The sequence below is a fragment of the Cellvibrio sp. genome, from assembly GCF_046347455.1.
Taxonomy (GTDB): domain Bacteria; phylum Pseudomonadota; class Gammaproteobacteria; order Pseudomonadales; family Cellvibrionaceae; genus Cellvibrio.
On sequence record NZ_JAXMGC010000004.1, the window covers coordinates 173,014 to 230,684 of the forward strand.

Genomic DNA, 57,671 nt, shown 5'->3' on the forward strand with positions numbered 1-57,671 from the left:
TAGCGAACAGCTGCATATCTACCGAGCTGAGTGCTTTGAATTGTTTAAAGCAACTTTTTATGAGTTGCTGCAGGAATTTATCAGCGTTGACGGTATTGCCATTGGCTACTATCGCGGTTGGGATAAAGAAAAATCCTATGCGGATGTACTGGCAGCGAGTTTTGATCGTGACCGTCAGCAAGGCTATACCTACATGGGTAGCCATAGAGCAGATCTACGCATTACCGTAAACGGCCAAAACGCGGCGGAAATTTTAAGCCGAGGCCAACAAAAACTTCTGGTATGCGCCCTTAAGATCGCTCAAGGTTATGTGTTCTCGCGTATGACAGGCCGTAAAACCGTTTATTTAATTGACGATTTGCCGGCCGAATTAGACGAGAGACACCGTGATTTGCTCACCCATTGGTTAGATACCATGGAAACACAGGTGTTTATCACTGGGGTAGAGCAGGCGAGTTTACTGTCCTCATGGCAAAACAAGCCAAATACAGAGATTAAAATGTTCCACGTGGAACATGGTTGTGTGACTAATACAGTTTCATAGCCGCAATTGTTTTGAACATATCCTTATACTGCTCAGATTGATTGAGCGGCCTAAGGTACACCGAATAAAAAGTGGAGATTAGCTATGTCAGAAGAGAATACTTACGACTCGTCCAGTATTAAAGTCCTTAAGGGGCTGGATGCGGTGCGTAAGCGCCCAGGGATGTACATTGGCGACACCGACGACGGCTCGGGTCTTCACCACATGGTATTCGAGATCGTGGATAACTCTATTGACGAGGCTTTGGCTGGCCATTGCTCTGAGATCAAAGTTGTTATCCACCCTGACGAAACGGTCTCTGTTAGCGATAACGGTCGAGGTATTCCAACGGATATGCACGAAGAAGGGGTATCGGCAGCGGAAGTTATCATGACGGTTCTCCACGCCGGCGGTAAGTTTGACGATAACACCTACAAGGTTTCCGGCGGTTTGCACGGTGTGGGTGTATCTGTAGTGAACGCGCTTTCTGAGCAATTGAAGCTTACTATCCGCCGTGCTGGCTACATTCATGAGCAAATTTATCGTCACGGTGTGCCTGATGAGCCACTAAAAGTTGTGGGGGAAAGTACAACTACAGGTACTGAAATCCACTTCAAACCTTCGGCTGAAACCTTCACTAACATTGAATTCCACTACGAAATTCTCGCCAAACGCCTGCGTGAATTGTCATTCCTGAACTCAGGTGTGCGCATTGTGTTGAAAGACGAGCGCAGCGGCAAAGAAGAAGTTTTCCAATACGAAGGCGGTTTAATGGCTTTCGTGGATCACTTAAACAAAAACAAAACCACCATCAACAAGATGGTTCACTTCGTATCGCTCAAGCGTGACGACGGTATAGGTGTGGAAGTAGCGCTGCAATGGAACGATAGCTTCCAGGAAAACCTGTTCTGCTACACCAACAACATTCCTCAACGCGATGGCGGTACCCACTTGGCGGGCTTCCGTGCGGCATTGACTCGTGGTTTGAACGGCTATATCGAGCGCGAAGGCTTGGATAAAAAGGCCAAGGTTGCCACCACCGGTGACGACGCCCGTGAAGGTTTGACCGCGATCATTTCGGTAAAAGTGCCTGATCCTAAGTTCTCCAGCCAAACCAAAGACAAGCTCGTATCCTCTGAAGTGAAAACGGCGGTAGAGCAGGAGATGAACGAACACTTCGGCGCTTACCTGTTAGAAAATCCGCAGGAAGCTAAAGCCATCGTCGGCAAAATGATCGACGCCGCGCGTGCCCGTGAAGCTGCACGTAAAGCGCGTGAAATGACTCGCCGTAAAGGCGCGCTGGATATCGCCGGTCTGCCCGGAAAATTGGCGGACTGTCAGGAAAAAGATCCAGCATTATCAGAGGTTTACCTGGTAGAGGGTGATTCGGCAGGCGGTTCAGCCAAGCAGGGTCGCGCCCGTAAAACCCAAGCGATTTTGCCGCTCAAAGGTAAGATCCTGAACGTAGAAAAAGCCCGTTTCGACAAGATGTTATCCAGTGCGGAAGTCGGTACTTTGATCACCGCGCTCGGCTGTGGCATAGGTAAAGAAGACTACAATCCGGATAAGCTGCGCTACCACAGCATCATCATTATGACCGACGCCGACGTGGATGGATCGCACATCCGTACCCTGTTGTTGACCTTCTTCTTCCGCCAAATGCGCGAGCTGATTGAGCGTGGCCATGTATATATTGCCCAACCACCGCTGTACAAAATCAGCAAAGGTAAGCAGGAGCAATACCTGAAAGACGAATCGGCCATGACCGAATTCCTTACCCAAGCGGCGCTTGAAGGTGCAGCGCTCCACGTGAACCCAAGCGCGCCAGCCATTGCGGGCGAAGCTTTGGAGAAGCTGGTGCAGCAATACCGCAAGGTAATGGCGACCATTGAACGTCTGTCGCGTTTGTATCCGGCAGAAGTCTTAGAAAAGATGATTTATATGCCAGTTCTGCGCGCTGAACACTTGGCAGATCAAGGCCACATCCAACAATGGTGTGATCAAATGCTGGCCCGTTTCGCATTGGATGCGCGCGCGGGCAGCCAAAAGTACAACATCGTGGTACGCGAAGACACCGAACGCCATTTGTTCTTGCCAGTAGTGGAAATCATTGCCCACGGCATTTCCAACCACTTCCCGTTCAACCAAGATTTCTTTGGTTCAGGTGAATACGCGTCTATCGTGTCCCTTGGCGAAGCCTTGGATGGCTTGATCGAAGAAGGTGCCTACATTCAACGTGGCGAACGTAAGCAACCGGTTACAGGCTTCGCAGAAGGTCTGGATTGGCTGATGAAAGAATCGCGCAAAGGCTACAACATCCAGCGCTACAAAGGTTTGGGTGAAATGAACCCCGAGCAGCTGTGGGAAACCACCATGAACCCGGAAACCCGCCGCATGTTGCGTGTAACCATTCAAGATGCTATCGCAGCTGATCAAATTTTCACCACCCTAATGGGCGATGATGTTGAACCACGCCGTGACTTCATTGAAACCAACGCCCTCGCGGTAGCAAACCTCGACGTATAGTTAAGGTATGATCTAGAAAAGGCCATAACCTTCTGGTTATGGCCTTTTTATTTGCCCGCGATTAATCTATGTCTTAAAACGAGGTGTTTTTGTCGTTTACCGACATTTGAAACCCGTTAGAGTAAAGCCTCACTCACCTAAAGGAGGTTTTTGCGATGACGATTAAAGTAGCAATCAATGGTTATGGCCGTATTGGCCGCAACACTCTGCGGGCGTTTTATGAGGCGGGTAAACGTCATGATATCCAGATCGTCGCCATCAACGACCTTGGCAGCGCAGAAACCAATGCCCATTTGACTCGCTTTGATACTACCCATGGCAAATTCCCCGGTTCGGTTGCAGTGGAGGATGGCTATCTAGTGGTGGAAGGTGACCGCATTAAAGTGTTGACGGAGCGTGACCCTGCAAACTTGCCTTGGGGCGAACTGGGTGTGGATGTAGTGCTTGAGTGCACGGGGCGTTTCGCCTCTAAGGATAAGGCTTCTTCCCATCTGGCGGCTGGCGCTAAGCGAGTGATTATCTCTGCACCAGCGGGCAAAGAAGTGGATGCAACTGTGGTTTACGGCGTGAACAACCATGTGCTGCGCCCAGAACACCGAGTGATTGCCATAGGTTCTTGCACGACTAATTGCTTGGGTACCGTTGCCAAACCGCTTAATGATCATATCGGGATAGTGGCGGGTTCAATGACGACTGTGCATTCGGTGACCAACGATCAGGTATTGACCGATGTGTACCACGAAGACTTGCGGCGGGCGCGGTCGGCCATGTCGTCTATCATCCCTACCAAAACGGGCGCGGCCAAGGCGATTGGTTTGGTTTTGCCGGAGCTGGATGGCAAGTTGGACGGTTTTTCGATTCGGGTGCCGACCATTGATGTGTGCATCCTGATCCTGAGTTTTATCAGCGCAAGGCCGACCTCAGTCGAGGAAATCAACCAACTGATGAAAGATTCGTCTCAAAGCGGGCCTTTGGTTGGTTTACTCAAAACGAATGATTTGCCGCTGGTGTCGGCGGATTTCCTGCACAACGATGCATCGTCCATATTCGATTTGACACTGACTAAGGTGATGGGCGGCACTCACGTAACCGTTCAGGCTTGGTATGACAACGAATGGGGCTTCGCCAACCGCTTGCTGGATAATGCTGTGGCGTTTGGCAGCTTGCCCTTGGCTTGATAACAGGAGGTGTGAATGCGCGAGATTGGCTTTTTGATTCACCCGAACTTCCAATTGTTGGATCTCAGTGGGCCACTGGCTGCTTTTGAGGTGGCCGGGCGTTTTGCGAGTGAACCTTATCGCATCCACACCATGTCATGCCACGGTGGGGTAATCGCCAGTTCATCGGGGCTGGCGGTTATTACCGAACCCATTCGTCAGGCGCAGTTCGATACCTTTATAGTCGTGGGCGGCAATGGCTGCTTAGAGCCGGAAGCGGTCACGGAACTGGCCGAGGTTACGCAGGTGTGCGCCGCTAAATCTCGCCGTGTCGCTAGCGTCTGCACGGGCGCTTTTGTGCTTGCCAAAGCCGGTTTGCTCAATGGTTTGCATGCGACAACCCATTGGCAGCACGCGAATTTACTGCAGCGGTTATTCCCCAAAATTAAAGTTCATGGCGACCGAATTTTTACCCGCGATGGCGATGTGTGGACATCCGCCGGCGTGTGCGCGGGTATCGATTTGGCTTTGGCCTTGATTGAAGACGACCACGGTCTGGATATAGCGCGAGCAACGGCGCGCAATCTGGTGGTTTATCACCGCAGAACCGGCGGCCAATCGCAGTTTTCCAGTCTGCTGGAGTTGGACGCGGCCTCTGACCGCATTCGCGCGGCCTTGAGTTTTGCGCGAGAACATCTCCACGAAAAACTACCGGTCGAGCGCTTAGCGGAAGTGGCGTGCCTGAGCTCTCGCCAGTTCGGGCGAGCCCTATTTGCCGAAACGGGTGAAACACCCGCTAAAGTCGTGGAGCGTTTGCGGGCCGAAGTTGCGCGGCAAAAAGTCGAAAGCAGCGCAGACCCCATCGAACTTATCGCCATCCAAGTGGGTTTTGTGGACCCCGAACGCATGCGCAGGGCATTTATCCGCTTGTTCCGCCAAACCCCGCAAGAAGTCCGGCGCAACGCGCGCGTTGAAGGACATGTTTAACACTTCTTATCGCCCACATGCGCAAAGTCTGTTGAGATAAAGTCGGGATGACTTTATTTTGGTTTGGATAATAAACAACACAAAAAGGTGATGTTATGCGCTCTGGGTTTGCTTTATCGGCATTGGCCATGTTCTTGGTTAGCGGCTTGGTTGGGTGTAATTCAACCGATTCACCGGTGGCTAAATTGCCCTACGCAGGTTCTACCTGTGTGGTTTCACCCTTGGCGGATGTCGATCATCTACCGGTGATTAACGAGTTACCTAATCCCTTTAAAGGTATGACGGGTAAGCTCATCACCACAAAAAAAGACTGGATTTGCCGCCGGGCGGAAATTGGTGCGCAGGCGCAGGCTTATGAGCTAGGTGTCAAGCCCGGCGTGCCGGAGCATGTGAGCGCTGAGCTGCAAGGCGAGAATCTGGTGGTAAGAGTGGCTGATAAGGGCCATGAGATTAAGTTCACCGCCAAAATTACCTATCCCAAAACGGGCAAAGCGCCTTACCCCGCCATGATCGGCATGGGTGGTTCCTGGATTAATAATGAGGAATTGGCCAAGCAAGGGGTGGCGGTTATCCAGTTCCCTAATAATGACATTGCCGAGCAGCTCAACGGCAGTTCGCGCGGCAAGGGTAAGTTCTTCGAGCTTTACGGTGCGGAACATTCTGCCGGTGCGCTCATGGCCTGGGCGTGGGGCGTGAGTCGGTTGATTGATGGTTTGGAAAAAACGCCCGCAAGCCAAATTAACGCGAGCCGTTTGGGTATTACCGGATGTTCGCGCAACGGCAAAGGCGCCCTGGTGGCGGGCGCCTTTGATGAGCGCATCAAACTGACCATTCCGCAGGAGTCTGGCTCGGGCGGTTCCTCAAGTTGGCGCGTATCTGACGACCAAAAAGCCAAGGGCCAGAATGTACAGACTTCATCGCAAATCGTCACCGAGAACGTGTGGTTTAGCGAAAACTTCAAGCAGTTCAGTCAATCGGCCAATCGCCTGCCTTTCGATCACCACAGCTTGATGGGAATGGTGGCTCCACGTGGATTGTTGGTGATTGAGAATACGTCTATGGAGTGGTTGGGAAACCGCAGCGCTTACACGGCATCGCTTGCGGCCCGTGAAATTTGGCGCGCTCTTGGCGAGGAGAGTAGCTTTGGATTTTCGCAATTAGGTGGCCATAACCACTGCCAATATCCGCAAGCCCAAGTACCTGAACTGAATGCTTTTGTGCAAAAGTTTTTGTTGGATGATGCAAAAGCAGACACGGCGATTTTCAAAAGCGATCAGGAATTTGCGGTTGATAAAGATCGTTGGATCAACTGGAAAACTCCCAAGCTGAAGTAAGCGACAGGCTCCAAAACAGACGATTAGGTGTACATTTTTATAACAAAACACTGTTAAAAATTACAATTTTCTTTCCGGCGGTTTTGAGGCCTTGGTCTATAATCAAACTGTGTTCGCAGCACAATATTTATTAACTGTACAAACGGATTCCAAAAATGAGTGAGAAGAAAGTGGTAAAGGTGATGCTCAGCCAGATTGAAGAAGCTTTGGAAGAGCGCCAGAACAACGATAGACGCAAACAAGCAAAACCTATCCCGGCGAGTGAAGATCGCAGAAAGCAAGACAGAAGATCAGAAAAGAAATAAACCTAGAGCATCAAACCTAGATTTCCAAAACGCCTTTCCGCATACGCTGAAAGGCGTTTTTTATTTAGGGCATAGGCAAGGCGGTATTTACAACTGGCGACTTGAGCACGAACGAGGAATGCACACCGCTCACACCCTCAATGCGGGTGAGCTTGTTGAGCAGAAACTGCTGGTAGGCATCCATGTCTTTCACAATCACCTTTAACAAGTAGTCAGAGGATTGACCCGTAATCAGGTGGCATTCCAGCACTTCCGGGTATTGCGCAACGGTGGACTCAAAGGCGTCGAAGCGCTCCGGCGTGTGTTTATCCATGCTGATTTGAATAAACGCCATCAGCGTTAAGCCGAGCTTGCGAGCATTGAGTAGTGCCCGGTAGCCATCAATCAACCCCGATTCTTCAAGCTGACGAACCCGGCGCAAACAGGGCGAGGGTGAGAGGCTGATGGCGTCGGCCAGCTCCTGATTGGTCATCCGCCCGTTCTTTTGTAACTGTTCCAAGATCAGGCGGTCGTAGCGATCCAGTTCAATAGGCATAGCTATTTCTCATTTGTGAGCATAATAAATCAATATATTGATCTATTGCGGCAGATAATTGCTTAAAATATCCTCAGAAGACAATCTTAGCAATCATCTGCCACGTCTGTCCGCCTATAATTTCAAAACCTGATAGAGGTGTCGCTCGCACACTTCGTGGAACTGGGCCACAAGCCAATGCCGGGCGGAAGAGTTAAGGCGCTACCCGCGCCTTATGACTGCTTCCGTTTGTCCTTGCCAACCCGCAGTGACTTTCACGCATTCTCCTCAGGTACAGCCACCTTTAATCTTACAGTGCGGAGTTCGCCATGATTGCCAATCCATCCACCAAATACCAACGCTTCGTTGGCGTGAGTTTGCCCGACCGCCAATGGCCGAATAACTTTATTGTTAAACCTCCCATTTGGATGAGCACCGATTTACGCGATGGCAATCAGGCGCTAATCGACCCTATGTCGGTTGCAACCAAGCTGCGTATGTTTAAAGAATTGGTAGCAATTGGGTTTAAAGAAATTGAAATTGGTTTTCCATCAGCCAGTGAAATTGATTACAACTTTACTCGCCAGTTGATTGAAGAAAATTTAATTCCCGACGACGTCACCATCGAAGTCTTGGTGCAAGCGCGTTTCGATTTAATTGAAAAAACCGTGCAAAGTTTGCGCGGTGCCAAGCGTGCGATTTTGCACATGTACAATCCGCTTGCACCTGCGTTCCGTAAGATTGTGTACAACACCGATAAAGACGGTGTAAAAAATATTGCGATTCAAGGCACCAAGTGGTGCAAACAATTAACGGAAACAGCACCCGAAGTGGATTGGACTTTCCAATATTCACCAGAAGTTTTTTCCAGCACTGAAATTGATTTTGTAAAAGAAGTTTGCGACGCCGTGGTAGATATTTGGCAACCCACGCCGCAGAAAAAAGTGATTTTGAATTTGCCTGCAACCGTGGAGATGAACACGCCAAATACTTACGCGGATCAAATCGAGTGGATGCACAGAAATATCAACAAACGCGATTCCATTATTATCAGCGTGCATCCGCACAATGATCGTGGCACTGCGGTTGCCGCAGCAGAATTAGCGGTAATGGCCGGGGCAGATCGTGTGGAAGGTTGCTTGTTTGGTAACGGCGAGCGCACAGGTAATGTGGATTTGGTAACGCTTGCGTTGAATTTGTATTCGCAAGGTATTCATCCCGGTTTGGATTTTTCGGATATCGACAAGGTGCGCAAGTTACACGAAGAGTGTACCCAGTTGCCGGTGCATCCGCGTCACCCTTATGCGGGAGAATTGGTTTTCACCGCGTTTTCTGGCTCGCATCAGGATGCCATTAAAAAAGGTTTCGCTGTGCAGAAAAAAGAAGGCTTGTGGGAAGTTCCCTATTTGCCTATCGACCCTGCGGATTTAAACCGCAGTTACGATGCAGTGGTGCGTGTCAACGCGCAGTCTGGTAAAGGTGGTGTGAGTTTCTTGTTGCAGCAAGAAGCCGGTTTGCAATTGCCGCGTCGTTTGCAAATTGAATTTAGCGCAGCCGTGCAAAAAGTGAGTGATGCAACGGGTAAAGAAGTGAAGAGTGCAGATATCGTTAAAATTTTTAACGACGAATACTTTTCTGTTACAACCCCCATTACTTATCAATCGAGCAAATTCACCGAGCAGGATGATACACACCAGGTTGATATAGTGATTCACGCACAGCACAAAAACGAAACCGTAAACATCAGTGGCAGCGGTAACGGCCCCATCGATGCAGCGGCCCATGCGATTAGCCAATTTATCGGGGCAGACGTGAACGTTATTGATTATCACGAACACTCAGTGGGCGAGGGTTCGGATGTTGCTGCCGTGACTTATGTAGAAGTTAAAGTAAACGGCAAGGCCGTGTACGGCGTAGGCCAAGATCGCAACATTATTACTTCAGCAGTGAAGGCGCTGATTAATGGTGTGAATCGCAGTGGCTCTATTAGCTAAGGCATTTAGATAGTTTTATTGTTAAAGCGCGGCCTCGTTTCGGGGTCGCGCCTTTTTTTGCCCGCAATTCCTGTGCTTTAACAAGCGCTTCACAAATTTAAATCCGCTTCTCTGAATCCAAACTGCCACAAGTCGCGTCCAAGAAGGTAAGACTTAAAGCTCAACTTCAATTTAGCTTCCCATATTCAGGGTCGAGCCGGTTGTGGGAATTTATAGCGCTGACACTTGTCATGTCTTTGTTAACGAACGTAAAGAAATAAGAAATGCGCCAAATAGTGATTTAGCTTGGCAATCTGTCATCTGCATCCTTAAGTGAACGGACTATGATCAAACTGCATAACATCCATAAATACTACCACTCCGGCGAGCAGCCCTTACATGTGTTGAAGGGAATCGATCTGCATATTCGCGAGGGCGAGTTGGTATCTATTATGGGTTCTTCTGGCTCGGGTAAATCCACCTTGTTGAACATTCTGGGTATTTTGGATAGCCATGATGAAGGTGAATATTTTCTCGCTGGCCGCGAAATCAAACATCTCAAAGAAAAAACCGCAGCCAAGTTGCGCAATGAATTGCTCGGTTTTGTTTTTCAATCGTTTAATTTGCTTCCCTTTAAAAACGCCACTGAAAACGTGGCTTTACCACTGTATTACCAAGGTGTTGGACGCAAGGAACGCAATTATCGCGCCGCGCAGTATTTAGAGATGGTGGGCCTAGATCATCGCGCAACTTTTATGCCGAATGAATTATCTGGCGGCCAAAAACAGCGTGTCGCGATTGCACGAGCACTGGTAACAAAACCAAAAGTTATTCTTGCCGACGAACCCACTGGTGCTTTGGATAGCCAAACCACTCAGGAAGTGATGACTTTGCTAAAAGACGTTCACCAAATGGGTAACACCATCGTGATCGTAACTCACGAACAAGATATTGCCGATCAAACCCAACGCCAAATTATTCTGAAAGATGGATTGATTGTCGCAGGTAAACAAAACGCGCTGCATGCTGAGCACGCAGACAGCATTTCGGGTTAAGCATTATGTTCGACGGCTTACAAGAAATACTCTACAGCTTGCGGCAAAACAAACTCAGAACCGTGATTACCGGCTTCGGTGTGTTCTGGGGAATTTTCATGCTCATCTTAATGCTTGGCTCCGGTCAAGGCATGCGTAACGGTATAGAGCAGGGCTTTGGTACGGTTGCAACAGATACAATTTCATTTGTCGGCGGCGTTACCAAAGTTGCCTATGCTGGAACAAAAATAGGTTCCAGCATTCGTCTCACACAAGAAGATGCAAGTCTTATTCAAAATACATTTCCCTCCGTTCGCTATGTATCTGTTGAAAATAGCAAAGGTGGTGTACAGGTTGCGCGCGACAAATCAACGGGGAGTTTTCAGCTTTCTGGCGTAGATGAGCAATATTTTCTCATTAAAGAAAAACTACCGATTTTAGCGGGAAGAAAACTCAACGAGCTCGATCATCTTGAGCGTCGTAAATCTGCCGTTATAGGCAAGCCTGTTGCCGAGCGTTTGTTTGGCGATGTGAATTCAGCGGCAGGTAAAGATATAAAGCTCAATGGCATTTTTTTTAAGGTTGTTGCTGTTTTTGATGATGACGACAACATGGGCATGGCGGCAAATCGAATTTACATTCCGCTTTCAACCTTTAAAACCGTATTTCGTTATGACACCTACGCCGACACGGTTTATGTGCGGCCTAAATTCGGTGCTGACGGTATTGTCCTCGAAGAAAAAATTTTAAAAATGCTCAAAGAGCGGCACAAAGTAGCGCCAGATGATAACCGCGGAATTGATTCCATGAATCGCGCTAAAAATGTTGAGGGTTTAAACAAGGTTTTCCTTGGCATCAATACGCTTATTTGGTTCGTGGGAATTGGAACGCTTATGGCGGGCATTGTTGGCGTAAGCAATATTATGATTATTACCGTGAAAGAGCGGACACGCGAAATTGGTATTCGCAAAGCATTGGGCGCAACACCAAAAGGGATTGTCGCAACCTTGATTATGGAATCTATTTTGGTGACAACAGTTGCCGGATATATAGGTCTTGTATTAGGTGTCGGCTTGTTGGAGCTCGTGTCTTTTGTGCTTGAAAAAGCCGGCGGAAAGATGATGTTTTTTAAACATCCCGAAGTCGATTTCGGTGTGGCTGCAACCGCCATCATTATTCTTGTCAGCGTCGGTGCTGTAGCAGGTTTTATCCCAGCATCACGCGCAGCCCGTGTATCACCCATCGAAGCCATGAAGCAGGAATAAATAATGTTTTTTGATTTGGATAAATGGCAAGAGATCTGGTTTTCGTTACGCAAGCACAAACTGCGTACGTTGCTTACGGCATTCGGCGTTTTTTGGGGAATATTCATGCTCAGCTTGCTCATAGGAGCGGGTAGGGGTTTGGAAAACGCATCAACCGAAACACTTAAAAAAATGCCGAATGCAATTTTTATCTGGATTCAAAACCCCACGCAAATGGCGTTTCAAGGTAAGCCCCTGGGTCGTTGGATTCAGTTTAAAGACGAAGATATTCGTTACCTGAAGCAAAGACTTGAAGGTGCTGAAAATATCTACGCACAAAATAGTGTGGGGCGTTGGAGTGGATCGCCGGCCTATACCACCTATAAAACGAACAGCGGTAGTTACTCCATTGAAGGTTCATATCAAGGCCTGGAGTCCATGCATCAGATTGAAATGATCGAGGGGCGAGGTTTCAATCGAGCAGATGAAACTGAACGGCGCAAAGTTGTCATTATTGGTAAAAAAGTAAAAGAAAATTTATTCAAATCAGGCGAAACGGCCATTGGAAGTTTCGTGAACGTTGCCGGCATTAACTTTCAGGTAGTGGGTATTTTTAAAAGCAGTAACGTAGGCTCAGATGGGTCGGATACCGAAAAGCTCTATATGCCCAATGCGTCCTTACGCTACTCCTTCAACCAGCTATCGTGGATCGGAAGCATTTTAATTATCCCCAAGCCTGGGTATGACGCTTACGCAATTCAAGACAAAGCCATTCAACTTTTAGGCGAACGTCATCAATTACACCCCAAAGACAATTCTGTTTTTGGGAAATTTAACATGCAACGAATCTTTGACCAGGTTTATGGCTTGTTCACAGGCATTAGCGTGTTCAGTTGGATTGTTGCCATTGGCACCATTATGGCGGGAGCCATTGGTGTGAGTAACATCATGCTCATTGTTGTAAAAGAGCGTACGCGCGAAATTGGTTTACGCAAAGCGCTAGGCGCAACGCCGTTCTCTATCGTCATGATGATTATCCAAGAATCTTTAGCGGTAACCATTCTCGCGGGTTATTCCGGTTTGGTCGTGGGTGTTTTCTTTCTAGAGCTCGTAAATAAAGTGTTATCCATGAGCGGCAACGACATGTTTAAAAACTTATCCATGGATTTACACACGGGAATTGTTGCCCTAACCGTTTTGGTTACTGCAGGTCTTGTTGCTGCGTTGCTCCCAGCGTCCAAAGCGGCAAAAGTGAATCCCATACTTGCGTTACAAGATGAATAATTTTTTATTAATTGGAATTAAACGATGAAAAAGATATTTAAATACGGATTTCTAGCATTGGTTCTGTTTGTGTTTGTTGGCACGGCCGTTTTCCTTGTCAAAAAATCTCAGGCAAAACCAGAGGTATACACTACAGACACACCCGTAAAAACAACAATCGTTAAGAAAACAGTGGCCACGGGTAAAGTCATTCCCCGCCGCGAAATCGAAGTTAAATCGCAAGTATCCGGTGTGGTGGAAAAAGTTTACGTCGTTGCCGGTCAAACGGTTAAAAAGGGCGACATACTGGCAAAGATTACCTTGCGCCCTAATATGCTCAATGTGAACTCAGCAGAATCACAATTACAAACGGCAAAAATTAATTTGCAAAATTCGGAGATTGAATACAACCGTCAAAAACGCTTGTTCGCCCAAAAATTAATTTCTGAATCTGAATACAACAAATTCCTCGTGTCTTATAACTTGCAACGTGAAGCGGTTAATAATGCTGAAAACTCCTTGCTACTTTTGAAATCTGGCGCGACCAAGAACTCCGACAAGGTATCAAACCTGATTCCAGCGACAGTCGACGGAATGGTGTTAGATGTACCTAACAAAGAGGGCGCATTTATCGTTGAATCCAGTACTTTCCAATCAGGTACCTCGCTTGCCATTCTGGCCGATATGAACGATATGATTTTTGAAGGTTTGGTCGACGAATCTGAAGTCGGAAAATTAAAAGAAGGTATGGAGCTGGTATTGAACATTGGCGCTCTTCAAGGCAAACCTTTCAGTGCAGTCTTGGAATATGTGTCTCCTAAAGGTGTAACAGATCAAGGCACCATCAAGTTTACGATTCGAGCGGCCGTTAAATTAAATAAAGATTTATTCCTTCGCTCAAATTACAGCGCTAATGCTGATATTGTGTTGGACAAAAAAGAAAATGTTTTGGCGATTAACGAGGGAAATTTAATTCTGGAAGAAAAAGCCAGTTTCGTTGAAGTGGAAACAGCGCCACAGAAATTTGAAAAGCGCGAAGTGAAAACAGGTATATCCGACGGCATTAATATCGAAATAGTGTCTGGCTTGAAAGCGACAGATAAAGTTAAACATCGCTAATCCTTATACACCCCAAAAAAAGCATCGCCTCGGCCGATGCTTTTTTTATGCCCTTCAGACCGCTATCATGGGTCATCCCACTGTTAACTCCCTCAGGATTGCCCATGAAAAAGTTATGCGTCTTAGCTCTTAGTCTCCTCACTTTGCCGGCGCTTGCGGATAACGAGCGCGGCTTTTATATAGGTGCAGGTGTAGCCAGCATTGATGATTTGCAAGACGGCATAGATAACCTTAGTCGTATTCGCGCAATGGAGCTTTTTGGCGGTTACAAATACAACGCCGCGCTTGGTGTAGAGCTGCGTTTAGGTAATGGCCAAACTACAGGCGAAAGTAAGAGTTATTTCGACACAAATGGACAATTGCAAAACGGAAAGCTGGAGCGCGACATTGGCAGCTATCAGAGTATTTACTACAAACCTGAATTGGTGAACGACGAAGCCAAGCTTTATGCGTTGCTGGGCTATACCCACCTTAATAGCTCCGGCAAAACCTTTGACGGAGCCGGCAAGCTAGTGAGTAGTTCCGATGATTCGGCGTCCGGCTATTCTTACGGCTTGGGTGTTGGCTTCGTGATTAATGAGCATTTCAACATCAACATCGAATATAAAAATATCTGTGAAGAAATCAGCCGCAAGCCAAATCTGGCGAGTGTAAATATCGATTACCGCTTCTAATAATGCTCTATCTGGCTGGCCAGCACCTCGCTGGCCACTCACAAAAGATTACAGATTCCCACCCGGTTTGGCGGTATAACTAGCGTGTTATGCGTAAAGGGCTAGGCCATGATTATCAAACCATGTATCAATTACCGAATTTTTGCCGTTATAGGTCTGCTGATATTCCAATTGGCCAGCTCCTCAAGCTGCCGTGCAGAAGACGATGAGTCGCGCTGGCAATTTAGTGTTGCTCTTGGTCTTGGAGTACGCACTAATCCTGTTATGGATAACAAAGATATTCCGCTGTTAGTCCTTCCTCAGTTCAGTTATCAGGGTGACCGATTTTTTATCCAGAATTTGGATCTAGGTTTTAGGCTAGCGGAAAATAATACGCAGGCGCTCAATTTATTGGTCACTCCCAGTTACGATCAAATTTTTTTCAATGAATGGGATATTTCAAATTTTGTTGATCGCTCCTCACTGGGGAATATGTCCGCCGCTGTAAAAGATAGCCCCTCACGAGAGGACAACAATCGCTCAATAGATAAAAGTCGCTTGCACGATCGCGATATGGCAGCCCTGGCGGGGTTGGAATACAACCGAAGTATTTACGATCTGAATGTTCAGCTACAGGCTTTCCACGAAGTGACAGGTTATTACGATGGAAACGAGCTTCGTTTAGGCTTGAGCAAAGATCTGGGGCTTGGCAAGCACGATGTAAAATTAACAATCGGTGCTAATTGGCAAGACTCTGCAACGATTAATTATTTTTACGGTTTGCCTGAGAAAGATTCTCCCGGAAATTTTTCTTACAGACCTATGGCGGGCTTAACCGGTTTACTGCGCTTTGATTGGTCCTATGAATTGGACGAGCATTGGAGCTTGCGATTTTTTACTAGCTATCGCCACTTGAGCCATTCCATTTCAAACAGTCCTTTGGTTACCCAGAATAATGTGATTACAGTATTTGCTGGGGGGGTGTACCATTTTTAAAGGAAAGTCGCTCGCCATAATAAGCATAATTGGCTGCACGGTTTTGATCGATCACAGGTGTTTCGCTGATAAAGCGCCCGCCGTGGAATTTACAATGAAACCAAATATTTGTGTGCTGTCAGAAGCTGAGACTCAGTGTCGCGATTTGCTGACGGCAGAATGGAAAGCGCATAACAATCAAAATTATTCGTTATGTTTATATCAACAAGCGAGTAAAACGCCAATTGAATGCTGGGAAAATGTAAACGCGGGCAAAGCAGAATTTAATCAAGTAATTGCAACAACAACTGTTTTTGAATTACGTGAAATGAATAGTCAGACTTTGTTGGCACAGCAAGCCTTTCAAGTAATTAGTGCGCAAAAGAAATTTCAGCGTTCCCGTCGCAACCCATGGAGCTTTTTCTAAACGAGAATCAAAATGAAAAATCATATCTTGCTGGTTGAAGATGATCGCCGCTTAGCAGATTTAGTCAAAGATTATCTGGAAGCTAATGAATTTATCGTAACGGTTGAAGGCAATGGCAATCGAGTTTTGCGCCAGTGCCAACAATTGAATCCAACTTTAGTGATTTTGGATTTAATGCTGCCCGGAAAAGATGGCTTAACTATTTGTCAGGAGTTACGCCCCCAATATCGCGGTCCCATTTTAATGCTCACCGCACGCAATGAAGATATCGATCAGGTTTTAGGTTTGGAATTTGGTGCGGATGATTACGTGATAAAACCGGTAGAGCCCAGGGTTCTGTTAGCGCGTGTGCGTGCTTTGATGCGGCGTTATTACCAACAGGACAGCGTTGAGCAGGAAAATTTGGTTTTTGATAAATTATTAATTCAACCGACTGCCCGTAAAGTCCAGCTGGATGGTCAAGATATAAATTTATCCAGTCACGAGTTTGATTTGTTAGTCGCACTGGCAAAACATGCCGGACAAGTTATTGGTCGCGAATATTTGTTTAATCAAATCTATAACCGCGAATACGATGGTTTAGATCGCACCATTGATGTTCGCATTTCCCAATTGAGAAAGAAATTATCTGACAATCCAGAAAATCCAACCCGCATAAAAACCATTTGGGGAAAAGGCTATCTTTTCGTCGCAAATGCGTGGAGTTAAATAATGAACCGCGCTTTTGTGTCGCTGTATCTGATAATTGCCTTATCCATTCTATTATTGGGCGCAATGCTCAATAAATTCTGGGACGAAATCAATCCACCGCTAGCCATAGATTCTACGGTAGTGGACCTGTTAAATGTTTTAGAACAATCGCTGCAAACACAAGCGCAGAATAGACAAGCGGCCTTGGAAAATCTTTCAGCCAAACATCATTTTAAAGCCAGCTTGATCTCGCTCTCTGATTTTTCAAAAACTTCATTAGTGGAAGAAATTAAACGTGGCGATGTTGTTGCCGCTTCGGATTCGCATACCAACTATTTTTATAAACGTATCCATGATTCAGACGAAGTTTTGATGCTTTCATATGCAACGGAACTTAGTAGACATAGCGAATTATATGTTCTGTTTATTGTGGTCTTTTATGGCGCAATTGCAGTGGTCATCTTTTTATGGGTGTGGCCTTTGACGCGGGATTTATCGCGCTTAACGCAACATGCGCAGCAAATGGGTGGCGAGTCGCAGCAGACAAGCATTGCTATTTCTTCCCGTTCCATTCTTTATCCCTTTGCCAAGGTTTTTAATTCCATGGCGAAGCGGCTTGACGATATTTTGCGTTCGCAAAAAGAAATGACGCTCGCGGTGTCCCATGAATTGCGTACGCCTTTAGCGCGAATGAAGTTCGCTTTGGCGATGACAGAAGATCAACATCTTTCACCGAGTTTGCTGCGCCAAATGTCCAGTATCAAACGCGATATTGCTGAGATGGAAGCGCTGATCAATTCTTTTCTCGCATATGCTGCGTTTGATCCTCAGTCACAGCAATTAAATCAACGTGAAGGACACATTCAGGATTTGGTTCAAGAAGTTGTGGGCCGCCTTACAAATCATATTGAAGGGAATATTGAAGTTGAGATTGCAGACAAGACTAACGGATTAGTTATGAAGTGCGAATGGTCACTCATGCAAACGGCGATTCAAAACCTTATTCACAACGCCTTGGATTACGCTAAAAGCAAGATTAGGGTTGGTCTAGAGATTCAAGATGATGATTTTATTATCTCTGTCGAAGATGACGGCCCCGGTATAGCGAAGGAAGATCAGGAGCGAGTTTTCGAAGCTTTTGTTCGTATTTACAGTGACATACCGAACAGAACCGGATTCGGACTTGGGCTAGCTTTGGTCAGGCGGATCATGGATTGGCATTCTGGTGTCGCAATCTGTGGTCGCTCTCAGCTCGGTGGCGCTGCATTCACGCTAAAATGGGCCCGCTAGGTGGATTTCAGTAATTAACTCCCGCAGAGATATAGCGCATTTGCTGGAAAATCGGTGCGGGTTATAGTTCAAAGTTGTAACCGCAAAAATTCGGCGGATTTATATGCCAAATATTTGAAGGTAAACCTTGGATTTGGCTTAAATAGCGCTTTTCTTGGTGTTTAAGAGCAGCTACTATAGCCCCGTTTTTTAGGAGGGGTAGCGCGTCTGCCCATGCATAAACCAAAAATAACCTAAAAAATTGTCAGAGTTTGTTAATAAAGTCTTAATCGCCGGTTAACCTAGCTATACTGTTAGCCACTAAGGCTCGGGCTTTAGGCGCTTACTCCGTGAGATTGTGGATACAACTGCCAAAATATCGGGTTTGTTTGTACTGCGATGTCATTTTTTGCAGGTGAAATTCAGAAGGTGGCAGCTAAGTTATGTCATATCACGTCAAGAAAAGTGCGGGACAGCGCTCTACGGGTTTAATTATCGTAGTCGTATTCCACGTACTGCTAATCTGGGGTCTGGCCGCTGGCCTTGACCGCGAAGTTGTAAAAAACGCAATTGAAATCCTTAAGGCAGATGTTAAAGAGGAAGAAATCGTAAAAGAGGAACTTCCACCTCCACCTCCGCCAGAGGTAAAACCACCACCACCAGATTTTGTTCCTCCGCCATCGCTTGACTTTGTTCCTGATGCACCTGCACCAGCAGCTATTCAGAACGTTCAAAGAACAGAGAAAAAAGTTGAAGCTCCGGTAAACCAAACCAAGGCGAAAGTGGGGCCAAAAGGTCTTTCCAAGCCTGAATATCCCGCTGCGTCTATTCGTTTAGGTGAAGCTGGTACTACCTGTCTCAACCTCTACATAGGCGAAGACGGTAAAGTTCAGGATGCTCAGATTTCATGTAGCAGTGGTTCAACAAGACTTGACGAAGCCGCGCAGAAACATGCAATTCGCTCTTGGAAATTTATTCCTTGTATGGTTGGCGATAAGCCTGTTGCATGCTGGAATCCAATTAAATTCACATGGAGGATTGAGGACGCCAAGAACTAAGCTTTTCGCTTAGGTCTCATGTCACTCAATCACAAAAAATAGATCTTTAAATTTACGTTAACTGCAGGGTTTGAAAAATGTTAAAAAAACTTTCATCTGTTTTAATTCTAGCGTTGGCTTTAGGTGGTCAGCATTTCCTCGTTAGTTCAGCTTTCGCTCAAGACACCGCTGCCCCAGCTGCTGACGCTGCTCCAGCTGCCGACGCTGCCGCCCCAGCTCCTGAAGCTGCTGCTCCAGCTCCAGCAACTGATTCTGCAAGCGCAATTGACTCAGCTAACGAAAGTACCGCTGGTGCGGAAACACCTTACGGTATGGGTAAATTGTGGAAAGAAGGTGACGCGGTTACTAAAACCGTATTGATCCTTATGATCATCATGTCAGCTTCTACTTGGTACATTGCTGCTATCAAGTTGATGGTTCAATCTAAACTGTTCAGCCAAGCTACTGAAGCCCGTAAAGTATGGGATGCTAAGAGCTTGCAAGACGGCGTTAATAACCTCAAAGCAGACAGCGCTTTCCGTGCAGTAGCTGAAGATGGTTTGAAAGCTGTTAAACAACACGACGCTAACAAGATTGATTTGGAATCTTGGGTAAGCATGTCAGTACAACGTTCAATTGCTAACGTAACTAACGATTTGCAAGGTGGTATGGCTGTATTGGCAACCGTAGCTTCTTCTTCTCCATTCGTAGGTTTGTTCGGTACCGTATGGGGTATTTACCACGCGTTGATCGCAATTGCTCAATCTGGCCAACCATCAATCGATAAAGTTGCTGGTCCAGTGGGTGAAGCTTTGATCATGACTGCAATCGGTTTGGGTGTAGCGGTTCCTGCGGTATTCCTCTACAACTGGTTGGTTCGTCGTAACAAAGTTGCCGGCGAAGCATTGAATGCTTTCGGTTCAGATGTTCACGCATACCTCGTAGTAGGTGTTCGTGGCGGCGACAAGTAATTTTACACTAACGGTTTAATACCTGATGACTAATCCAGACAGGGCTGTTTGGCTTCTGATGGGTTAGTCATAAGTAAAAACTTGTAACCGAGGTATCTCAAGATGGGCATGAATATATCCGAAGGCGGCGATAATACCGAACTGAACTCCACGATTAACACAACCCCATTGGTTGACGTTATGTTGGTACTTCTGATCGTATTTTTGATTGCTGTACCGGTAGTGTTAAAAACTGTTCCGGTTCAACTGCCAAACGTTTCAAATATTCCAACACAATCCAAGCCTGAAAATATCGTCATTTCGGTAGACGCGGCTGGTGAAACTTATTGGAACAACGTTCCAGTAACGAAAGAAGATTTGTTGGCTAATTTAAGAGCTAAAGCTCCAATTAAGCCTCAGCCAGAAGTGCATATCCGCGGTGATCTAAGCTCGCGCTACGAACCAGTAGGTCGTGTAGTAGCTTATTGCCAAAAAGCGGGTATTGTCCGTGTGGGCTTCATCACTTCACCTGAACATCATTAAGTTGATGGTTCCACAATAAAAGGTAATTCATCATGGGTATGAATGTTGGGAGTGGGAGCGGCGAAGGCGATATGATGGTGGAGATGAACACCACTCCTCTTATCGACTTGATGCTCGTACTCATTGTAATGCTAATTATGTCTCTCCCCCCGCAAACTCACGCGGTGAAGTTAGACATGCCGGTGACCAATAACCCACCGCCAGATGTACCACCGCCAGTAATTGATATCGTAGTTGACTTCGATGGCTCGATTTACTGGAACTCCGAAGTTGTTTCTAGCGGTGATCAGTTAAAAAGTTATTTACTTCAAGCAGCAAAAGCGGAGCCTCGTCCAGAGATTCACTTAAAGCCCAACAAGTTAGCAAAGTATGATTCTGTTGCTAAAGTGTTAGCTACCGCACAGCGTTTGGGTGTAAAAAACATTGGTATATTAGGTAACGAAGCGCTGGAGTAATCTCCAGCGTTTTTTCGCATTAGTGCTTAACCTTGCTGCAAGCAGTAACCTTATTGGTAAACATAGTTATGTGTGTTAAAAAGAATTTCTTTGGAATAGCAAAATCAGTTTCATTTGTAGTGGCTTTAACAACCGGTATAACGACTGTTTCAGCAGTGTTTGCTCCCGCTGTTATGGCAGCTGAAAAAGCTCAGCAACTCAGTTCAAAAATGAAGCCTCTTGGCGAAGCTCAAAAATTAATGGGCGAGAAAAAGTGGAAAGAAGCTTTAGCCATTATTAATGAGAAAGTTGTTCCTATCTCTGGCAAAAGTGCTTACGAAGAACAAGTAACTAACGAATTCAAAGCCGCTTGCTTGGTGCAATTGAAAGACTACGCTGGCGTAGCAAAAGTATACGAAGCCATGTTGGCTGCAAACCAAGTTCCTGCTGATCAAGTGGGTCAACGCTTGAATACTCTCGCAGAGTTGTATTTATCTTTGGGTGATTACTCAAAGGGTATCGAAGCTTACGATAGATATCTTAAAAACTATCCTGCTAACAACGATGTATATGTTGGTTTGATGCAAGCCTACTTCAAAAAAGGCGATTACAAAAATTCTGCTGAATATGCTCAAAAGCTAATCAAGCAAGCTGAAGCTGCTAAGAAGCCAGCAGACAAAAACTGGTTGCAAATCTTGGGCTACAGCTACTCAAAATTGGGTAACAACGCTGCTTACGCCGACGTATTGGCAAAATTGTTAGAGCTTTATCCATCTCCAGAGTACTGGAATGACATGCTGAAAATCGCTCGTAACGAAGTGTCATTTTCAGATAGAGAAAAAATTGAATACTATCGTTTGAAGAAAGCAGTTGGCGCAATGACTGCGGAAGACTACAACGACATGGCTGAATTGTCTTTGTCTATGTTGGATTCTGGCGATGCTAAAGCTGCAATCGAAGCAGGTTTGGCCGCTGGCGTAGTACCTAATTCAGAGCGTACTACCAAGTTGTTGAATCGCGCTAAATCAGATGCTGCTGCTGACCTTGCAACTCTTGATGCAACTGCGAAAGAAGCTGCCGGCAAACCAAATGGTGAACCATTGGCCAAAATCGGTGCTGCCTACTTGGGTCACGGTTTGAACGACAAAGCAATTTCTACCATTCAAAGCGCAATTGCTAAAGGCGGTTTGAAATCAATTGATGAATCTTACGTTCGTCTAGGCGTTGCATACTTGAACTCTGGTAAAAAAGCTGAAGCTATCAAAGCTTTCCAATCAGTTTCAGATAAGTCTAACTTGGCTCGTGTTGCTCAGCTTTGGGTAATGTACGCTAAGAAGTAATCGAATAAAAAAGCCCGCGTAAGCGGGCTTTTTTATGTCTTGTTAAAAGAGTATTCAAATCAAAACTATTTCTACTCTTCCATCCTACTTCAATAATAACTAACAATTTCCCGCGTTACCGGTGAACCCAATTTAGTTTCACTTGGTTCACTTCAGCATCGAAACCTCGATAAAACCGAAACAGAATCCACGAGGCTATTGGCGAGCACAAGATGAATAATCTATTTCTTAAATTTCTAATACTAACAAGTCTATGTTCGGCAACAGGTATTTTCGCTGAACCTGCATCATTCCCTGTGACGATAAAAGTTGATGCAAATAAAAGCCAAGGCGCGATAAATCCTGTTTGGAGATTCTTCGGTGCCGACGAGGCAAATTACGCAACCATGAAAGATGGTCGTACAACCCTGTCTAAGCTGGGTGCTCTAAGTCCCGACAAGGTTTATTTTCGGACGCACAATTTACTAACAACAGGTGACGGCACTGCTGCCCTTAAGTGGGGGTCGACAAACGCCTACACGGAAGATGCCAATGGAAATCCTATTTATGATTGGGAAATTGTAGACCGAATTTTCGATACCTATCGTGAACGCGGAGTTCGCCCTTATGTCGAGATTGGGTTTATGCCCGAGGCTCTTTCAGTAAAACCAATCCCCTATCAGCACGAATTTCGCCCCGGTAGCGGTAACATCCGCACCGGCTGGGCTTACCCACCGAAGGATTATGGGCGTTGGGAAGAACTGGTTTATCAATGGGTTCGCCATTGCGTAGAACGTTACGGTCGTGAAGAAGTTGCTACCTGGTATTGGCAGACATGGAATGAGCCAAACTTACCTCAGTATTACTGGGGCGGCACACAAGAAGAATTTTTTAAATTACATGACGCTGCTATGCGAGCTGTGCGTCGGGCTTTGCCTGAAGCGCGTGTCGGCGGGCCAGATATCGCCGGTGCCGGAGATGATTTCATGACGAAATTCATCCAACATGTGAAGAAAAATAACATACCGACTGACTTTCTATCTTTCCACGCCAAAGGTGCTCCTACGACTATAACGCAGGAGAGCGGACATTCATTTGTTCAAATGGGACTAAACACTCATCTTAAAGCCGCCAATCATGAGTTCTCCCAAATCGCGCAAGACCCGGAGCTGCGAAATAAGCCAGTGATCATTGGCGAGTCAGATCCAGAAGGTTGCGCCGCATGTCAGGGGCCGGCAAATGCCTATCGAAACGGAACGCTTTATTCCAGTTACACGGCTGCTTCATTTCCACGTTTGCAGCAGTTAGCGGAACGTCAGCGAATTAAGCTGGAAGGTATTCTTTCCTGGTCGTTCGAGTTTGAAGACCAACCCTATTTCGCAGGCTTTCGCCAGCTAACATCTGCCGGAATAGACTTGCCCGTTATGAACACCTTTAAGATGTTTGCGAAAATGCGCGGGCAAAAGCTAGCGGCAACATCCACCGCACAATTATCGACAGACGAAATAATGGCGAATGGCGTGAGAGACAATGCCGATGTAGGTGTCAGCGCGTCGTCGGATAAGGACAAAATTTACGTTCTCGTGTGGCATTATCACGATCAAGATATTCCCGGCCCCGATGCGGACATCCAACTGACGGTAAATCACCTTCCATCGAATCTTTCAAAACAACTTAAATTGACCCATTACCGGGTTGATAAAGAGTTTTCCAATAGTTACACCGCATGGATAAAGATGGGATCACCCATTGCCCCCTCAAATTCGCAACGAGCGGAGCTAATAAAAGCATCAGAACTTGCCGTTATTAATGATAAAATGCTGGCCGCCAACAAGGGTGTGGTAAATTTACGCTTCAAGCTGCCTCGACAAGGTGTATCCCTGTTGCTACTTGAGCCCAATCAGAATTAAGAGAGCATAGATTGTGAGTTTTTTTCAGTTTTTAATTCAAGAATGGATGCTGACCAGCCTTTTAGCGGTACTGGTCATCGTTTACACAATGCGTGAGCGCGTTAAAAGCGGCGTACCTATTACAAACAATCAATTAACCGCATTAGTAAATGCCGATAAAGCGGTTGTTTTGGATATTCGCCCTAGCGCTGAATTCAAAGCGGGTCATTTGGTAGATGCCATTAATATTCCCTACGAACGCATTAATAGCGACTTGGCCACGCTTGAAAAATACAAAAGCAAAACCATTATCATCGTAGACAAGATGGGTCAGTACGCTGGCACGGCGGGGCGTCAATTGGCTAAAGAAGGCTTTGACGTACGCAGATTGTCCGGCGGTATTAGCGAATGGCAAAACCAAAATTTGCCATTAGTCAAAGGTAAATAGTTTAAAGACAAATCAAAAAGGGTAGGAAAATGGCGCGAGTTTTAATGTACACCACTGCAGTTTGCCCTTACTGCGTGAACGCCAAAAAACTGTTGGCGCAAAAAGGTGTGGACGTGGAAGAAATTCGTGTCGACCAAAATCCTGAGCTGCGTGTGGAAATGATGCAGAAGAGTGGACAGCGCACTGTGCCACAAATCTGGATTGGCGATTTACACGTCGGTGGTTTCACCGATCTTTGGGCGTTGGACAAACAAGGTAAGCTCGACGGGCTTTTACAAAATAACTAATGTGGAATTAAGAGAATTATCATGAGTGAAGAAAATAACCAAGCTGCTGCAACCCCAGAACAACAAGTTCCGCAAGCAGGCTTTGCTATTCAAAAAATTTATTTGAAAGACATTTCATTTGAAACGCCCAGCGGTCTTGATGCCTTTACCCAAGCTTGGAAGCCCAACGTACAACAAGATTTAAACATTCAAGTTACTCCACTTGAAGGCGGTTTATTTGAAGTTCTGTTGTTATTAACTATCACCGCACGCATCGACAACAAAGTTGTGTTTTTGGTTGAAGTAAAACAAGGCGGCTTATTTGTGATTAACGGTTTGGATGGTATTCAACTGAGCCACGCGATTAACACTTTGTGCCCGCAGATTCTTTTCCCTTACGCGCGCGAAACAATCGACAGCATTTTGACACGCGGTGGTTTCCCGCCCTTGATGTTGGCACCTATCAATTTTGATGCGGTATTTGCACAAGCGGTTATGCAAGCACAGCAGCAAGCAGAAGCCGCAGGTGAGACCGGCACTGCTGAAGCAGCACTGAATTAATCTTCCCCAATTTGCCCGACGTTCGTCGGGCAAATTTTTTCTTCAGGTGTAAAAGTCGATGTTCAACCTTTCTCGCCTCGATCGTTCAAACGCCAGTCACATAGCCGCCATTGATTTGGGCTCCAACAGCTTTCACATGATTATTGCCAAATGGGATAACGACCAGTTGGTGGTATTGGATCGTTTGCGTGATCCGGTTCGTATGGGTTGGGGTTTGGGTAGTGACGGTTCACTCAGCGAAGATGCCCGCATTCGTGCGCTCAACTGCCTTGAAAAATTCGGCGAGCGCTTGCGCGAATATCCGTCGCGCAGTGTGCGCATTGTCGGTACCAAAACGCTCCGCAGTATTAATGATTCCAGTCAATTTTTGGCAGATGCGCAACAGCGTTTGGGCCATCCCGTAGAAATTATTTCGGGTGACGAAGAAGCGCGTTTGATTTATTTAGGTGTTGCGCATTGCATAGCGCCTAAAGATGGCAAGCGTTTGGTGATGGATATTGGCGGTGGCAGTACGGAAATTATTGTTGGCGAAAACATGTCGCCACTTGTTAAAGAAAGTTTGAACATGGGTTGCGTAGCCATTACCAAAAAATTCTTTTTGGACGGCAAAGTTACTGACAAAAATGCCAACAAAGCTTTTATTGCCTGTATGCAAGAGGTCGCGCCTGTAGCGGATGAATTTATCCAGCAGGGTTGGAATCAGGTGCTCGGTGCATCGGGTACGATTAAAGCGGTGGCGAAAGTGTGCACAGCAGCTGGATGGAGCAACGGCACCATTCGCTTAATGGATTTAGAAAAAATTATTCAACTTTACTGCCAACATGGTAGTACCGATTTAAAAATTCCGGGTTTATCTGACGATCGCCAACCTGTCTTTTTAGGTGGCGTGATTGTTTTAAAAGCGTTGTTTGAAAGTTTGCAAATAGCGGAAATGATGGCCGCTGATTGGGCCCTGCGTGAAGGTTTGTTATTCGATTTAAAAGGTCGTTTAGAAAATCATGATATACGCCAAGGGAGTGTCGATGCTTTAGCATCACGATTTCACGTCAATATGGAAAAATCTTTGGCGGTAGCCTCAACCGCTTTGAATTTTCTGTCGCAAGTGGCAGATGACTGGGATTTAAATCACAGCGAAGCCAGCAAGATGTTAAATTGGGCTGCGCGTTTATATTCCGTGGGTTTGGATATAGCGCACAACGATTATCACAAACACGGCGCTTATATTGTTCAAAACGTGGATTTGGCGGGATGCTCGCGTGTGGAGCAAAGCCATCTTTCTGTGCTCGTCTTAGCCCATCGAAAACGTTTCCCCATCAAGCATTTTCCCGCAGGCAATGAAGATCTGATTCACCTTGCGATTTTGTTGCGACTGGCGGTGATTTTTCATCGCGGAAAAAAAGCAGATGGTTTGCCGAACATGACACTATCGGTTAACAAGAAAAAAATTAAATTAAAAATACCGCCGCAATGGTTAGAGGAACATCCGCTCACCTTTGCAGATCTTGAAACAGAAATGCGACACTTGGACGATATAGGTTATAGCTTGGATATAATCTAAAAATAAAAGGCCGATCTTAGATCAGCCTTTTTATGTGTCGTTTGATTATTAATGTCGTGACGTCCATCGGTCGAGCAAAATACCTTGGGCATCAATTTCGATTTCCTCACCCTGTGGCGCGAGCAGTTGGTAATTTCCTTTCGCATCTAATATCCATGCGTGTGTGTTGTCGGATAGATAAAGATTCAAATCTTCGATCAAGCGATCCCGGATTTTCTTATGCTTGATAGGAAAACAGGTTTCAACGCGATGAAACATGTTACGTGTCATCCAATCGGCACTTGAGCAAAATAATTCCGGATTGCCGTTGTTCTCAAAATAGAAAACGCGGTGATGCTCGAGGAAGCGGCCGATGATTGAACGCACACGAATGTTTTCCGACAAACCCTGCACACCGGGTCGTAGTTGGCAAACGCCACGCACGATTAAATCAATCTGAACCCCGGCTTTTGAAGCGGCGTAAAGTTCATTTACCAATTCTTCGTCGTAGAGCGCATTCATTTTCGCGATAATGCGCGCGGGCTTCCCGTGTTCCGCGTTTTCTTTTTCGGTGCGAATACGGCGAACCATACCTCTGTGCAAGGTGAAGGGCGCGTACAAAAGCGATTCCATTTTGGATGCTTTGCCCATACTGCTCAATTGCAAAAAGATGCGATAAACATCATCGCCAATATCTTTGTCGGATGTCATCAAACCATAATCGGTGTAAAACTTACTGGTTCTGGGGTGATAATTTCCTGTGCCCAAGTGTACGTAGTAACGCAACTTGCCTTCTTCGCGGCGCGCAATGAGTAACATCTTGGCGTGAGTTTTAAAACCTACAACACCGTAAATCACGTGAATACCAAAACGCTGCAAGCGTTCAGCCAGCGCCACGTTTTGTTCTTCATCAAAACGCGCGCGCAGTTCAACAATAGCAGTAACTTCTTTACCGGCTTTGGCGGCGGCAACGAGTGCATCAACTATGGGTGAGTTGGAACCCGTACGATATAAGGTTTGCTTAATTGCAAGCACATGCGGATCTGCAGCCGCTTCGCGTAGGAAATCCACCACACCTTGGAACGAATCAAAGGGGTGATGCAATAAAATATCTTGCTTGTCCAAAACCTCAAAATAGCTATTGGTACGCTTTGACAGCTTCGGCATTGCCTGCACGAATGGTTTGAAAAATAGCTCTTTGTTTTTTATCAGCTCAAACAAATCGCTGTAACGGTTTAAATTCACTGGGCCGTTAATTTTGTACAAATCGCGTTCTTTAATTTCACAGCGCTGTAACAGAAAATCGACTAACTCTTCGGGGCAGGTGTCAGCAATTTCCAAGCGGACTTCGTCGCCGTATTGGCGGTAAGCCAGCTCGCCTTGCACAGCGCGCAACAAGTCTTCGGTTTCTTCTTCATCCAGAAAAATATCGGAGTTGCGAGTGAGGCGAAATTGAAAGCTATCAATGACCGTCATGCCCACAAAAATTTCGGCCATAAAAAAATGGATGATGGACGAAATAAACACGAACTCGCGGCATTGCGTAGTGAGTTCAATGGGCAGCTCAATGATGTGCGAAAGCGAGCGGGGCACTTGCACAATGGCGCGGCCGGAGTTGCGGCCAAAGGCGTCTTTGCCATCGAGCTTAACAATAAAATTCAAACTTTTATTCAGGATGCGCGGAAAGGGGTGCGCTGGGTCAAGCCCGATGGGGCTAAGTACGGGCAAGACATCGGAGATGAAATAGTTTTTGAGGTATTCAATTTGCTCCGGTGTCCATTCACTGCGACGCAGAATACGAATACCCGCTTCGCGCAAACTCGGAACAATCTCAGTGTTTAGAATTTTGTATTGTTCTTCAACGAGCAGGTGAGCGCGTTCGGAAATTTGTTCCAGCGTTTGTATTTCAGTTAAGCCATCGGGACCGAGCGGAGTTTTGGTAGGAAGCTCCAAGCGTTCAACCAAGCCGCCAACACGCACTTCAAAAAATTCGTCTAGGTTGGTGGAGAAGATGCACAGAAAACGCAGGCGTTCTAGCAGAGGTAAGGACTTGTTATAAGCTTGATAAAGCACGCGTTTGTTGAATTCAAGCAAGCTGAGCTCGCGGTTGAAGTAGGCGCTGGACACATAAACCTCGGTGATTAAAGCAAATCAACAGCAGAATATGACACGTCAATATGACGGAAAAAAGACGAGTAACTTAACCTTAGCAAACAATCGGGTGGCTGCACATTTTCCGGCTGGTGAAGCAACTGCCAGCGACGCGAATCGCTGGCAAGGATTTTACTTTTTGCATCTGTAAACGTTAAAGCTTTGCTTGCCATTTTCAATGCCGGTGCTGGGGACAACAGTGTCACCGCCTAAACCAGCGGCTTCGTTGCGTGCCAAGTTTGCCAACTCGGTAGCCACTTTATCCGCATTACGCTTATAGAAACCTACTTTGCTCGTCACACTCACCGTGACTTCGCTCAGGTTTTTGCAACCGCGAACATTAGCAGAGTTTGCGACCGCAACCGTACTGCCGGTTTCGCTCACTTTTACCCAGGTACAGCTGCTGGTAATGGCGGCTAGGGCGAGTAGAGTAAGAGATAATTTTTTCATGATGTCGTCCTCATGTTAGTTGCGAACTGTGATTTTGGTCGCGTACCGGGTGAATGGGTGGAAGCTTGTAAAATCGGGCGAGCCGTTTACACCAAGCCTTTACCATCGTTAAAAATAATTACCGGCTACACTAATCCTATGAATGCATAGATGCAACCAATGCCATCGCCTAAATGGCACCACTTTTCAAACATGCCTGTAAAGCGTTCCGCAAATCCTGTGCAAATGCTGGTTTGAAAATCTCGAGGTGGTTATTATGCCGTTCAAACCATTCGGTTTATTTTGAGGCCATTTTTGGCCTACATGGACGTAACGACCTGCCAAGTATATTGATAAAAATATTGTGCAATTCACACACGTGTCATCTGTAAACGGGAATTTCTCTGGAGTCCATCATGTTTATTATTAAAGCGGTTATCGGCTTATTTCGCTGGATTCGCCGGCATTTTCGCACTTTCTTAAAATTAAAAATCCTATTCATACTTTTAGTGCTAATCATTCTTGCTGCGGGCAAAACCTACCAGCATTGGGACGATGATCCGGATCGCGGCGCGGTCGCGATTACTAACGGCGCTCACGGCGAAAGCTATTCCACACCCGTTTACCTCAAGCAAGGTTGGAGCGAGGCGGACAGCCTGTGGTTCTACAACACCACGCAAGGCTCAGGTTTGTTGCCGTACGACTTCTTCCTTTCGTTAGAGCAGGCAGATTCTACCGAGTTACTGCGCGCGAATAACAATATCGATAAATTCCGTTATCTGCCGCAGAAGCCTACCTTCTTCAACCCCGATGGCTTGGCGGTTGGTTTTGTAAAAGAAACCTATCAAGGCCACGATTACATGGGTTACACCTGCGCCGCGTGCCACACTGGCCAGGTGAACTTTAAAGGCAAAGCTATTCGTATCGATGGTGGCCCGTCCATGGCAGATATGGTGGGCTTTCTTACCGCGATGGAAAAAAGCTTGGAGCAAACCCAAACTGATGCGCAAAAACGTGAGCGTTTTGTAAAAGCAGTGCTGGCACTTAAGAACAATTACAGCAATGAAGAAGAGGTGCTCAAAGACCTTAAGAAGTGGGGCAATACCATCAAGCTCTACAACACCGTCAACCACAGCCATATCGATTATGGTTACGCTCGCCTCGATGCTTTCGGTCGCATTTACAACCGAGTCTTGGAACATGTGATCAACAAAGCCCAACTCAAGCTGGCGCTGTTGCAAGTTACCACGCCGGACGATAAGCGCATTCTCAATGAAGAACAAGTTGATGCAGTCCTTGAAGGTATCAACGAAACCATTATTGGCGATGTACAGTTCGCTGTAGTTATGGAGCGTTTGGGTTCAAGCACTGGCAAATTGCCGGGCCTCAATCTGCGCGACCAACTACGTGTGCGCGAAGCGATTTTTAATGAACCTGATGCGCCGGTTAGCTATCCCTTCTTGTGGGACATCACTCATTCCGATTACGTGCAATGGAATGGTTTGGCAGCAAACGCGGGCGTTGGTCCTCTTGGCCGCAACACCGGCGAAGTGATTGGCGTGTTTGGTATTCTGGATTGGAAGGCACAAGAAAAAGGGTTTAGCCTCTCAGCTTGGATCACTGGCGAGAAAAGTAAAAAGCACACAATCGATTTTAAATCGTCCATCGACCTAACCAATCTCGGGCGCATCGAATCTCATTTGAATAGCCTGCAATCGCCAGTGTGGCCAGAAGATATTCTGGGCAAGATCAACCGCGATTCTGCAAAACGAGGGGAGTTGGTCTATAACGAATACTGTTCGTCATGCCATCAAGTGATTGAGCGCGACAATTGGGATCGCTTGGTTGTTGCCAACATGTCGAACATCGATGTGGTTGGAACTGACCCCGCTATGGCAACAAACAGCGTTGCCTATGCGGGTTATGCGGGTAACTTCGAATCTATTTATCAAGAGACGGATGTAGGTTCGGTGGTTGTGCAAAAACGCGCGCCGGTTGTACAAGTATTAACCGCTGCCACCAAGGGCGCAGTTGCAACACCAGACGCTGATAAATATGCGGTTCGCCGCATCGCAGATTGGGCGTATATGTTGGGTAAATCCTTCTTTGATAATGAGATAAAACCCAGTGTAAAATCCGGCAACTATAAACCCGATACCACAGCGAACCCTTATCAATCGCTCTTGTCTTATAAAGCGCGCTCATTGAACGGCATTTGGGCGACAGCGCCTTTCCTGCACAACGGCTCCGTGCCTAACTTATGGGACTTGTTGTTACCCACGGAAGAGCGCCCCACAGAGTTTTGTGTGGGCAACCGCGAATTTGATCCGGTCAATGTTGGTTTTGTTAAAACGGGTTGCGATATAACTGATCCTAAAGATAAACGGCGCTTCATTGTTGAACCGCTCGGCAATCACAATACCGGCCATGAATACGGCACCGGTAAAGATGGCAAGGAAAAATTAACAGAGCAGGAGCGTTGGGATTTAATTGAATACATTAAAACGCTGTAAGCTTTAAAAATATTCAGCTAGTTCAATCGAGAAAAACCTTTGCGCGATGCCGATGTCGCGCAAAGGTTTTCTTTAATTAAGACTGCACGAGCTATCTGAATTTTTGCGAATTTTATTCAGCGTTCTTTGCCGATGGTTGTGCATAAGACGTTATGAAAATATTGAAAGACATTGCTTCACCGAAAAAGGCAAATTCCCGAGCATGTTCATGGGCAAGCTCTCTCGTCCTGTGGCTGTTGATGGCAGCAAATCCGGCAAGCGCACAAACTGATAAACAAATTTCCTACCCGGTTCCCATTCAAGCAGAACGCGCCGCAGCGAGCAGCAGTGCACCAGCTGCACCTGTGTACAAAGCTCCGCAGCCGGTGATTCGCCCAATTGAAGAAGCTTCTACCACACCGCCAGACACACCCAAAAAATCCGCAACCAAAACGACTACACAAACCACTAGCAAAACGGTAAAAACCGAAACGCCTGCAAAAGCTGTTGTTAAAAAGACAGAAAAGGCAACGACCAAAGCGGATAAAAAAGTCGTTGAGAAAAAATCTACAGCCACAAAAACCACAGCCGCAAAAGCGACTACAAAACCAACAACAGCTGCTAAAGCCACTACAACGGCAAGCGTAAAAAAAAACACCGCACAAGACACAAAGCCAGAACTTGAAAAAGCGGCACCAACACTCCTAGCCCCCGCGAAGCCAGTTGAAAACACGCCGAAAGTTTCTACGGCAACCAAAATGGCGATTGCACCTGTAGCAGCTGCGGGCTTGGCCGCCGCCGACTTATCGCAAGGAAATGAATTAACCGAAGGTACTTTGGACGACGAAGATTTTTCGGGCGGCGGTGAATTAACAAATGAAGATGCACCTGTTTCAGCGACAGCCTCGTCTGCATCAGTCGTCAAAAGTACAGCCTTACCCGTTGGTGGACCGCGCGAACGTTTTGTTCAGGAATTTAAAGAATACGTAGAGACAAAATTAGTTCCGCGTGTACCCGGCCTCGCGTTTGCAGTCATTGCGGACGGCAAAGTAAAAGTTATGCAAGCTTACGGCGTAAAAAAGGTGGGAACCAAAGACCCTATTGATACAGATACTGCCTTTCGCTTGGCATCTGTATCAAAAACTATTGCGGGTACCACTGCGGGTGTATTGGTAAATGATGGTCTTATTTCGTGGGACACGCCCATTACTTCGGTTTTACCGAATGTAGAGTTCAGCAATCCGCGCTACGGTAATCAATTGACCTTGCGCAATATCATGTCGCAATCAACGGGTTTGCCAACACACGCCGGCGATAACTTTATTGAAGAAGGTTTGCCTTACGAGGCGGTGTTGGAAAAATTTAAAGCGGTTAACTTCGTATGCCCACCGGGCAAATGCTATAGCTACCAAAACGTGACTATGAGTTTGCTAGCCAGCATAGTGCAGAAAAAAACCGGCAAACCTTATGAGCAATATGTAAAAGAAAAAATATTTACACCTTTAGGTATGCGCTCGGCATCAATTGGTTTGGAAGGATTATTAGCAACAAAAAATTACGCCTTACCCCATGAAGTTGCTGGCAACGGAAAATGGTACACCAAAGAAATTACGCAAAATTATTATCGTTTGAATCCTGCTGCGGGCGGCAACGCGAGCGTGAATGATATGGCGCGCTGGATCTTGGCGCATATGGGTCATAACCCGGAAGTTTTATCGCCGGCCACTCTGCAGGCTGTGCACGCTAAGACAACAAAAAATACACCAGCACAATCACACTATGGCGCACGTGAAGGTGTAACAGATACTTATTACGCCATGGGCTTTAGAACTTTTGATTACCGCGGCGACAAAAACTTTTTGCATCATGGCGGTTATGTATTTGGTTCGCGCTCTGAAATGGTGTTTAACCCGGAGCTGCAAATCGGTATGGTTATTTTAAGTAACTGCAACCGTTTGCCTGGCTCAGTTATTTTTGAATTTTTGGATGCCTACGAAGATGAAAAACGCGGTGAAAAGAGGCCTTCGTTAGTGCAAGCGGTAAAGAAAAAAGTAAGCCGCAATAAAAAAAGCCCGTCTAAGTGACGGGCTTTTTTTTGCGGTTAATGAACAATTAAAAAATGTCTTGGTCGCTGCGCTCAGGATTTTTTTGTACCCACACCTGAAGGATGCGACGCCCTTCCATTTGTTTTATTTCAAAGTTGAATCCGGAAATGCTAATGGTTTCGCCAACGACGGGAATATGCTGCAATTGCTCCAGTAGCAAACCCGCGAGAGTGAAGTAATCGCCTTCTTCACGCTCGAGTTTGGTATCCAGTACTTCTTCGAGTTGTTCAAGCGACAAGCTGGCATCCAATAACCAACCGTCCTCTTGTTCAACCACTAAAGGCGCTTCGTTTGTATCTGCCAGTTCGCCAGCAATAGCCGCCAATAAATCGCTGGTGGTCACCACGCCTTTTATACTGCCGTATTCGTCGATCACAATCGCCAAGGGCACTGCTTGCTGGCGCAACATTTCCAATACGTTCAGTGCGCTGGTACCTTCGGGTACGGCCAAAGGTTCAACAGCGAGCGCGGCGAGATCAAGGGGTTGATTACTCAGCGCCGCCGCGAGCAAGTCGCGACTTTGTACTACGCCGTGCAAATTGTCCAATTCATCGCGCGCAACCAGCAAACGCGTTTGCGGTGTCGTTTTTAAAACGGTGAGCAATTCTTCCGGCGTTGCGTTTACATCCACCCAAATGATGTCGGGGCGTGGTGTCATCAGCGACTGCACAGGGCGGTCGGTGAGTTGCAATACCGAGCGAATCATTTGGCGTTCACTGTTTTCAAAAACCAGCTCTTCGCCTTGCGGATTCGCCATAGCCACTATGTCGTCGCCCACTTCATCAGCATCGCTGCGGCCGCCCAAAAGTTTCAATACGGCTTCGGCGGTGCGGTCGCGCAAGGGGCGCTCGCCAATCAAGTGGCGTGTGCGGTTGGAGCGCGCCAATTGGTTGAAGAATTCGATCAAGACCGAGAAGGCGATGGCACCATAGAGGTAGCCTTTGGGGATATGGATTCCCGCGCCTTCGGCGACTAGGCTAAAGCCAATCATCAACAGGAAACCCAAGCAGAGCATAACGACTGTGGGATGTTTGTTGACGAAATCGGTAAGTGCTTTACTGGCGATAATCATCGTACCCATTGCGATAATAACCGCGATCATCATCACCGGGAGGTGGTTGGTTACACCGATCGCCGTGATAACGGCATCTAGCGAGAAGACTGCATCGAGCACAACGATCTGCGCAATTACCGCCCAGAAAGCTGCATGGACACGCGGACCACGCTGCGTATTCACCTTGCCTTCAACACGCTCGTGCAATTCGATCGTCGCTTTAAATAAGAGGAATAGACCGCCGAAGATAAGGATAAGATCGCGACCTGATAGGTCTTGGCCAAACACCGTAAACAAAGTGGCCGTTAGGCTCGCCATCCAGGAAATACCGGCCAGCAACACCAATCGCAACAAGAGGGCGAGGGTTAAACCCACCATGCGCGCGCGGTCGCGCTGGTGTTTGGGCAGTTTGTTGGCGAGTACGGCAACGAAAATAAGGTTATCTATGCCGAGAACAATCTCCAGCACGATAAGGGTGAGCAAGCCTAACCAGGCCGTGGGGTCAAAAATCCATTCCACCGCTAGCACCTCACCATCGAATTAGAAGCTGTGGGCTGACGGGTATGGAGCGAGGTAAAGCAATTTTTTCGATGACTCTGACATTCAGGGTCGGGTTCTGCGCTTGGCATTGAAAATCCAGAATGACCTAAGGAGCGCTGATTCTACTGCAGAGCCTATGACAATGACCACCTTATCTTTATTCCGTGGCCCGGCGTTTAACGGTGGATTTTGCAAGACAGGACTTGTCTCGATCCGGTAAATGTCATTCCAAGGGTACGAGTTTTTGGGGCAGTTTCCATCCCAATAAGAAACCCACATTGGTGGTAAACTACCGCCCGTTTTTTTTGTTGAGGAAGATCATGTTGAACCGAAGTTTAAAGCCAATCTTAGGCATAGCTGTAGCTGCTATGAGTGTTAGTACCATGCCCCTGTTTGCGAGTTGTGGAGCCGCCTCTTGCACCTTGAACACCGACTGGAGTGCGCAAGGCGTATGGACACAAGCCGGCAGCCGGCTGGATTTGCGTTACGAATATATCGATCAAGACCAGGTGTTGAGCGGGGATGATGCCGAAGACCCAGCACTGGCGCATCATCAGGAGCACGGCACGCTGAATCAAAATCTACTTGCCGCATACGACTACACCTTTAATGATACCTATGGTTTAAGCGTGGCTGCGCCTTTGGTGTCCCGCGATCACACGCATTTTCACAAGAATCACCATAACCCCAACCAATTAGATGCCCAGACGTGGGATTTTACCCGCGTTGGCGACATTCGGATTGCTGGCCGTATGCAGCTCTCCTCAGCGCTTCGTTTGCAAGAAGCCTTTGGCCTGACCCTCGGTCTAAAATTACCGACCGGTGAGTTTGACGTAGCCAACCGCCAAGGCAAATTGGCCGAGCGCAGCTTACAACCTGGCACGGGCACAACAGACGCTATAGTCGGTGCCTATTTTCGCCAGCAGTTGCCGAGCTATAAGAGCCAATGGTTTGCACAAACTCAGCTGCTGACACCGCTAAACGAACGCGATGGGTTTCGCCCCGGCCAGCAACTTTCGCTCGATCTAGGCCTAAGGCACACGGTCACGCCCCACCTGCATTTGATGACGCAACTTAACTACAACCATCGCAGCCGCGACAGTGGCGCAGAGGCAGAGCCCGAAGACAGCGGCGGCTCAGCGCTGCTATTGAGCCCCGGCCTGAGCTATGAGCTGACGCAAGAAATCCAGCTCTACGGCTTTCTTCACCACCGCCTGAATCAAGAGGTTAACGGCAATCAGCTGAGCAGTAAAAACAGCTTTGTGGTCGGGTTAAGTACGCGCCTTTAGTCGCCCGATAACCTCGGGGGGGAATAATTCCGCTAGAATCCCCCCATGCAAATTCGCTTCTTAACCAGCCTGACCCAAGCTCCTGCAGCGCAGTGGAATGCGCTCTGCGGGCCGTTTTACCCCTTTTGCCGCCATGAATTCCTGCACGCGTTGGAGGCTAGCGGCAGTATCGGTGATGGAACGGGCTGGCAAACGCAGCATTTGGTGGTTTACGAGGGCGATGAATTACTGGCCGCTATGCCACTCTACCTAAAAACGCACTCCTACGGCGAATACGTATTTGATTGGAGCTGGGCAGATGCCTATAAACGCCACGGTTTGAACTATTACCCCAAACTCATTAGCGCAATTCCGTTCACACCCTGCGCAGGTACACGTTTGTTGTTAAGCCCGAGTGTGGATCAAGCGCAATTGTTGCCGGTGATTATCGAAGAAATTAAGCAGCATCTTCACAAACTGGGTGCATCCAGCTGGCATTGTTTATTTCCTTTAGCTGATTCTTCAGAACAGTTAATTTCACAACAAATTCCTCAACGCTTGGGCACCCAATTTCACTGGTTTAATCGCGGCTATAAAACTTGGGAAGATTTTGTAGCTACTATGACATCGCGCAAACGCAAAAGCATTAACAAAGAGCGGCGTACTGTGGCAGAGCAGGGTATTCGTTTTTCTGCATTACGAGCGAATGAGATTCGCGCTGAAGATTGGCAATTGTTCTACCAGTTTTACTGCAACACTTATTTAAAACGCAGCGGGCATACAGGTTATTTGACCGAAGAATTTTTTAATTTACTTCGCCAGACCTTTGCAGAATATTGCTTGATGATTGTGGCGCACAAAGCGGATGAACCTATTGCCGCTGCATTATTTTTTATCGACCGCAAAACAATTTACGGACGCTACTGGGGGTGTTTGGCGGAATACGATTTTTTGCATTTCGAAACCTGCTATTACCAAGGCATTGACTACGCAATAAAACACGGATTAGAACGCTTTGATGGTGGCGCACAAGGCGAACATAAAATTCAGCGCGGCTTTGAACCCATACGCACCTATTCGAACCATTATTTAGTACAGCCTGATTTTCACAATGCGATCGAAAAATTTCTTCAATCAGAAAAAGCATCGGTAGAGCTCTATATGCAAGATGCAAAAACCTATCTGCCGTTTAAATGCAGTGCCGACTCAAGAGAATAATAATGCTCACTAAACTTCACCCTAAAAATATTTTAACCGCGCTCGACGAAATAGATGCAGAAGCGCCATCCTACACCATGAATCGCCCACAAGCCTTACGTCGTGTATTTTCTGTACTTGCCTGCGTATCTGTGTGCTTGTTACTCATGCACTACGGAAAATTTTCCGATAACTTGCGTTACCTTCTACAAACTCTCGCGCAATGGAAAAACTTGCCGACTAATTTTTACATAGAACCATTGCTCAACGCGGGTATTTGGGAGTTATGCGGTTCCCTTTGGTGGACAAGCGTGCTGGCAATCGGCTACGTGCTTTTACCGATGCTATTGATTCGCTATGGATTTAAAGCACGCATTCGCGATTATGGCTGGCAAATAAATTCCGCACCGCAGCATTGGCGAGGCTATCTACTATTACTAAGCCCTATTTTGGTGTTTATTTATTGCGTGAGCTTGGGCAAAGATTTTGTAAATCATTACCCATTTTATTCTCAGGCGAGCAGAAGTTGGGCCGATTTACTCGCGTGGGAATTTCTATATCTCACCCAATTTGTGTGTTTGGAATTTTTCTTCCGCGGCTTCATGCTCAACGCACTGCGCCCCGCCATTGGTGCAAACGCCATTGGGGTAATGTGCGTTCCCTATTTAATGATTCACTTTCCAAAGCTGTGGTTAGAAGCCACAGGCGCAATTTTATTTGGATTGTTTTTAGGCATACTTGCCCTACGCTCACGCTCAATTTGGGGTGGTGTGTTAGTTCATGCGGGTGTTGCACTTACAATGGATATTGCAGCGATTTTGCGCAAGGGAAATTTACCAACGCAGTTTTGGCCGTTTTGACAGTTGGAGTTCGTATGGAAGATGAAAAAGCTAAAAAATCGAAAAATATAATGGGATTTCTTTTTTGCTTGGAAGGAGCTGTTACCGTGTTAATGGTAGTAGGGTTTGCTATTTATAAATACCTGCATCAGGGATAGGAGTTATTCTAGCCCCGTAAACCGGGTTAACCGCAACGCGGTGCAAACCGGATTCTTCTGGCGCCCTGTCGTCAAGAAACAACGGGCGTCAGAGTAAAATTAAATTGAGACTTTCGCTGATCTGCGATACTTTCCGCTTTAATATCACTCAGACCTTAATCCACCATGCTCACCCACTCCGAGTTACAAACACTCGCACAACAATTGCCGCCCTTGAGCTTTAGTGCGCAGGGTAGTGATAGCGGTTGGTTGCAATCAAAGCTCGTACAAACCTATCTTGATGAATACAGTATTAATTTTGCCAAAGAATTTCCGCAACTTGTTCACGGCTTTGGCTCCATTGATGCGGCGGGATTCAACATTGCTGCACATTATTGGTCGCCACAAAATGCGAGTGGAACTTTAGTTGTTGTGCATGGTTACTACGATCATGTCGGTGTGTTTGATCATCCCATTCGCTTTGCGCTTCAACATAATCTTGCAGTAATTGCGTTTGATCTTCCTGGCCATGGATTAAGTAGCGGCGAGCCTGCGGCTATTGATTCGTTTGATCAATATGCGGATGTACTTGCTGAAGTTTTGCAACAAAGTTCGGGTTTTTTGCAAAAGCCTGTGTATGCTTTGGGGCAAAGCACAGGCTGCGCAGTTCTTATGAACTATTTATGGCGTTATGCGGCAACACGAAACGCACTGGAACAATTTGCAAAGATCGCGTTTTGTAGTCCTTTGGTTTTACCGAGAGGTTGGCGTGGCTTGCAAATGGGCAGCGTGGTTTACGCCGTGTTACGACATTTTTTGCGGCAAATTCCGCGCACCTTTAGCCAAAGCTCTCACGATCAGGAATTTAATCGCTTTCTGAAAGAGCAAGATCCCTTGCAAGCACGTACCTTGCCGCTAAGTTGGGTTGGCGCTATGAAGACTTGGCATCAAACTTTACTCAAGCTTCCTTCGATACAAAATAATTGTTTGATAGTGCAGGGCACGGCTGATATGACGGTAGATTGGCAATACAATCTGCCGCTGCTTCAACAAAAATTGTCGCAAGCAAAGATGGTCTACGTAAAAGACGCGGGTCACCAACTTGTTAATGAAAGCCCTGAGTATCGCGATCAGGTTTTTGCAGCCATTGAAAACTATTTCTTCAACTCTTAATCATTAAGGATTTTTTGTGGAATTTATTCATTTAATTATCGATTTTATATTGCATATAGATGTGCATCTCTCAGAGCTCTTTGCGCAATACGGTTTATGGATATATGGGATTTTATTTTTGATTATTTTTTGTGAAACGGGCTTGGTGGTAACACCATTCTTGCCGGGTGATTCATTGTTGTTTGCCACCGGAGCGCTGGTTGCTATAAGTGCAAACAGTGGGCTTGATGTCAACATCATGGCTGGCATAGTCATAGCCGCTGCTGTGCTTGGTAACATTGTTAACTACACTATAGGGCGCTTTTTTGGCGAGCGATTATTCCGTAACCCAGATTCAAAAATATTTCGTCAAGACTATTTAAATCGTGCACGTAATTTTTACGATAAGCACGGTGGCGTTGCCATTATTATGACGCGCTTTATTCCTATCATTCGTACCTTTGCACCTTTTGTCGCGGGTATGAGTGGAATGAAGTATCCCAAATTTATCGCCTACAATATTGTGGGCGCGCTTTTATGGGTGGGAATTTTCCTATACGCCGGTTATCACTTTGGCAATATTCCTAGCGTACGTAAAAACTTCACTTTATTGATTTTCGGTATTTTAGTTGTGTCAGTATTGCCGATTTTTTATGAAGCTTGGAAGGCACATAAAGAAAGCAAAGCATTATCTAACAAATAGTTTATGATTCATACAAACCGCTGCCCAATGCAGCGGTTTTTGTTTTGGGTAAGAACAATTGTAATCAGCATTTTTTACTCAGATTATTTCAAATTCAAACCTAATAAAATTAAAAAGGAGTCAACCACGTGCATCATTTTTCATTTCCTTGTTTAAAGCATCTCATTAGGCGAAAAGCGATTTTTGCGGGAGCTCTGCTTGCCGTTTCCACTTCGCAGGCAAGTCCAGTTGCGGATTCTGCTTGTACAGATTTGCTGCAACACAAATTTCCGGCAACTATGAAGCTTGATCTTCAAAGTGCCAAGCTCAATGAAGCTGAAGCCTTTTGCCAAATTACGGGTAATGTTAATTCGCGTATAGGTATTGACGGAAAACATTACGCCATAGGGTTTGAAATGCGCTTGCCTCTGAACTGGAACGGGCGTTTTGTTTACCAAATGAATGGCGGCAATGACGGCGCGGTAGTTCCTGCTGAAGGTGATGTTTATGAAGGTCGCTCAGCTCGAGCACGGGGTTTTGCAGTCTTGAGCACCAATGCCGGTCACGATGGCAGCGCAGCAGAAAATCAACAATATGGTTTAGCGGCGGGTAATCGTTTTGGTTTAGATCCGCAGGCGCGCGAAGACTATGGTTACAAAACCACAGCGACCATGACGCCTATAGCCCATGAAATTATTAAAACGTTTTACACCAAAGAAGCCGAATACTCATACATCTCAGGATGTTCTAACGGTGGTCGTCACGGTATGGTTGCGGCAAGTCGCTATGGCGATCAATTTGATGGCATCTTAGTGGGCGCTCCCGGTTTTAATTTGCCGAAAGCGGCAGTGCAACATGCGTGGGATGTGCAAAGCACGCAACAAGTTGACCCTAAACTGCATAACGCGTTTAGCCGTGCTGACATGAAGCTGATGGCTGACAAAATCATAGAAGCCTGTGATGGGCTCGATGGTGCGAATGACGGCTTGGTGAACAACATTCGTCAATGTCAAAAAGCGTTTGATATAAATAGTTTGCGTTGCACCGGTGAAAAGAATGCGAGCTGCTTGAGCGAATTACAAACCAAATCCTTCGCGCGCTTAATGAGCGGCCCTCACAATAATAAAGGCAAACAACTTTACAATCACTGGTGGTACGACACCGGCATTGCAGATGAAGGTTGGCGCTTTTGGAAATTTGAAAGCCCAATTCCACCGTGGAATAACAATCCCTTAATTGCGGTAATGGGTGCGGGGTCGCTTGCCTATGTGTTCACAACACCCGCAACCGAAGTTGAAGGTTCGCCGGATAAATTGTTGCAGTTTTTAAGCGCATTTGATTTTGATCGCGATGCATCAAAAATTTACGCAACCCAAGGCGAATTCAAAAAATCGGCGATGGAATTTATGACGCCTCCCGATGTAGAAAACCCTTATTTAAAGACTTTTTATAAACACAAAGGCAAGCTGATTATTTACCAAGGCCAAAGCGACCCGGTATTTTCAACCGTCGATATTGTGGATTGGTATGAACGATTAAATAAAAATTATGGTGGCAAGGCGCAAGACTTTTCACGATTGTTTGTGGTACCGGGCATGAATCATTGTAATGGTGGACCAGCGACGGATCAGTTCGATGGACTTGGCGCATTGGTGAACTGGGTTGAAAAAGGCCAAGCGCCGAATAGCATTTTGGCGAAGGTAAATCCCGAGAATAAATCGCTTCCCGCCACTTGGAGCAAAACCCGCTCAAGACCTTTGTGTCCGTGGCCGAGCGTTGCAACTTATAAATCTGGCGATATCGAATCTGCAGCAAGTTTTGCATGCGTAACTGAGTAATTTCGAATGAAGAAAATAATTGTATGTTTGATGATGGCTGCCGCTGCTAACTGTGCGTGGGCTGCAGATACCAAATCGGTGGATACAAAAAATGCTGTTTCTAATACGGAGCAAATTTTTAAGACCAAACATATTTGGGATGCCAAGGTATTGATTGGCGAAGGCGTTGAGTTAGGTAAAACGAAATACGGCACACGCAGAATGATCCCCATTACAGGCGGTACATTTAAAGGCGCGGATATTGAGGGAACTGTATTGCAAGGCGGCGCCGATTTTCAGGTGACGCGTGCAGATGGCGATACGGAGTTTACCGCGCGTTATATGTTGAAAACCAACGACGGTGTTTTGATTCAAGTGATTAATCGCGCGCTCTATTCGCTCTCAACGTATAAAAAGGGCGCGCCTTATATGCGTTCGGTGTTGGAATTGGAGGCACCGAGTGATAGCCGCTATGCTTATCTTAATCACGCCATCTTTTTAGGAACGCTTGAGGTTCCTCAACTTAAAGAAGGCGAAAAACCTTATGTGATTATTGGTGTGCATCAGTTGTTATAAACAAAAAAGCCGCTGTAAATATTACAGCGGCTTTTTTGTTTAAGAAGTAATAAAAAATTAAAACAACACGCGGCAGCGAATGGTGCCTTCAATGTTCTTCAATTGTTCTAAAGCAACTTCATCGTAAGGTGAGTTGATGTCCACTACCACGTAGCCAACTTTGTCGTTGGTTTGCAGGTATTGCGATGCAATGTTGATGTGGCGGTCGGAGAAGATGTTGTTGATCTTCGACAGAATACCCGGAACGTTGGCGTGCACGTGCAGCAAGCGGTGTGCGTCTGGGTGGCCGGGCAAAGCAACTTCGGGGAAGTTTACTGAGCTGATGGTGGTGCCGTTGTCGGAGTACTTGATCAGCTTTTCTGCCACTTCAATGCCAATGTTCGCTTGGGCTTCCATGGTTGAACCGCCAATGTGCGGAGTCAAAATCACATTGTCTAAACCACGCAATGGCGATACGAATTCGTCGTCGTTCGCTTTTGGTTCTTCGGGGAATACGTCAATGGCTGCGCCTGACAAGTTGCCTGATTTAATCGCCGCCGCGAGCGCATCAATATCCACCACCGTACCGCGTGATGCGTTAATCAAGATCGCGCCCTTTTTCATCAAACCAATTTCGCGTGCGCCAATCATATTTTGCGTTGAAGCGGTTTCAGGAACGTGCAAGCTGATGATGTCTGAGGTCGCCAGTAGCTCGTCCAGCTCGCGAATTTGGTGAGCGTTGCCTAATGGCAATTTGGTAATGGTGTCGTAAAACCGAACGTTCATACCCAAGGATTCAGCGAGTACAGAGGTTTGGCTGCCGATAGAGCCATAACCAATCAAACCTAAAGTTTTGCCGCGAATTTCGTAAGAACCTACCGCCGATTTATCCCAGCCGCCGCGATGGCAAATCGCATTTTTTTGCGGAACATTGCGCAACAACAAAATCGCTTCCGCAATGACCAACTCAGCAACTGAACGTGTGTTGGAGTAGGGCGCGTTGAAAACGGCAACGCCGTGTTCTTGCGCCGCTTTCAAATCCACTTGGTTGGTACCAATGCAGAAGCAACCAGCAGCAACTAATTTGGGTGCGTTTTCAAATACGCGACGAGTGAGTTGCGTGCGTGAGCGTAGACCTACGAAATGGGCATCCTGAATTTTTTCAATGAGCGCGTCTTCGTCCAAAGCAGTTTTGAGGTATTCAATGTTGGTGTAACCCTGATCGTTCAGGACTTGCACGGCGGATTGGTGCACGCCTTCCAGTAATAAAAACTTGATCTTGCTTTTGTCTAAGGACGTTCTGCTCATGGCAACCTCGGAAGTAATGATTCGCAGGGCTGGGGATAACCGGCACGCTGGAATGGGAAAGTAAAAAAATGAAGAGATGAAAAAAATTTGGGCGGCATCATACCACAAAGGTGTGCGACGACGACGGCCTTTAACCCTGCTCAAGACGGTGAACCCCACCCTAACCCTCCCCTTGAAAAGAGGAGGGGACTTGGCTCCTCCCCCTTTCCAAGGGGGAGGTTGGGAGGGGGTTTATCAACTCAAACAAAATTTCCCCATATACACACTTGCCAACTGTATATATCTGTATATACTGTGCATATCGTATATATACAGATTGAGGTGTGCGTGACTGACGAGTTGTTTCTCTCGCAAAACGATAGTCGCCCCATGTACTTGCAAATCATGGAGCAAATTAAACAAAAGGTTCGGGCTGGCGATTGGCCTGCGGGTCAAGCCTTGCCTTCGATTCGGGAACTGAGCGCTTTGACCAAAGTGAGTGTGATTACGGTCAAACGCGCCTACGCCGAGTTGGAAGCCGAGGGCGTGATAGTGACGCAGGCCGGCCGTGGTTCCTTTGTGGCGGATGCACCGGAACTTGGGCGTCGCTTGGAGCAGGACGAAATCCGCAAACTGGCTAATAGCTTTGTTGCCAGTTTGCTTGAGCAGGGCATTCCGCCAACCGACATTTTGGATTTGGTGAGGGCGGCGTTGGACGACCAAAGCCCCACTCGAAATTAGCTATAGCATTGAGGTAATCATGCAAAACGCCATCGAATTTAATCAGGTTTGCAAGCGCTACCCGGAGTTTTATCTGGATAACTTCAACCTTAGCTTGCCCACCGGGCAAATCATGGGGTTAGTGGGTGTGAATGGTGCCGGTAAGTCCACTGCATTGCGTTTGCTCTTGGGTTTGATAAAACCGGATTCAGGCACCGTGGATGTGTTGGGTTATCGCCTGCCACAACACCAAGTACTGGCGAAAAAAGATATTGGTTACACCGCAGAAGATATGCGCTTGTACCGCACACAAAATTTGCGTTGGCATATGCAGTTTATCCAATCGATTTTTCCCTCATGGGATCAGGTGTACGCAGAACACTTGATTAAAAAATTCGACATCAACCCAGATCAAAAAGTGTTGGGTTATTCGCACGGTCAGCGCGTTAAAGCCTGTTTGATTTTGTTGCTAGCGCGCCGCCCGCGCCTGGTCATTTTGGATGAGCCCACCACGGGTTTAGATCCGGTAGCACGTTACGAAGTTTTAAGTGAACTGGCGGAAATTCTGCGCGACGAAAATCGCAGCGTGCTGTTCTCGTCGCACACGACCCAGGACGTAGAACAGCTATCCGATTCAATTACCTTTTTGCACAAAGGCAAAACGCTCGCGTCGCAAGACAAGGAAACTTATATCGAAGGTTGGCGCAGAGTGATGTGCACAGGCAATCTGGCGGATGATTTCAAACTTGAAAATGTTGCTGGCATCAAGAGCAATGGTTCTATACATGAACTCAAAGTAAAAAATTATGATGATTCTATTTTGACTTCACTTGCGGTTAAAGGCTTAAGCGTAACTCAGGTGGATCGCATGTCACTTGAACAAATATTTATTGCCAGCGTTAGGGAGATACAAGCTTATGAATCTCGCAATTAGTCATGCCAATAGAGTGGAGCCGTCCATGACATTTAATTTCCCTGTGATCAAGAAACTGGTTTACAAAGATCTCTACTTGATGAGAAAACTCATTGCTGTTTATGTTGCTGGAATTATTTTAAGTTTGAGCATCATTAGCTTAGGCGAATGGCAATTTTATATGGGTGCTGTTTTGTTTATCAGTATGGTTGTGGGTTTAGGGAATCACCAAATTAGCACTACGCTAATTAGTGAGCGAAAAGAACAAACTATGTCGTTTGTGATGAGTCTCCCCGTATCCCCTGCTGATTATGCCATGGCCAAGTTACTTTCAACCATGACGACCTATTTAATCCCCTGGATTCTCATTACATTGTCTGTCGTGCTAGTCGTTTGGTTAACTGCCTTACCTGATGGCCTAATTCCATTTGCTGTAATTGTCTCGGTGCTAGTGTTACTGAATCACTGTATTACATGGAGTGCAGGCATGGCATGGGAAAACGAGGGTTCAGTACTTGCCGTTATGATTGGACTTAACTGCTTGTTAAATCCGGAACTCTATTTTTTAGTTCGTACTCCTGAAATCTACACTCATATTAATACGCCGGATATTGTATGGACCGGGCTGCCGATAAAAATATTATTGTTGGCTATAGTGGGTATTTTTGCCGTCTTATTCGCTTCCTTTTACTGTCACGCGCGAAAGAAATCGTTCTACTGATCTTCACGGACGTTTAAGCTAAAAATTAAACGTCACCTTCCTACATTTTTATTATAAGGTGGTCTTGTGAACTCCACGGATGACGCTCGCCCGCAAGTTGCACAACAAGATATATCAGCTCTAGGTAAGCGCTTATATTTTATGGATAACCTACGTGCGCTAGCCATGATGGCAGGCGTGGTATTCCACGCGAGTTTGGCTCATAGCATCATGCTACAAAATATATGGCCATCGGCAAATGCTGAGCGATCATCTATCGTAGATATGCTCGCGTGGTTTCCGCATGTATTTCGCATGCCGCTTTTCTTTTTGATTGCTGGCTTCTTTGCAGCATTGATAGTTAATAAACGGGGCATTGGTGGCCTACTGAAAAACCGAGCCTTGCGAATTCTTTTGCCGCTCGTTATTTTTCTTCCGCTCTGTATGTGGGCAGTTATTTCAAGTTTGTTGCATGCGGCTGGCAGTGTAGAGCATAAATCCGCAGTCTTGAGCATGGTGGCATATGCTATGGCCAACCCCGGCTCTCCGCCACCGCCACCCACCACTATGCATTTATGGTTTTTATATAATCTGGTGTTTTTCTATATCTTAACCTGGGTGTTTTATTTGTTTGATGGCTTGCGTGTTCGAAATTTCTTTTCGCAGTTAAGCCCATGGATATTTATTCTTGCGCTTTCGTTGTTAGTTTTTCCTGCGTTAATTTCACAAAGCGCACCTTTTCCGGCGCCAGATAGCTTTTTGCCGCAACTGTGGTCATTTAGATTTTTTGGTTTGTTTTTTATGGTGGGTTATTGGGTTTACAGCGAACCTGATTTTATCGATAAATTCCAACCGCATTGGATGCTCATGTTGGTACTCAGTATTGCCTTGTACGCATTATTTTATTGGCTGATTCCAAAAGAAGTATCCGTGGTGCCTGCACCTGTAGAGATGTGGAAAAAAATAATCATTACTGCGTGCGAATCTTTTATTGCAATTGCCATGACCTTGGTGTGTTTGGTATTGGGTAAAACCTACTTGAATACCCACAACCCTTTTATGCGAATCTCGTCAGACAGTTCTTACTGGATTTATATTATTCACGTGCCCTTGTTGTTCGCTATTCAATATCAACTTATGGATAAAAGTTGGAATCTCTTCGCCAAGTTAGGCATTGCTTTGGGATTAACCTTGATTATCGGACTCGCCAGCTATTTCCTGCTCGTTCGTTGGACGCCGATAGGATGGATGCTCAATGGAAAAAGAAAGAAGAATGATGTGAAATAAAAAAGGGGCTCACCAGAGCCCCAGGGTTACACAGGGTGACGAAGCTTTACTGCATGGAATCAATGTAATGTTCAAAAGTAGGTGTAGCCATTTCGTTATGCGTTTCTTTGAGCTCGATATTGCGTATATCTAAAGAGCTATTATTGAGCGCTTGCAAACGCTTCACAAAATTTAGGTTGGGCATATAGTTTCCTTGGCGCGTACCAGACGTGAAAATAGAAATTTTCTCCGCTTTTTGTTGCGCCAAACTCGCTTTTACTTTTTGTTGTATTTCTGGCGAGTTTGCCCAAAAAGCGCCATCGCTCAAACCGTAAGTGCGGAAATAAGGTGTTGCACTTGTTTCTTGGCTTAACAAAATCTCGCCCAAGGTTCCACCCAGCGATGCACCCCAAAAGAGGCGGTTATTGTTGGTGCGATATTGTTTTTCAATATGCGGAATAATTTCCTCTTTCAAAAAGCGAATATAGTTTTTGGCACCCGGCAACTGGTAATCCGTAGCGCGGCGATCTTCTTGACCCTGCTCTATAGCCACAACAATAAATTCTTTATGGTGAGCTTCTACCGCTTTGTGAAATTCTTTTACCCATTGACCATCGGTTAAATAAAGTACCGGATATTTCTTCCCGGAGTTTTTGTAATTCGGCGGTAAATAAACAGAGTAGGGATACTCAATTTTGGTGTACTTGGATGCATACTTCAAACCATCCGTAAAAGTACCTTCAATTTTGTAGTCGGCGACGGGTATCCAGCGCGAGCTCGTAAAAGTGCCGTTGGCTGTAAAACTATTATTCCCCACGTTCACTTCAAATTGGCCAGTATAAAATTCATTGAAATGTAATTTAATATCGAAGGGCGCACCGTCTGTAAAAGTACCTTGAATGCGTTTGTTAAATGTATCGACTGGAATGAGTTGATAATCGGTAGATTGGTATTCCTTGCCATTGAGCGTGAACTTAGCCACATGCGGATCGCTAAACACCATGGTAATTTTTGCACCTGGTTTTATATCGATTTTATTTTCGTTCGCGCTAATGTTTTGGAAAACAAAATCCATGTTGGAGTGATTTAGTCCCTTTGCCATCATCTCCAAATTGTTGTCGATGGGGTGAAAATTTCCGCCGTGTTTAAAATGAACCGTACCGGCAAGACTGTGGGTTTGAGTTACATCGATTTCAAAGGTGCCGGTAGTTGTCGTTAAATAAGTGAGCTGTGTTTTTACTGTAACTTCTATGGTGGCGTCTTTGGTTGGAATTTTGATGAGCTGCATAATCTCAGCTTGGTTGCCACGGGTGGTGTATTGGTATTCGGAGCCCCAAGAAGAACCGTTGTAATCCCGACCATCGCTAAATACATGTTTGGCAAAAAAATAATTTTTTAAGGTTCCGTCTTGCTGTAAACCTTGTTCTGGTCCGCTAATCAGTTCAGTTTTGTTGATGTCAAATGCAAGCGCAGTACCTTGTAAGTTGGCGGGTGCTGTGACTGAACTTGTGGTAGCGGCAGGTTTTTGGTTTACCTCTCCAGGGTTGCTCTCGCCCGTATTGCTAGCGCAGCCCGCTAAAAAAACTGCAAAAACACTTGTTAGTAATCCAAGGTAATATCTATTGATGAATTTGTTCACATTAGCTCCTTAAGTGAGTGGTTGAGTCTGTATAACTCTTGATTAGATGCACCTTTCAAAAAAATAGATTCAGCCCATGAAAAAAATCCCGCCGGAGCGGGATTTCATTTATTTGCCGTTCACCTTAACGCTTGTTTTCCTTCAGCATCACGTCACGGAAATGTTTGCCAGACATAGTCGGCGTAAAATTCCAGTCGCTAATCAGCTGCGGTGACCAATCAGGATCAAAGCACCAAGCCGTCCAACTAATGCCTTTGCTCGCCATGTAGTCGGTAATGCGTGGGCCATAGCTGCCATCGTCAATCACAGGAATATGAGCGCCTCGATCGGTCGCTAATTGGTAACCAATTTCGGTGGTGATGACCGGATATTTATCCGCCACATAACCCCAATCGCGTTCCCAATTTTTTTCAAAGGGCGCTTTCACTTTCATGGGGTAAGGGTGGCTCACGTAAGCCACGTTTTCTTTTTCGATAGGCGCGGTAGCAACCGGTGTTAAATCGTATGCCCAGTTAAAACCGGCAACCAATGAAATCGCATTGGGGTTGAGCGCTTGAATAATGGTGATGGCTTCTTCGTTAATGGCTTTCCAATCGGCCCAACTCAAAACACCTAACTGACCACCGTACACCGTCGGCTCGTTAAAAATTTCGTACATGGCTACGGCGTTAACAAATTTATAACGCGCCGCAACCGTGCGGAAGAAATCAAAGGTTTCTGGTTTGGTCGTGTAGTAGCTTGGCGTTTGGTACATTTCAGATTTCAAATTGCCGATGGAATGCCAATCGACAATCACATACATACCCAACTCGTTGGCCCATTGAATGCTCTGATCGAGCAGCGGTAAATAACCTTTCTTGCCGCGCTTCTGCCAAGCCGATGGGTGAACAGGAACGCGAACCACATTAGCGCCCCAGCTTTTTATCGTTTCAAACAGTTTGCGATTGAAATGCCCCTGCTTTTCCAGCTTGTCAGGGTCCGCAATATTCACACCGCGGAAAATCACTACCTTGCCTTTGTCATCAACAAACTTATTGCCTTGTACTTTTACCAGCGGCAACTGGGTCGTGATTTTGCTGCTATCAAATGCGGGAATGTCGGTGGCGTTCCACCAACCTTGGGAGTTTTGCCAAGCTTCGGCGTGCTCATCGGCGGCGAAGCTGGCCTGTGCAAAGCACAGCAGCAATGCCGCGGAGATTATGTGTTGGAGTGCTTTCATATTATTGCTCTCTTGTGATTGGGCTACCTTCGATAAAGACCTCTTAAGGATAGATAAACTCCAATTCGGTTGAGCAAGGCTTAACGCTAATTTACATAAATGACTCGGATTATTAGTGCACCCCACCCTTAATAGTTGCTTTTTTTGTCGCCGCTTAAAGCGGAGCAGACTAGGAATTACCAGGCAGGGATACCGAAGCTAGTTTCTAGGTTTATGTTAAGGCTGCCGGTAAGCCAATGCAGATTTACATTTTTATTTGCATCGGCGTAGTTATTGTAGACCCGTGATTAGGCAGCAACTAATCGAGCTTGGGTGTTTAGTTTCCATAGGGATATTAAATGGAACCATAACCAGAGCGGTGCCGGTAAAAAGACGGCGTACATCATGGTGTGATGCGGAGTTAACTCTGGAAGCAGAATAAGTGCAATAGAGGAAGCCACAATTAAAATATCGGCTAAGCCAAAAAGATTGGCGAACAGAACGCGCGAGTTTCCATATAAATTTTTAGAGACTGTAAACGCCGCTGCTAATCCTAAAAATCCTGCCGTAATATGCGTCCAACCATCAATAACACCAAACACAAGTGGTATGTGACCCTGCGCAGCTTGCATTAAAAACCCTGCGCCAAAAAAAACACGAATGCCCTGAAACAATAAGAGTTGTTCCTGCGTTAGTTCAAGCAAGCGGGTGCGGATAGGTTTAATTGAAAATAATAGCGCTCCTACCAAGCCAACACCCGCAAATATAACGAAAAGAAACGCAACACCTGAAATCTGTGGAGAAAATAATAGCTGGTTAGAGAGACCGAGATGCAAAACCACCAACCACAGTAAGAGGCCAAGTCCGATACTCCAAGGCATTTTTCCTTGTTGATTGAGTGATAAAACCCAAAGGGTATACACAATCATAAATATGTCCAACGCAATCGCAGATATTACATAAAAATTAGCTGACATAATCATTCTCCTTATTGTTGGCGTAAACGTCTAAGTGTCACTTGTTCGCCAGCAACACCCCAGTTATCTGTATTGACTTCATCGATAATTACAAAGGTTGTTGCGGGGTTTTTGTTTAAAACGCTCTGCAAGAGTTGGGTTGCACCTGCAATAAGCGCTCGTTTCTGCTCAGGCGTTACCTGTTCATCGGTTATTTTTATATTGACGTATGGCATTCTTTTCTCCCATAAGGTTGTATATACAACAATAAAAGTAAAAAAACTACAGCTTTTGCCCTGCGGTTTTAATTTTACTCACCATTAACTTCAACTCATCTTCATCTAACAAAGCTTGCATTTTTTTATAAAGCTGGTTGCCAATGTCATTCAGTTTGCTTTTTAAGGCTACCGCTTTTTCAGTGGGATAAATGGCTTGCTCTCTTAAGCTTTCTGCCGTAGTGGTTCTGTAGAGATAATTTTCTTCAACCATCTTATCGATGAAGCGGGTGATGGTTGATTTTTCTAAAGAGAGTTCCTGAGCAATTTCTTTTTGTACGAGACCAGGCTTTTCCAAAACGAGCCGCAACAAATAGGCATGCGCAGGCGCAAGCCCAAGTTCGCCATAGGCTTGCGCCCAAAGTTTATCCACCTTTCTTGCAAGTACATTGGTGTTGAAATAGAGGCAGCGATCAAACATGTGAGAACCATCAATAATATGTTGTATGTACAACATATTATTTTATTTGCCCCCTGTGGTCAATTGTTTTAGATAAATCGCTGAAGAGTGGGATTTTAGACGTTGCAGATATTTACCACCGAAATGCACACTTGGTCGTCAATAATCATATATCGCCATTGCACATCCAAATCCAATAACTTCATGCCGTAAATTCGGTCTGGCTCTGGCTGTTGGTATTGCGGGCGCGGGTCTTGTTGCAAGATTTGGCGGATAAGCTCTTCCAGTTGTTTGCCGTAGCTTTGGCAGAAGAGAAGGCATTCGGGTGTGAATATAACCTCAACCCAAGTAGGTGCTGTATTTGCAAACTTATTGATGGCGTTGGGAACTAGATCGACATAAGGTACATAGGGTTTGACATCCAACACCGGCGTGCCGTCCAGCAAATCGACTCCGCTAAGGTTAATCAGGAGTTTTCCGTCGCGTTCTTCAATTCCCTCAAGCTTCACCACTGATAAGCCTATGGGCGATGGACGTGTTGGCGATCGAGTCGCGAACACCCCAAGGCTTTTGTTACCGCCCAGACGAGGCGGTTTTACCTTGGGTTTCCATTCTTCACGCTTGTTGGCGTGAAACACAAATTGAATCCACAGATGACTGCAAGATTCCAAACCTTCCAGTGCGTCGGGGTCATTGTAAGGAGGCAATAATTCCAGTTGGGCGGTGGCGAGAGGTGCCAGCCCGGGTTGTCGGGGAATACCAAATTTCTCTTTGAAACAGGAGTGAATAATCCCTATGGAGGGGAAGTTAAAATTCATGGGCAACCCTGTAATGAACTTAGCTGGTTTTAGTATGCAGCCAGTGGTGTCGATTTTATTTACAGCATATTGTGACGTAATTATCATTTTTTCTGTGAAGTCCTTTTGGGTTCTGGCTCCGTAAAATCCGGCATAAAACCTGCATTGAGGCGCCAGGTACATTTTCATCCATGAAAGGTCTTAATATGTATTTTAAAACGATTAAAAGAATCGCTGCACTGAGTTTGGTAGCAGCGTCAGTTAGCACTAATGCAACCCCGTTAAATGATTACAACTTGATTCTTACTGGCGACTTTAATGTTTCCGGTGGCAGCGGCCATGTTGAAGGCAAAGCTTTCATTGGCGGCAATGTGGTCAATGGTTCAGTTTTCGCTCAGCACATTGATAAAAGCTCAACGGCAGACACAGTTAAGGTGGTTGGCAATTTCACCAGTAACAATGCTATGCATGTAGAGGCTGGTTATGTTGCTTATCAGGGAACATTCTCTGGCCCCACGAATATCTGTAACGGTACAGGTATGGGCCAAAGTGGTTGCTTGAAAAAGGTCACTAATGGTTCCTTGACTGCGGAAAAAAATGCGCTTGTGGCAGAGCTGACCAGTGAATCCAATTACTTCAAAAGCCTCGCAACCTCCGCTAATTTCGCAATTACTGGCGATAGCAATAACAAAACTTTCAAATACACGGGTGCCGCCACTAATTTAGCGGTATTCAACATCGCAGGTTCCGATCTTGCTAACCTGAACTGGTCAGTGGATTTTGGTTCTGCGCTGAATGTATTGATTAATGTAAGCGGGAATGTGTTTAACGCTGGTAACGCGCATGTTAATGGCTTTCAAAACAAAGCGAATAACGTGTTGTGGAACTTCGCGGATGCTACAGCGCTGAACTTTGGTGATTCATGGTACGGTTCGATTTTGGCTTTGAACGCCACTATTAACACCAATTCAAACCTGAATGGTGCTATTGCGGCCAAGTCTTACGTGGGTAACGGTGAAATCCACGATTACCACTGGAATTACACCCCGCCAACTCCACCAAAACCACCTGTTAAGGTGTCCGAGCCTTCAACCTTGTTGTTAAGTTTGTTAGGCATGGGATTGCTACTGGTTGGACGTTTGCGTCGCCAGTAAGTCACAAAAAACCCGGCGCTAGCCGGGTTTTTTATGCGCACTCGTTAATGATTTTTAACCCGAAAAACCTTTTCGGCGAAGCGTAAACAAGCCGACTAGCCCAGTTGCCAAGAGTAATAGGCTGCTGGTTTCGGTGACTTGGGTAGGAGTGGTTACACTTATCGCATTTACGCCCCAATATTCATCATTTACCGGCTGCCCCCAGCCCGTGTAAGAAAATATCAGTTCATTTGCCCCCGCCAGTAAATTCAGAGGTAGCCAAATTTGGGTTAATCCACCCATCCAGGTCACTTGCCGTGAGTCGTGGATATTGTCGGTAGCCCCGTAGGTCGTGGTGGTAGCAGTACCGCCGTTGGGGTTGAACAATACCGTGTTTTTTCCGCCACCTCCCATATTGAACGATCCCGTAAAAATTTCGGTACCGTTTAACCAAAGGTGGAAGATGTCGGTGTACTTGTTGTCATAGCCGTCCAGACTGCGATACCCCGCCAACTCAAAGGAGAGATTGGCAGTACCGCTAGGTGCCCAGAAATTCCAGCTAATTTGTCCCGGGGTGGTTTGGTACCCCAAAACACTGAGGTCGTCCGTAATGACCGTGGCATGGCTCACGCCAGAAAAGAGCGCAATCATGGTAAAAAACGCAACAGCTACCTTACTTGAGACACGTTTCATTATTTCATCCTCGAATTGAATGTTGAGATTCGCAAGCCTACTCTCGTGGCCAAAACCAGCGCTCCGCAGAACGCTTAGCCATGCTGGCTACCTCGCACACAGAAAATCAGAGAAGATGAGGGGGCCAACCTCGAAAGGTTCACTAGCGTGGCACTCGCCCTGTGGGGGATCGGTGCGCTACAGAACACATGCGAGAGTTGTTTAATCGGAGGATTTTGTGGGTTACATAGGCGAATCCCCAACGAAATGAGCCGCTAACTGGTTGGCTGAGATCTGGAGCGTTTTGGTTAAACACCATCCCTACTTATGCAAGGATGGGGTCAGCGGGATTAGTGGCTGAAGTGACTGATTTGGCGCTCTAGCTCCCGAGCAACATCTGTCAGTTCTGTAGCAACATGGTTTGATTTTTGAGCATTGTTAGCGGCACTTTCAACCAGTCCTACAACGCGAACCACATTTTTATTGATCTCTTCAGCCGCATAACTTTGTTCTTCTGCGGCTGTCGCGATTTGGGTGTTCATCAAATGAATACGCGCTACTGCCTCGGTAATCGCGTGAATGGTCTGGCCTGCTTGGGCAGCCATGTCGCGGGTATTTTGGGTTTTCGTTTGGCTGACTTTCATGGCGTTCATCGCCTTGCTTGCACCCTGTTGTACTGCTTCGATAATAAGTTGAATTTCAGCAGTGGATTCTTGGGTACGTTTAGCAAGCGCGCGTACCTCATCGGCTACTACCGCAAAGCCGCGCCCCTGTTCGCCGGCGCGCGCCGCTTCAATCGCTGCGTTAAGTGCTAACAAGTTAGTTTGTTCAGCCACGTTCTTAATAACATCCAGCACTCCTCCAATACGACCTGTCTCTGCTTCAAGCTGAGTCATGGCGGTGCTTACGTTATCCACCTCTTGATTCAGTTGCTGAATAGCGGCAATGGTGTTGTCCATCATTTGAACGCTTTTGCGCGCGTGTTCGTCGGCCTCTTGCGCCGCACCTGCCGCACTTGAGGCGTTATTAGCAACCTCTTGAACGGTGGAGGTCATCTCGTTGATGGCGGCCGCGACTTGGTCTGTCGATTTATGGCTGTGCTCTGTATCGACAGAAATCGCATGGGCTACGTCGGTAATTCTCTGTGAGGACGTATTTAAAGTGCGTGAAGATGACTGAACCGCATTAATGACTGCGGTAAGCGCATCCTGCATGCGGTCAATATTGCGATTGAGGTCACCCAATTCGCCTTGCTGGTTCAAGCGTAAGCGAGTCTTAAAATGTCCTTGGCCGAGTAATTCCAAATGATTAATTACGGCTGCTAATGGTTTCACAACGCTGGCTTTCAAGGTAATAAGTACAAGCGCAATAATCCCAATACCAAAGACAATCACAAGGAGTTGTGACCAAAACACCACATGTGCACTGCTCGACTCGAGTTCAGTGTTAGTTGCCGTTCCTTTCTCATGAATAAAACTGGCACAGTCGCTTAATATTTTGCTGGGTCCGCGATCAATCCCGGTGACGGCTTTGTCGCCCGCGCTCGGATCAAAATCTGCCGCTTTGAATGCACTCAGGCCAGCTTCGTACTTAGGGTAAGCAGCCGCGTGCTCGCGCAAAAATTCCTGTAAGAGCTTTTTGCTGTCGTCAGCGGGCAGCTTGCTAAGAAGATTTTCGCCCTTAGTCTGTATTTCTTTTTGGAGCGATGAAAATTGATCCCAATACTTTTGTAATTTCTCGGGGTCTTTGCCGCGCAGAAGCACATTTTTCCATTCCTGAACCTGAATTTTGTAGGTGAGGTTCAGCAGGTTGATGTCGCGTTCGAATTCAATGTTATTAGAGATGAGGTTATGGTATTCGTTGATGTGTGATTTCAACTGAAATACTGCAATGCTTGCGACCAGCAAAAGCAGACCCACACCTCCGCCCACCAATATGGTTAGACGCGATTGCACACTGGAAAATAAATCCTTCATAGCTATACCTAAAATTAAAATGCAGACTTCGAGTATAGTCAGGATTGGTCAAATTTCAGCTTGTAAGCATGAAACTTAGGATGAAAGATTGTGTAGCAGAGATTTTGTAACAAAACTGTCATAAAGCAGATTCGGAAAATGGAATCTGCTTTAATTCAAAGGCACATCAAGCCGTAATGGTTTTAACGCCTTCGCTAGTACCAAGTAGTAAAACATCAGCTGGTTTTGCGGCAAACAAACCATTGGTAACCACGCCGGTAATTTGGTTAATGGTGTTCTCTAAACCCACTGGGTCAGTGATTTGCAAATTGTGTACATCCAGAATCACATTGCCGTTATCCGTC

Annotated in this window: 55 protein-coding genes (2 of these 55 only partly in view); 41 read left to right on the forward strand and 14 right to left on the reverse strand. The window is 46.2% G+C overall.

Features of this window, described 5'->3' with window-relative positions; translation table 11 throughout:
* From recF to U1F02_RS09205, 6 genes are all read left to right on the forward strand, one after another.
* Positions 1 to 544 carry the 3' portion of a DNA replication/repair protein RecF gene (gene recF, locus U1F02_RS09180; RefSeq protein ID WP_409990083.1) on the forward strand. The gene continues 557 nt to the left of window position 1, outside the view, so only the last 544 of its 1,101 coding nucleotides appear in the window; the start codon falls outside the window, past its left edge; it ends in the stop codon at positions 542 to 544.
* A gap of 84 nt (positions 545 to 628) precedes the next feature.
* Positions 629 to 3,049, forward strand: coding sequence for a DNA topoisomerase (ATP-hydrolyzing) subunit B (gyrB, locus tag U1F02_RS09185; RefSeq protein WP_409990084.1), 2,421 nt, complete (start codon positions 629 to 631; stop codon positions 3,047 to 3,049).
* A 155-nt stretch (positions 3,050 to 3,204) separates the two neighbouring features.
* Positions 3,205 to 4,227, forward strand: coding sequence for a type I glyceraldehyde-3-phosphate dehydrogenase (gene gap / locus U1F02_RS09190; protein ID WP_409990085.1), 1,023 nt, complete (start codon positions 3,205 to 3,207; stop codon positions 4,225 to 4,227).
* Positions 4,228 to 4,242: 15 nt separating this feature from the next.
* Positions 4,243 to 5,193: a GlxA family transcriptional regulator gene (locus U1F02_RS09195; protein ID WP_409990086.1), complete on the forward strand. Its 951-nt coding sequence runs from the start codon at positions 4,243 to 4,245 to the stop codon at positions 5,191 to 5,193.
* Positions 5,194 to 5,288: 95 nt separating this feature from the next.
* Positions 5,289 to 6,527 (forward strand): dockerin-like protein, encoded by a 1,239-nt coding sequence (locus U1F02_RS09200; RefSeq protein WP_409990087.1) that lies wholly within the window; start codon positions 5,289 to 5,291, stop codon positions 6,525 to 6,527.
* Between the two features lie 155 nt (positions 6,528 to 6,682).
* Positions 6,683 to 6,832, forward strand: coding sequence for a hypothetical protein (locus tag U1F02_RS09205; RefSeq protein ID WP_409990088.1), 150 nt, complete (start codon positions 6,683 to 6,685; stop codon positions 6,830 to 6,832).
* A gap of 64 nt (positions 6,833 to 6,896) precedes the next feature.
* Here the strand turns inward: U1F02_RS09205 and U1F02_RS09210 are convergent, their stop codons facing one another.
* Positions 6,897 to 7,367 carry an Lrp/AsnC family transcriptional regulator gene (locus tag U1F02_RS09210; protein ID WP_409990089.1) on the reverse strand — a complete coding sequence of 157 codons (471 nt, stop codon included), beginning with the start codon at positions 7,365 to 7,367 and terminating at the stop codon, positions 6,897 to 6,899.
* 308 nt (positions 7,368 to 7,675) lie between these two features.
* Here U1F02_RS09210 and leuA point away from each other — a divergent pair, with 308 nt between their 5' ends.
* From leuA to U1F02_RS09310, 20 genes are all read left to right on the forward strand, one after another.
* A complete protein-coding gene (gene leuA, locus U1F02_RS09215) occupies positions 7,676 to 9,340 on the forward strand; it encodes a 2-isopropylmalate synthase (protein WP_409990090.1) in 1,665 nt (554 codons plus the stop codon).
* Between the two features lie 323 nt (positions 9,341 to 9,663).
* The gene (locus U1F02_RS09220; RefSeq protein ID WP_409990091.1) at positions 9,664 to 10,374 is read left to right on the forward strand and encodes an ABC transporter ATP-binding protein; all 711 of its coding nucleotides are present in this window, start codon (positions 9,664 to 9,666) and stop codon (positions 10,372 to 10,374) included.
* Between the two features lie 5 nt (positions 10,375 to 10,379).
* A complete protein-coding gene (locus U1F02_RS09225; RefSeq protein WP_409990092.1) occupies positions 10,380 to 11,618 on the forward strand; it encodes an ABC transporter permease in 1,239 nt (412 codons plus the stop codon).
* A gap of 3 nt (positions 11,619 to 11,621) precedes the next feature.
* Entirely contained in the window at positions 11,622 to 12,881 is a 1,260-nt protein-coding gene (locus U1F02_RS09230) for an ABC transporter permease (protein WP_409990093.1), read from the forward strand.
* A 24-nt stretch (positions 12,882 to 12,905) separates the two neighbouring features.
* On the forward strand, positions 12,906 to 13,979 hold the full coding sequence (locus U1F02_RS09235) for an efflux RND transporter periplasmic adaptor subunit (protein WP_409990094.1): 1,074 nt from the start codon (positions 12,906 to 12,908) through the stop codon (positions 13,977 to 13,979).
* Between the two features lie 104 nt (positions 13,980 to 14,083).
* A complete protein-coding gene (locus U1F02_RS09240) occupies positions 14,084 to 14,653 on the forward strand; it encodes a porin family protein (RefSeq protein ID WP_409990095.1) in 570 nt (189 codons plus the stop codon).
* Between the two features lie 108 nt (positions 14,654 to 14,761).
* Complete coding sequence (locus U1F02_RS09245) at positions 14,762 to 15,628, forward strand: MipA/OmpV family protein (protein ID WP_409990096.1); 867 nt, start codon at positions 14,762 to 14,764, stop codon at positions 15,626 to 15,628.
* A gap of 94 nt (positions 15,629 to 15,722) precedes the next feature.
* On the forward strand, positions 15,723 to 16,034 hold the full coding sequence (locus tag U1F02_RS09250; RefSeq protein WP_409990097.1) for a DUF3019 domain-containing protein: 312 nt from the start codon (positions 15,723 to 15,725) through the stop codon (positions 16,032 to 16,034).
* A gap of 12 nt (positions 16,035 to 16,046) precedes the next feature.
* Positions 16,047 to 16,742 carry a winged helix-turn-helix domain-containing protein gene (locus U1F02_RS09255; protein ID WP_409990098.1) on the forward strand — a complete coding sequence of 232 codons (696 nt, stop codon included), beginning with the start codon at positions 16,047 to 16,049 and terminating at the stop codon, positions 16,740 to 16,742.
* Between the two features lie 3 nt (positions 16,743 to 16,745).
* Positions 16,746 to 18,014, forward strand: coding sequence for an ATP-binding protein (locus U1F02_RS09260; RefSeq protein ID WP_409990099.1), 1,269 nt, complete (start codon positions 16,746 to 16,748; stop codon positions 18,012 to 18,014).
* Positions 18,015 to 18,436: 422 nt separating this feature from the next.
* On the forward strand, positions 18,437 to 19,051 hold the full coding sequence (locus tag U1F02_RS09265; RefSeq protein WP_409990100.1) for an energy transducer TonB: 615 nt from the start codon (positions 18,437 to 18,439) through the stop codon (positions 19,049 to 19,051).
* Positions 19,052 to 19,128: 77 nt separating this feature from the next.
* Positions 19,129 to 20,001, forward strand: coding sequence for a MotA/TolQ/ExbB proton channel family protein (locus U1F02_RS09270; RefSeq protein WP_409990101.1), 873 nt, complete (start codon positions 19,129 to 19,131; stop codon positions 19,999 to 20,001).
* Between the two features lie 108 nt (positions 20,002 to 20,109).
* Positions 20,110 to 20,523 carry an ExbD/TolR family protein gene (locus tag U1F02_RS09275; RefSeq protein WP_409990102.1) on the forward strand — a complete coding sequence of 138 codons (414 nt, stop codon included), beginning with the start codon at positions 20,110 to 20,112 and terminating at the stop codon, positions 20,521 to 20,523.
* Positions 20,524 to 20,555: 32 nt separating this feature from the next.
* Positions 20,556 to 20,978 (forward strand): ExbD/TolR family protein, encoded by a 423-nt coding sequence (locus U1F02_RS09280; protein WP_409990103.1) that lies wholly within the window; start codon positions 20,556 to 20,558, stop codon positions 20,976 to 20,978.
* Positions 20,979 to 21,046: 68 nt separating this feature from the next.
* On the forward strand, positions 21,047 to 22,297 hold the full coding sequence (locus tag U1F02_RS09285) for a tetratricopeptide repeat protein (RefSeq protein ID WP_409990104.1): 1,251 nt from the start codon (positions 21,047 to 21,049) through the stop codon (positions 22,295 to 22,297).
* Between the two features lie 212 nt (positions 22,298 to 22,509).
* Positions 22,510 to 24,186 (forward strand): GH39 family glycosyl hydrolase, encoded by a 1,677-nt coding sequence (locus tag U1F02_RS09290; RefSeq protein ID WP_409990105.1) that lies wholly within the window; start codon positions 22,510 to 22,512, stop codon positions 24,184 to 24,186.
* Between the two features lie 13 nt (positions 24,187 to 24,199).
* Positions 24,200 to 24,613 (forward strand): rhodanese-like domain-containing protein, encoded by a 414-nt coding sequence (locus U1F02_RS09295; RefSeq protein ID WP_409990106.1) that lies wholly within the window; start codon positions 24,200 to 24,202, stop codon positions 24,611 to 24,613.
* Between the two features lie 29 nt (positions 24,614 to 24,642).
* Positions 24,643 to 24,900, forward strand: coding sequence for a glutaredoxin 3 (gene grxC, locus U1F02_RS09300; RefSeq protein WP_409990107.1), 258 nt, complete (start codon positions 24,643 to 24,645; stop codon positions 24,898 to 24,900).
* 21 nt (positions 24,901 to 24,921) lie between these two features.
* A complete protein-coding gene (gene secB / locus U1F02_RS09305; RefSeq protein ID WP_409990108.1) occupies positions 24,922 to 25,440 on the forward strand; it encodes a protein-export chaperone SecB in 519 nt (172 codons plus the stop codon).
* A gap of 58 nt (positions 25,441 to 25,498) precedes the next feature.
* Entirely contained in the window at positions 25,499 to 26,998 is a 1,500-nt protein-coding gene (locus tag U1F02_RS09310; protein WP_409990109.1) for an exopolyphosphatase, read from the forward strand.
* A 48-nt stretch (positions 26,999 to 27,046) separates the two neighbouring features.
* On the opposite strand, the gene ppk1 is transcribed toward U1F02_RS09310, so the two are convergent.
* Together ppk1 and U1F02_RS09320 are read right to left on the reverse strand one after the other, a co-directional pair.
* Entirely contained in the window at positions 27,047 to 29,104 is a 2,058-nt protein-coding gene (ppk1, locus tag U1F02_RS09315) for a polyphosphate kinase 1 (protein ID WP_409990110.1), read from the reverse strand.
* A gap of 156 nt (positions 29,105 to 29,260) precedes the next feature.
* On the reverse strand, positions 29,261 to 29,578 hold the full coding sequence (locus U1F02_RS09320) for a DUF4156 domain-containing protein (protein ID WP_409990111.1): 318 nt from the start codon (positions 29,576 to 29,578) through the stop codon (positions 29,261 to 29,263).
* Positions 29,579 to 29,973: 395 nt separating this feature from the next.
* On the opposite strand from U1F02_RS09320, the gene U1F02_RS09325 reads away from it, so the two are divergent.
* A complete protein-coding gene (locus tag U1F02_RS09325) occupies positions 29,974 to 32,070 on the forward strand; it encodes a di-heme-cytochrome C peroxidase (RefSeq protein WP_409990112.1) in 2,097 nt (698 codons plus the stop codon).
* A 239-nt stretch (positions 32,071 to 32,309) separates the two neighbouring features.
* Positions 32,310 to 34,133 carry a serine hydrolase domain-containing protein gene (locus U1F02_RS09330; protein WP_409990113.1) on the forward strand — a complete coding sequence of 608 codons (1,824 nt, stop codon included), beginning with the start codon at positions 32,310 to 32,312 and terminating at the stop codon, positions 34,131 to 34,133.
* A 28-nt stretch (positions 34,134 to 34,161) separates the two neighbouring features.
* Here U1F02_RS09330 and U1F02_RS09335 read toward each other — a convergent pair whose 3' ends face one another.
* Entirely contained in the window at positions 34,162 to 35,727 is a 1,566-nt protein-coding gene (locus U1F02_RS09335; RefSeq protein WP_409990114.1) for a TerC family protein, read from the reverse strand.
* Positions 35,728 to 36,068: 341 nt separating this feature from the next.
* Here U1F02_RS09335 and U1F02_RS09340 point away from each other — a divergent pair, with 341 nt between their 5' ends.
* The 8 genes from U1F02_RS09340 (at position 36,069) to U1F02_RS09375 (ending at position 43,416) form a co-directional block, all read left to right on the forward strand.
* Positions 36,069 to 37,037, forward strand: a complete 969-nt coding sequence (locus U1F02_RS09340) for a transporter (protein WP_409990115.1) — start codon at positions 36,069 to 36,071, stop codon at positions 37,035 to 37,037.
* 45 nt (positions 37,038 to 37,082) lie between these two features.
* Positions 37,083 to 38,234 carry a GNAT family N-acetyltransferase gene (locus tag U1F02_RS09345; protein ID WP_409990116.1) on the forward strand — a complete coding sequence of 384 codons (1,152 nt, stop codon included), beginning with the start codon at positions 37,083 to 37,085 and terminating at the stop codon, positions 38,232 to 38,234.
* A 2-nt stretch (positions 38,235 to 38,236) separates the two neighbouring features.
* Positions 38,237 to 39,073 carry a CPBP family intramembrane glutamic endopeptidase gene (locus tag U1F02_RS09350; protein ID WP_409990117.1) on the forward strand — a complete coding sequence of 279 codons (837 nt, stop codon included), beginning with the start codon at positions 38,237 to 38,239 and terminating at the stop codon, positions 39,071 to 39,073.
* Positions 39,074 to 39,087: 14 nt separating this feature from the next.
* Positions 39,088 to 39,210 (forward strand): hypothetical protein, encoded by a 123-nt coding sequence (locus tag U1F02_RS09355; protein ID WP_409990118.1) that lies wholly within the window; start codon positions 39,088 to 39,090, stop codon positions 39,208 to 39,210.
* A gap of 165 nt (positions 39,211 to 39,375) precedes the next feature.
* On the forward strand, positions 39,376 to 40,362 hold the full coding sequence (locus U1F02_RS09360) for an alpha/beta hydrolase (protein WP_409990119.1): 987 nt from the start codon (positions 39,376 to 39,378) through the stop codon (positions 40,360 to 40,362).
* Positions 40,363 to 40,378: 16 nt separating this feature from the next.
* Positions 40,379 to 41,044 (forward strand): DedA family protein, encoded by a 666-nt coding sequence (locus U1F02_RS09365; RefSeq protein ID WP_409990120.1) that lies wholly within the window; start codon positions 40,379 to 40,381, stop codon positions 41,042 to 41,044.
* A gap of 128 nt (positions 41,045 to 41,172) precedes the next feature.
* The gene (locus U1F02_RS09370) at positions 41,173 to 42,861 is read left to right on the forward strand and encodes a tannase/feruloyl esterase family alpha/beta hydrolase (protein ID WP_409990121.1); all 1,689 of its coding nucleotides are present in this window, start codon (positions 41,173 to 41,175) and stop codon (positions 42,859 to 42,861) included.
* A 6-nt stretch (positions 42,862 to 42,867) separates the two neighbouring features.
* Positions 42,868 to 43,416: a DUF3237 domain-containing protein gene (locus U1F02_RS09375; RefSeq protein WP_409990122.1), complete on the forward strand. Its 549-nt coding sequence runs from the start codon at positions 42,868 to 42,870 to the stop codon at positions 43,414 to 43,416.
* A 57-nt stretch (positions 43,417 to 43,473) separates the two neighbouring features.
* Here the strand turns inward: U1F02_RS09375 and serA are convergent, their stop codons facing one another.
* Positions 43,474 to 44,703, reverse strand: coding sequence for a phosphoglycerate dehydrogenase (serA, locus tag U1F02_RS09380; protein ID WP_409990123.1), 1,230 nt, complete (start codon positions 44,701 to 44,703; stop codon positions 43,474 to 43,476).
* A gap of 327 nt (positions 44,704 to 45,030) precedes the next feature.
* On the opposite strand from serA, the gene U1F02_RS09385 reads away from it, so the two are divergent.
* The 4 genes from U1F02_RS09385 to U1F02_RS09400 all read left to right on the forward strand — a co-directional run bounded on the left by U1F02_RS09385 (position 45,031) and on the right by U1F02_RS09400 (position 48,302).
* Positions 45,031 to 45,423 carry a GntR family transcriptional regulator gene (locus tag U1F02_RS09385; RefSeq protein WP_409990124.1) on the forward strand — a complete coding sequence of 131 codons (393 nt, stop codon included), beginning with the start codon at positions 45,031 to 45,033 and terminating at the stop codon, positions 45,421 to 45,423.
* A 19-nt stretch (positions 45,424 to 45,442) separates the two neighbouring features.
* On the forward strand, positions 45,443 to 46,336 hold the full coding sequence (locus U1F02_RS09390; protein ID WP_409990125.1) for an ABC transporter ATP-binding protein: 894 nt from the start codon (positions 45,443 to 45,445) through the stop codon (positions 46,334 to 46,336).
* Positions 46,337 to 46,361: 25 nt separating this feature from the next.
* Positions 46,362 to 47,036, forward strand: coding sequence for an ABC-2 transporter permease (locus U1F02_RS09395; protein ID WP_409990126.1), 675 nt, complete (start codon positions 46,362 to 46,364; stop codon positions 47,034 to 47,036).
* A 66-nt stretch (positions 47,037 to 47,102) separates the two neighbouring features.
* Complete coding sequence (locus U1F02_RS09400) at positions 47,103 to 48,302, forward strand: acyltransferase family protein (RefSeq protein WP_409990127.1); 1,200 nt, start codon at positions 47,103 to 47,105, stop codon at positions 48,300 to 48,302.
* 46 nt (positions 48,303 to 48,348) lie between these two features.
* Here U1F02_RS09400 and U1F02_RS09405 read toward each other — a convergent pair whose 3' ends face one another.
* The 6 genes from U1F02_RS09405 to tsaA form a co-directional block, all read right to left on the reverse strand.
* On the reverse strand, positions 48,349 to 49,920 hold the full coding sequence (locus tag U1F02_RS09405) for an alpha/beta hydrolase (protein ID WP_409990128.1): 1,572 nt from the start codon (positions 49,918 to 49,920) through the stop codon (positions 48,349 to 48,351).
* A gap of 124 nt (positions 49,921 to 50,044) precedes the next feature.
* A complete protein-coding gene (locus tag U1F02_RS09410) occupies positions 50,045 to 51,139 on the reverse strand; it encodes a glycoside hydrolase family 5 protein (protein ID WP_409990129.1) in 1,095 nt (364 codons plus the stop codon).
* A gap of 287 nt (positions 51,140 to 51,426) precedes the next feature.
* On the reverse strand, positions 51,427 to 52,095 hold the full coding sequence (locus tag U1F02_RS09415; protein WP_409990130.1) for a hypothetical protein: 669 nt from the start codon (positions 52,093 to 52,095) through the stop codon (positions 51,427 to 51,429).
* Positions 52,096 to 52,106: 11 nt separating this feature from the next.
* On the reverse strand, positions 52,107 to 52,310 hold the full coding sequence (locus U1F02_RS09420) for a tautomerase family protein (RefSeq protein ID WP_409990131.1): 204 nt from the start codon (positions 52,308 to 52,310) through the stop codon (positions 52,107 to 52,109).
* 46 nt (positions 52,311 to 52,356) lie between these two features.
* Positions 52,357 to 52,806 (reverse strand): MarR family winged helix-turn-helix transcriptional regulator, encoded by a 450-nt coding sequence (locus U1F02_RS09425; RefSeq protein ID WP_409990132.1) that lies wholly within the window; start codon positions 52,804 to 52,806, stop codon positions 52,357 to 52,359.
* Between the two features lie 59 nt (positions 52,807 to 52,865).
* A complete protein-coding gene (gene tsaA, locus U1F02_RS09430) occupies positions 52,866 to 53,567 on the reverse strand; it encodes a tRNA (N6-threonylcarbamoyladenosine(37)-N6)-methyltransferase TrmO (RefSeq protein WP_409990133.1) in 702 nt (233 codons plus the stop codon).
* A gap of 185 nt (positions 53,568 to 53,752) precedes the next feature.
* Between tsaA and U1F02_RS09435 the strand changes: the two genes are divergently transcribed.
* Complete coding sequence (locus U1F02_RS09435) at positions 53,753 to 54,700, forward strand: choice-of-anchor A family protein (RefSeq protein ID WP_409990134.1); 948 nt, start codon at positions 53,753 to 53,755, stop codon at positions 54,698 to 54,700.
* A gap of 54 nt (positions 54,701 to 54,754) precedes the next feature.
* Here the strand turns inward: U1F02_RS09435 and U1F02_RS09440 are convergent, their stop codons facing one another.
* The 3 genes from U1F02_RS09440 to rpiA all read right to left on the reverse strand — a co-directional run.
* Entirely contained in the window at positions 54,755 to 55,372 is a 618-nt protein-coding gene (locus U1F02_RS09440) for a hypothetical protein (protein ID WP_409990135.1), read from the reverse strand.
* Between the two features lie 329 nt (positions 55,373 to 55,701).
* The gene (locus tag U1F02_RS09445; protein WP_409990136.1) at positions 55,702 to 57,327 is read right to left on the reverse strand and encodes a methyl-accepting chemotaxis protein; all 1,626 of its coding nucleotides are present in this window, start codon (positions 57,325 to 57,327) and stop codon (positions 55,702 to 55,704) included.
* A gap of 166 nt (positions 57,328 to 57,493) precedes the next feature.
* Positions 57,494 to 57,671, reverse strand: the final stretch of a protein-coding gene (rpiA, locus tag U1F02_RS09450; protein WP_409990137.1) for a ribose-5-phosphate isomerase RpiA. 494 nt of this gene lie beyond the right edge of the window; the window shows 178 of its 672 coding nt (coding positions 495-672); its start codon lies beyond the right edge, outside the window — the gene reads right to left on this strand; it ends in the stop codon at positions 57,494 to 57,496.

Coding starts and splice junctions, on each gene's coding strand:
- U1F02_RS09320 (WP_409990111.1), bottom strand. CDS start 29,578: ATGAAAAAATTATCTCTTACTCTACTCGCCCTAGCCGCCATTACCAGC.
- gyrB (WP_409990084.1), top strand. CDS start 629: ATGTCAGAAGAGAATACTTACGACTCGTCCAGTATTAAAGTCCTTAAG.
- U1F02_RS09255 (WP_409990098.1), top strand. CDS start 16,047: ATGAAAAATCATATCTTGCTGGTTGAAGATGATCGCCGCTTAGCAGAT.
- U1F02_RS09290 (WP_409990105.1), top strand. CDS start 22,510: ATGAATAATCTATTTCTTAAATTTCTAATACTAACAAGTCTATGTTCG.
- grxC (WP_409990107.1), top strand. CDS start 24,643: ATGGCGCGAGTTTTAATGTACACCACTGCAGTTTGCCCTTACTGCGTG.
- U1F02_RS09395 (WP_409990126.1), top strand. CDS start 46,362: ATGACATTTAATTTCCCTGTGATCAAGAAACTGGTTTACAAAGATCTC.
- gap (WP_409990085.1), top strand. CDS start 3,205: ATGACGATTAAAGTAGCAATCAATGGTTATGGCCGTATTGGCCGCAAC.
- serA (WP_409990123.1), bottom strand. CDS start 44,703: ATGAGCAGAACGTCCTTAGACAAAAGCAAGATCAAGTTTTTATTACTG.
- U1F02_RS09260 (WP_409990099.1), top strand. CDS start 16,746: ATGAACCGCGCTTTTGTGTCGCTGTATCTGATAATTGCCTTATCCATT.
- U1F02_RS09410 (WP_409990129.1), bottom strand. CDS start 51,139: ATGAAAGCACTCCAACACATAATCTCCGCGGCATTGCTGCTGTGCTTT.
- U1F02_RS09195 (WP_409990086.1), top strand. CDS start 4,243: ATGCGCGAGATTGGCTTTTTGATTCACCCGAACTTCCAATTGTTGGAT.
- U1F02_RS09330 (WP_409990113.1), top strand. CDS start 32,310: ATGGCAGCAAATCCGGCAAGCGCACAAACTGATAAACAAATTTCCTAC.
- U1F02_RS09235 (WP_409990094.1), top strand. CDS start 12,906: ATGAAAAAGATATTTAAATACGGATTTCTAGCATTGGTTCTGTTTGTG.
- U1F02_RS09440 (WP_409990135.1), bottom strand. CDS start 55,372: ATGAAACGTGTCTCAAGTAAGGTAGCTGTTGCGTTTTTTACCATGATT.
- U1F02_RS09250 (WP_409990097.1), top strand. CDS start 15,723: ATGAAACCAAATATTTGTGTGCTGTCAGAAGCTGAGACTCAGTGTCGC.
- U1F02_RS09245 (WP_409990096.1), top strand. CDS start 14,762: ATGATTATCAAACCATGTATCAATTACCGAATTTTTGCCGTTATAGGT.
- U1F02_RS09275 (WP_409990102.1), top strand. CDS start 20,110: ATGAATATATCCGAAGGCGGCGATAATACCGAACTGAACTCCACGATT.
- U1F02_RS09310 (WP_409990109.1), top strand. CDS start 25,499: ATGTTCAACCTTTCTCGCCTCGATCGTTCAAACGCCAGTCACATAGCC.
- tsaA (WP_409990133.1), bottom strand. CDS start 53,567: ATGAATTTTAACTTCCCCTCCATAGGGATTATTCACTCCTGTTTCAAA.
- U1F02_RS09375 (WP_409990122.1), top strand. CDS start 42,868: ATGAAGAAAATAATTGTATGTTTGATGATGGCTGCCGCTGCTAACTGT.
- U1F02_RS09230 (WP_409990093.1), top strand. CDS start 11,622: ATGTTTTTTGATTTGGATAAATGGCAAGAGATCTGGTTTTCGTTACGC.
- U1F02_RS09340 (WP_409990115.1), top strand. CDS start 36,069: ATGTTGAACCGAAGTTTAAAGCCAATCTTAGGCATAGCTGTAGCTGCT.
- U1F02_RS09265 (WP_409990100.1), top strand. CDS start 18,437: ATGTCATATCACGTCAAGAAAAGTGCGGGACAGCGCTCTACGGGTTTA.
- U1F02_RS09270 (WP_409990101.1), top strand. CDS start 19,129: ATGTTAAAAAAACTTTCATCTGTTTTAATTCTAGCGTTGGCTTTAGGT.
- U1F02_RS09420 (WP_409990131.1), bottom strand. CDS start 52,310: ATGCCATACGTCAATATAAAAATAACCGATGAACAGGTAACGCCTGAG.
- U1F02_RS09225 (WP_409990092.1), top strand. CDS start 10,380: ATGTTCGACGGCTTACAAGAAATACTCTACAGCTTGCGGCAAAACAAA.
- U1F02_RS09240 (WP_409990095.1), top strand. CDS start 14,084: ATGAAAAAGTTATGCGTCTTAGCTCTTAGTCTCCTCACTTTGCCGGCG.
- U1F02_RS09200 (WP_409990087.1), top strand. CDS start 5,289: ATGCGCTCTGGGTTTGCTTTATCGGCATTGGCCATGTTCTTGGTTAGC.
- U1F02_RS09425 (WP_409990132.1), bottom strand. CDS start 52,806: ATGTTGTACATACAACATATTATTGATGGTTCTCACATGTTTGATCGC.
- U1F02_RS09435 (WP_409990134.1), top strand. CDS start 53,753: ATGTATTTTAAAACGATTAAAAGAATCGCTGCACTGAGTTTGGTAGCA.
- U1F02_RS09210 (WP_409990089.1), bottom strand. CDS start 7,367: ATGCCTATTGAACTGGATCGCTACGACCGCCTGATCTTGGAACAGTTA.
- U1F02_RS09350 (WP_409990117.1), top strand. CDS start 38,237: ATGCTCACTAAACTTCACCCTAAAAATATTTTAACCGCGCTCGACGAA.
- U1F02_RS09345 (WP_409990116.1), top strand. CDS start 37,083: ATGCAAATTCGCTTCTTAACCAGCCTGACCCAAGCTCCTGCAGCGCAG.
- U1F02_RS09220 (WP_409990091.1), top strand. CDS start 9,664: ATGATCAAACTGCATAACATCCATAAATACTACCACTCCGGCGAGCAG.
- U1F02_RS09360 (WP_409990119.1), top strand. CDS start 39,376: ATGCTCACCCACTCCGAGTTACAAACACTCGCACAACAATTGCCGCCC.
- U1F02_RS09390 (WP_409990125.1), top strand. CDS start 45,443: ATGCAAAACGCCATCGAATTTAATCAGGTTTGCAAGCGCTACCCGGAG.
- U1F02_RS09280 (WP_409990103.1), top strand. CDS start 20,556: ATGGGTATGAATGTTGGGAGTGGGAGCGGCGAAGGCGATATGATGGTG.
- secB (WP_409990108.1), top strand. CDS start 24,922: ATGAGTGAAGAAAATAACCAAGCTGCTGCAACCCCAGAACAACAAGTT.
- U1F02_RS09285 (WP_409990104.1), top strand. CDS start 21,047: ATGTGTGTTAAAAAGAATTTCTTTGGAATAGCAAAATCAGTTTCATTT.
- leuA (WP_409990090.1), top strand. CDS start 7,676: ATGATTGCCAATCCATCCACCAAATACCAACGCTTCGTTGGCGTGAGT.
- U1F02_RS09445 (WP_409990136.1), bottom strand. CDS start 57,327: ATGAAGGATTTATTTTCCAGTGTGCAATCGCGTCTAACCATATTGGTG.
- U1F02_RS09355 (WP_409990118.1), top strand. CDS start 39,088: ATGGAAGATGAAAAAGCTAAAAAATCGAAAAATATAATGGGATTTCTT.
- U1F02_RS09325 (WP_409990112.1), top strand. CDS start 29,974: ATGTTTATTATTAAAGCGGTTATCGGCTTATTTCGCTGGATTCGCCGG.
- U1F02_RS09205 (WP_409990088.1), top strand. CDS start 6,683: ATGAGTGAGAAGAAAGTGGTAAAGGTGATGCTCAGCCAGATTGAAGAA.
- U1F02_RS09415 (WP_409990130.1), bottom strand. CDS start 52,095: ATGTCAGCTAATTTTTATGTAATATCTGCGATTGCGTTGGACATATTT.